This window comes from Pseudomonas sp. 1D4, assembly GCF_001728925.1.
Lineage (GTDB): Bacteria > Pseudomonadota > Gammaproteobacteria > Pseudomonadales > Pseudomonadaceae > Metapseudomonas > Metapseudomonas otitidis.
Genome location: NZ_LXJQ01000045.1, coordinates 1 through 55,050 on the forward strand (window position 1 = coordinate 1; position 55,050 = coordinate 55,050).

The 55,050-nt window shown below is 69.4% G+C and carries 51 protein-coding genes; 18 read left to right on the plus strand and 33 right to left on the minus strand.

Annotated elements, in window-relative coordinates:
- Positions 1-96: 96 nt before the first annotated feature.
- Complete coding sequence (locus A7D27_RS20305; protein WP_069565902.1) at positions 97-1,050, minus strand: SDR family oxidoreductase; 954 nt, start codon at positions 1,048-1,050, stop codon at positions 97-99.
- On the minus strand, positions 1,038-1,949 hold the full coding sequence (locus A7D27_RS20310; RefSeq protein ID WP_069565903.1) for a bile acid:sodium symporter family protein: 912 nt from the start codon (positions 1,947-1,949) through the stop codon (positions 1,038-1,040). Before A7D27_RS20310 ends, A7D27_RS20305 begins: the two co-directional genes overlap by 13 nt.
- Before the next feature lie 178 nt (positions 1,950-2,127).
- Between A7D27_RS20310 and A7D27_RS20315 the strand changes: the two genes are divergently transcribed.
- The 5 genes from A7D27_RS20315 to A7D27_RS20335 all read left to right on the plus strand — a co-directional run bounded on the left by A7D27_RS20315 (position 2,128) and on the right by A7D27_RS20335 (position 8,958).
- Positions 2,128-2,442 carry a hypothetical protein gene (locus A7D27_RS20315; RefSeq protein ID WP_069562922.1) on the plus strand — a complete coding sequence of 105 codons (315 nt, stop codon included), beginning with the start codon at positions 2,128-2,130 and terminating at the stop codon, positions 2,440-2,442.
- A 151-nt stretch (positions 2,443-2,593) separates the two neighbouring features.
- Positions 2,594-4,825, plus strand: a complete 2,232-nt coding sequence (locus A7D27_RS20320) for a bifunctional diguanylate cyclase/phosphodiesterase (protein ID WP_139134141.1) — start codon at positions 2,594-2,596, stop codon at positions 4,823-4,825.
- Positions 4,822-6,405 (plus strand): PAS domain-containing methyl-accepting chemotaxis protein, encoded by a 1,584-nt coding sequence (locus A7D27_RS20325; protein ID WP_069565905.1) that lies wholly within the window; start codon positions 4,822-4,824, stop codon positions 6,403-6,405. The genes A7D27_RS20320 and A7D27_RS20325 overlap by 4 nt, the downstream gene beginning before the upstream one ends.
- Before the next feature lie 69 nt (positions 6,406-6,474).
- Positions 6,475-7,848 carry a pitrilysin family protein gene (locus tag A7D27_RS20330; protein WP_069565906.1) on the plus strand — a complete coding sequence of 458 codons (1,374 nt, stop codon included), beginning with the start codon at positions 6,475-6,477 and terminating at the stop codon, positions 7,846-7,848.
- Between the two features lie 78 nt (positions 7,849-7,926).
- Positions 7,927-8,958, plus strand: coding sequence for a DUF5924 family protein (locus A7D27_RS20335; protein ID WP_069565907.1), 1,032 nt, complete (start codon positions 7,927-7,929; stop codon positions 8,956-8,958).
- A 297-nt stretch (positions 8,959-9,255) separates the two neighbouring features.
- On the opposite strand, the gene A7D27_RS20340 is transcribed toward A7D27_RS20335, so the two are convergent.
- From A7D27_RS20340 to A7D27_RS20365, 6 genes are all read right to left on the minus strand, one after another.
- Positions 9,256-10,482, minus strand: coding sequence for a nucleoside recognition domain-containing protein (locus A7D27_RS20340; protein WP_069565908.1), 1,227 nt, complete (start codon positions 10,480-10,482; stop codon positions 9,256-9,258).
- Positions 10,483-10,756: 274 nt separating this feature from the next.
- The gene (locus tag A7D27_RS20345) at positions 10,757-11,221 is read right to left on the minus strand and encodes an inhibitor of vertebrate lysozyme family protein (protein WP_069565909.1); all 465 of its coding nucleotides are present in this window, start codon (positions 11,219-11,221) and stop codon (positions 10,757-10,759) included.
- 9 nt (positions 11,222-11,230) lie between these two features.
- Positions 11,231-11,392 carry a DUF1328 domain-containing protein gene (locus tag A7D27_RS20350; protein WP_044406249.1) on the minus strand — a complete coding sequence of 54 codons (162 nt, stop codon included), beginning with the start codon at positions 11,390-11,392 and terminating at the stop codon, positions 11,231-11,233.
- A gap of 28 nt (positions 11,393-11,420) precedes the next feature.
- Positions 11,421-11,621 (minus strand): hypothetical protein, encoded by a 201-nt coding sequence (locus A7D27_RS20355; RefSeq protein WP_069565910.1) that lies wholly within the window; start codon positions 11,619-11,621, stop codon positions 11,421-11,423.
- 17 nt (positions 11,622-11,638) lie between these two features.
- A complete protein-coding gene (locus A7D27_RS20360) occupies positions 11,639-11,893 on the minus strand; it encodes a hypothetical protein (protein ID WP_069565911.1) in 255 nt (84 codons plus the stop codon).
- Positions 11,894-11,933: 40 nt separating this feature from the next.
- Entirely contained in the window at positions 11,934-12,368 is a 435-nt protein-coding gene (locus tag A7D27_RS20365; protein WP_069565912.1) for a PA2169 family four-helix-bundle protein, read from the minus strand.
- Between the two features lie 284 nt (positions 12,369-12,652).
- Between A7D27_RS20365 and algB the strand changes: the two genes are divergently transcribed.
- Entirely contained in the window at positions 12,653-14,002 is a 1,350-nt protein-coding gene (gene algB, locus A7D27_RS20370) for a sigma-54-dependent response regulator transcription factor AlgB (protein ID WP_069565913.1), read from the plus strand.
- Positions 13,999-15,786, plus strand: a complete 1,788-nt coding sequence (locus A7D27_RS20375; protein WP_069565914.1) for a KinB sensor domain-containing domain — start codon at positions 13,999-14,001, stop codon at positions 15,784-15,786. Before algB ends, A7D27_RS20375 begins: the two co-directional genes overlap by 4 nt.
- A 9-nt stretch (positions 15,787-15,795) precedes the next feature.
- Here the strand turns inward: A7D27_RS20375 and A7D27_RS20380 are convergent, their stop codons facing one another.
- The 3 genes from A7D27_RS20380 to A7D27_RS20390 form a co-directional block, all read right to left on the minus strand.
- Positions 15,796-16,581, minus strand: coding sequence for an N-acetylmuramoyl-L-alanine amidase (locus tag A7D27_RS20380; protein ID WP_069565915.1), 786 nt, complete (start codon positions 16,579-16,581; stop codon positions 15,796-15,798).
- Positions 16,578-17,171 (minus strand): MarC family protein, encoded by a 594-nt coding sequence (locus tag A7D27_RS20385; protein WP_069562909.1) that lies wholly within the window; start codon positions 17,169-17,171, stop codon positions 16,578-16,580. The genes A7D27_RS20380 and A7D27_RS20385 overlap by 4 nt, the downstream gene beginning before the upstream one ends.
- 71 nt (positions 17,172-17,242) lie before the next feature.
- Positions 17,243-17,863 (minus strand): hypothetical protein, encoded by a 621-nt coding sequence (locus A7D27_RS20390; RefSeq protein ID WP_069562908.1) that lies wholly within the window; start codon positions 17,861-17,863, stop codon positions 17,243-17,245.
- Positions 17,864-18,053: 190 nt separating this feature from the next.
- On the opposite strand from A7D27_RS20390, the gene A7D27_RS20395 reads away from it, so the two are divergent.
- Positions 18,054-19,472 (plus strand): DASH family cryptochrome, encoded by a 1,419-nt coding sequence (locus A7D27_RS20395; protein WP_069562907.1) that lies wholly within the window; start codon positions 18,054-18,056, stop codon positions 19,470-19,472.
- Between the two features lie 7 nt (positions 19,473-19,479).
- On the opposite strand, the gene A7D27_RS20400 is transcribed toward A7D27_RS20395, so the two are convergent.
- The 5 genes from A7D27_RS20400 to A7D27_RS20420 all read right to left on the minus strand — a co-directional run bounded on the left by A7D27_RS20400 (position 19,480) and on the right by A7D27_RS20420 (position 24,143).
- Positions 19,480-21,516 (minus strand): GGDEF domain-containing protein, encoded by a 2,037-nt coding sequence (locus A7D27_RS20400; protein ID WP_069565916.1) that lies wholly within the window; start codon positions 21,514-21,516, stop codon positions 19,480-19,482.
- The gene (locus A7D27_RS20405) at positions 21,513-22,388 is read right to left on the minus strand and encodes an endonuclease/exonuclease/phosphatase family protein (protein ID WP_069562905.1); all 876 of its coding nucleotides are present in this window, start codon (positions 22,386-22,388) and stop codon (positions 21,513-21,515) included. The genes A7D27_RS20400 and A7D27_RS20405 overlap by 4 nt, the downstream gene beginning before the upstream one ends.
- Before the next feature lie 20 nt (positions 22,389-22,408).
- Positions 22,409-23,041 (minus strand): thiol:disulfide interchange protein DsbA/DsbL, encoded by a 633-nt coding sequence (locus A7D27_RS20410; RefSeq protein WP_069562904.1) that lies wholly within the window; start codon positions 23,039-23,041, stop codon positions 22,409-22,411.
- Positions 23,042-23,192: 151 nt separating this feature from the next.
- A complete protein-coding gene (locus A7D27_RS20415; RefSeq protein ID WP_069565917.1) occupies positions 23,193-23,798 on the minus strand; it encodes a cytochrome c in 606 nt (201 codons plus the stop codon).
- A 54-nt stretch (positions 23,799-23,852) separates the two neighbouring features.
- Complete coding sequence (locus A7D27_RS20420; RefSeq protein WP_069562927.1) at positions 23,853-24,143, minus strand: cytochrome c5 family protein; 291 nt, start codon at positions 24,141-24,143, stop codon at positions 23,853-23,855.
- Between the two features lie 177 nt (positions 24,144-24,320).
- On the opposite strand from A7D27_RS20420, the gene yihA reads away from it, so the two are divergent.
- On the plus strand, positions 24,321-24,974 hold the full coding sequence (yihA, locus tag A7D27_RS20425) for a ribosome biogenesis GTP-binding protein YihA/YsxC (RefSeq protein WP_069562902.1): 654 nt from the start codon (positions 24,321-24,323) through the stop codon (positions 24,972-24,974).
- A 248-nt stretch (positions 24,975-25,222) separates the two neighbouring features.
- Here yihA and polA read toward each other — a convergent pair whose 3' ends face one another.
- Positions 25,223-27,973, minus strand: coding sequence for a DNA polymerase I (gene polA, locus A7D27_RS20430; RefSeq protein WP_069565918.1), 2,751 nt, complete (start codon positions 27,971-27,973; stop codon positions 25,223-25,225).
- Between the two features lie 77 nt (positions 27,974-28,050).
- On the opposite strand from polA, the gene A7D27_RS20435 reads away from it, so the two are divergent.
- Positions 28,051-28,335, plus strand: a complete 285-nt coding sequence (locus tag A7D27_RS20435) for a DUF2782 domain-containing protein (protein WP_044403825.1) — start codon at positions 28,051-28,053, stop codon at positions 28,333-28,335.
- Between the two features lie 32 nt (positions 28,336-28,367).
- Entirely contained in the window at positions 28,368-29,318 is a 951-nt protein-coding gene (locus A7D27_RS20440) for a homoserine kinase (protein WP_044403827.1), read from the plus strand.
- Here A7D27_RS20440 and A7D27_RS20445 read toward each other — a convergent pair.
- The 4 genes from A7D27_RS20445 to A7D27_RS20460 all read right to left on the minus strand — a co-directional run bounded on the left by A7D27_RS20445 (position 29,315) and on the right by A7D27_RS20460 (position 34,746).
- Positions 29,315-30,394: a DUF4419 domain-containing protein gene (locus A7D27_RS20445; RefSeq protein ID WP_069565919.1), complete on the minus strand. Its 1,080-nt coding sequence runs from the start codon at positions 30,392-30,394 to the stop codon at positions 29,315-29,317. The two genes, A7D27_RS20440 and A7D27_RS20445, sit on opposite strands and share 4 nt — an antisense overlap.
- Before the next feature lie 380 nt (positions 30,395-30,774).
- Positions 30,775-31,461: an NrdJb gene (locus tag A7D27_RS20450; protein WP_069565920.1), complete on the minus strand. Its 687-nt coding sequence runs from the start codon at positions 31,459-31,461 to the stop codon at positions 30,775-30,777.
- 12 nt (positions 31,462-31,473) lie between these two features.
- Positions 31,474-33,609 (minus strand): adenosylcobalamin-dependent ribonucleoside-diphosphate reductase, encoded by a 2,136-nt coding sequence (locus A7D27_RS20455; protein WP_069565921.1) that lies wholly within the window; start codon positions 33,607-33,609, stop codon positions 31,474-31,476.
- Positions 33,610-33,768: 159 nt separating this feature from the next.
- Positions 33,769-34,746 carry a metal ABC transporter solute-binding protein, Zn/Mn family gene (locus A7D27_RS20460; protein ID WP_083265720.1) on the minus strand — a complete coding sequence of 326 codons (978 nt, stop codon included), beginning with the start codon at positions 34,744-34,746 and terminating at the stop codon, positions 33,769-33,771.
- Here A7D27_RS20460 and A7D27_RS20465 point away from each other — a divergent pair.
- The 3 genes from A7D27_RS20465 to znuB are packed head-to-tail and all read left to right on the plus strand — an operon-like array spanning position 34,745 to position 36,826.
- Positions 34,745-35,245: a Fur family transcriptional regulator gene (locus A7D27_RS20465; protein ID WP_069562895.1), complete on the plus strand. Its 501-nt coding sequence runs from the start codon at positions 34,745-34,747 to the stop codon at positions 35,243-35,245. The two genes, A7D27_RS20460 and A7D27_RS20465, sit on opposite strands and share 2 nt — an antisense overlap.
- A complete protein-coding gene (gene znuC / locus A7D27_RS20470) occupies positions 35,242-36,048 on the plus strand; it encodes a zinc ABC transporter ATP-binding protein ZnuC (RefSeq protein ID WP_069565932.1) in 807 nt (268 codons plus the stop codon). The genes A7D27_RS20465 and znuC overlap by 4 nt, the downstream gene beginning before the upstream one ends.
- A complete protein-coding gene (gene znuB, locus A7D27_RS20475) occupies positions 36,041-36,826 on the plus strand; it encodes a zinc ABC transporter permease subunit ZnuB (protein WP_044403842.1) in 786 nt (261 codons plus the stop codon). The genes znuC and znuB overlap by 8 nt, the downstream gene beginning before the upstream one ends.
- On the opposite strand, the gene A7D27_RS20480 is transcribed toward znuB, so the two are convergent.
- Complete coding sequence (locus tag A7D27_RS20480) at positions 36,823-38,472, minus strand: GMC family oxidoreductase (RefSeq protein ID WP_069565923.1); 1,650 nt, start codon at positions 38,470-38,472, stop codon at positions 36,823-36,825. The genes znuB and A7D27_RS20480 overlap by 4 nt on opposite strands.
- A gap of 234 nt (positions 38,473-38,706) precedes the next feature.
- On the opposite strand from A7D27_RS20480, the gene A7D27_RS20485 reads away from it, so the two are divergent.
- The 4 genes from A7D27_RS20485 to A7D27_RS20500 all read left to right on the plus strand — a co-directional run bounded on the left by A7D27_RS20485 (position 38,707) and on the right by A7D27_RS20500 (position 42,195).
- Positions 38,707-39,519, plus strand: a complete 813-nt coding sequence (locus tag A7D27_RS20485; RefSeq protein ID WP_069565924.1) for a hypothetical protein — start codon at positions 38,707-38,709, stop codon at positions 39,517-39,519.
- A gap of 177 nt (positions 39,520-39,696) precedes the next feature.
- Complete coding sequence (locus A7D27_RS20490) at positions 39,697-40,704, plus strand: methionine ABC transporter ATP-binding protein (RefSeq protein ID WP_069565925.1); 1,008 nt, start codon at positions 39,697-39,699, stop codon at positions 40,702-40,704.
- The gene (locus A7D27_RS20495; RefSeq protein ID WP_044403853.1) at positions 40,704-41,369 is read left to right on the plus strand and encodes a methionine ABC transporter permease; all 666 of its coding nucleotides are present in this window, start codon (positions 40,704-40,706) and stop codon (positions 41,367-41,369) included. The genes A7D27_RS20490 and A7D27_RS20495 overlap by 1 nt, the downstream gene beginning before the upstream one ends.
- Before the next feature lie 55 nt (positions 41,370-41,424).
- Positions 41,425-42,195: a MetQ/NlpA family ABC transporter substrate-binding protein gene (locus A7D27_RS20500; RefSeq protein WP_069565926.1), complete on the plus strand. Its 771-nt coding sequence runs from the start codon at positions 41,425-41,427 to the stop codon at positions 42,193-42,195.
- 364 nt (positions 42,196-42,559) lie between these two features.
- On the opposite strand, the gene A7D27_RS20505 is transcribed toward A7D27_RS20500, so the two are convergent.
- The 11 genes from A7D27_RS20505 to A7D27_RS20555 form a co-directional block, all read right to left on the minus strand.
- Positions 42,560-42,958: a YbaN family protein gene (locus A7D27_RS20505; RefSeq protein WP_069565927.1), complete on the minus strand. Its 399-nt coding sequence runs from the start codon at positions 42,956-42,958 to the stop codon at positions 42,560-42,562.
- Positions 42,951-43,544, minus strand: coding sequence for a biliverdin-producing heme oxygenase (locus A7D27_RS20510; RefSeq protein ID WP_069565928.1), 594 nt, complete (start codon positions 43,542-43,544; stop codon positions 42,951-42,953). The genes A7D27_RS20505 and A7D27_RS20510 overlap by 8 nt, the downstream gene beginning before the upstream one ends.
- A 530-nt stretch (positions 43,545-44,074) precedes the next feature.
- Positions 44,075-45,418 (minus strand): TolC family outer membrane protein, encoded by a 1,344-nt coding sequence (locus A7D27_RS20515; RefSeq protein WP_069565929.1) that lies wholly within the window; start codon positions 45,416-45,418, stop codon positions 44,075-44,077.
- The gene (locus A7D27_RS20520) at positions 45,418-46,740 is read right to left on the minus strand and encodes an HlyD family type I secretion periplasmic adaptor subunit (protein ID WP_069562887.1); all 1,323 of its coding nucleotides are present in this window, start codon (positions 46,738-46,740) and stop codon (positions 45,418-45,420) included. Before A7D27_RS20520 ends, A7D27_RS20515 begins: the two co-directional genes overlap by 1 nt.
- A 13-nt stretch (positions 46,741-46,753) precedes the next feature.
- The gene (locus tag A7D27_RS20525; RefSeq protein WP_069565933.1) at positions 46,754-48,529 is read right to left on the minus strand and encodes a type I secretion system permease/ATPase; all 1,776 of its coding nucleotides are present in this window, start codon (positions 48,527-48,529) and stop codon (positions 46,754-46,756) included.
- Positions 48,530-48,685: 156 nt separating this feature from the next.
- Complete coding sequence (locus tag A7D27_RS20530; RefSeq protein WP_069565930.1) at positions 48,686-49,288, minus strand: heme acquisition protein HasA; 603 nt, start codon at positions 49,286-49,288, stop codon at positions 48,686-48,688.
- Positions 49,289-49,365: 77 nt separating this feature from the next.
- Positions 49,366-52,026, minus strand: coding sequence for a TonB-dependent receptor (locus A7D27_RS20535; protein ID WP_069565931.1), 2,661 nt, complete (start codon positions 52,024-52,026; stop codon positions 49,366-49,368).
- A gap of 147 nt (positions 52,027-52,173) precedes the next feature.
- Positions 52,174-53,163 carry a FecR family protein gene (locus A7D27_RS20540; protein ID WP_069562884.1) on the minus strand — a complete coding sequence of 330 codons (990 nt, stop codon included), beginning with the start codon at positions 53,161-53,163 and terminating at the stop codon, positions 52,174-52,176.
- A 67-nt stretch (positions 53,164-53,230) separates the two neighbouring features.
- A complete protein-coding gene (locus tag A7D27_RS20545; RefSeq protein WP_069562883.1) occupies positions 53,231-53,743 on the minus strand; it encodes an RNA polymerase sigma factor in 513 nt (170 codons plus the stop codon).
- A gap of 84 nt (positions 53,744-53,827) precedes the next feature.
- Positions 53,828-54,463 (minus strand): SCO family protein, encoded by a 636-nt coding sequence (locus A7D27_RS20550; RefSeq protein WP_069562882.1) that lies wholly within the window; start codon positions 54,461-54,463, stop codon positions 53,828-53,830.
- Between the two features lie 146 nt (positions 54,464-54,609).
- Positions 54,610-55,050 (minus strand): UbiA family prenyltransferase (locus A7D27_RS20555; protein ID WP_170832314.1); only part of this gene is annotated, 441 nt, incomplete at its 5' end.

The window sequence follows — 55,050 nt, forward strand, 5'->3', positions numbered from 1 at the left end:
GGGGGATTCCATCAGGCGCTTCCGATTGCGCCGTGAGGAGTTTCGCGCTTGTAGTGTGGTACCCCACAAAAGTCACGGGCGTTAAGCGACGGAACCTCAGCCCTCGGGGCGCCCGCCCCGTGCAGCGAGAAAGGCCAGGAACGCCTCGCGGCTGCTGTACCTCGGCACGTAGCCGAACACCGTCTTCAGCCGCCGGTTGTCCAGCACCGGTCGATAGCGCAGGAAGTCCAGTTGCTCCGGCCCGTAGCGGGTCAGCCGTAGCGGCCGCAGCAGCCCCAGCGCCAGGCGGATCAGCCCCGCCGGCAGCGGCCGGTAGGGCTTGCCCAGCAGCCCGGCGATCTCCGCCAGGGACAGCGCGCCATCCCCGGCGAGGTTGTAGAGCCCGGTGCTGCCGCGCTCCAGGCCCTGGACGAGGATGTCCACCACGTCCTCGTCCCAGATGAACACGAAGCGGCTGTCGTGCCCGCGCACGCCGAGCACGTAGGGCTTCTCGAACAGCGCGGTGATCTGGTTGTCCACCTGGCGGCCGAGGATGGTGCCGGGGCGCAGCACCAGTTGGCGCAGCGGCGGATGCGCCCGGCGCGCTTCGGCCAGCAACTGCTCCACCTCGCACTTGTGGCGGGCGTAGGCGAAGGCATCGTGGCCACGCAGGGGCTGGTCCTCGTCGATCCACTCGGCGTTGTCGGGGTGGTAGCCGTAGGCGGCGCCGGAGCTGGTCACCACCAGGTGCCCGACGCCTGCCGCGAGGGCGGCGTCCAGCACCGCGCGGGTGCCTTCCACGTCGATGGCGTGGAGGGTGGCCTCGTCCATGCCCGGCGGCGGCGTCACCACCGAGGCCAGGTGGACGATGGCGTCCGGGCGCCAGGCGCGGATGCAGTCATGCACCGCCCGGGCCTGGCTGACGTCGAGCCAGGCCCGGGCCACGCCCTCGGGTGCCGGCCACTCGCGCACATCGGTGGCCAACAGCGGCCAGTCCGGGTGGCGCGCGGCCAGGGCCTCCACCAGTTGCCGGCCGATGAAGCCGGCGCCGCCGGTGATCAGGACGCGCATGCCGGCACCTCCTCGGGCAACGGGCGGTTGCGCCAGTACGCCACCAGCAGCAAGCCGCTGACCAGGTGCCAGGTGCCCCAGAAGGCCGCCACCAGGGCCATGTTCGGCTCACCGCCGAACTGGGCGAAGATCAGCCCCAGCGCCAGCCCGGAGTTGTGCATGCTGATCTCGATCACCATGGCCCGGCGGTTGGCGCCGTGCTGGCGGGCCAGCACCGCCATCAGCCAGCCGAGCACGATGGCGCTGGCGTTGTGCAGCACCACGATGAAGAGCACCAGCCCGAGGTTGTCGACGAACAGCCGCCAGTTGCCGGCCACTGCGCCGGCGACGAAGGCCACGAAGGCCAGCAGCGCGAAGCGCTTGAACCCGGGCATCGCCCGGGTCGCCCAGCGTGGCCACAGGTTGCCCACCAGCATGCCCAGCGCCAGCGGCAGGCCAAGCAGCAGCAACACGCTCGCCAGCAGGCTGCCGCGGTCCATCGCCAGGGCATCCAGGCGCCCGGCCAGGTAGGCCGCGCCCTCGGGGTTGAGGCTACTGGTGAGGGCGAAGTTGAACGGCAGCAGCACCAGCGCCAGCAGGCTGGACAGCGCGGTCATGCTCATCGACAGCGCGGTATTGCCCCGCGCCAGGTGGGTCATCACGTTGGACAGGTTGCCGCCGGGGCAGCAGGCCACCAGCAGCAGGCCCAGCTCCAGGCCCGGGTGCAGGTCCACCAGCAGCGTCACCCCGAGGGTCGCCCAGGGCAGGATCAGGCACTGCCCGAGCATGCCCGCCAGCACCGGCTGGGGCTGTCGGAGCACGGCGAGGAACTGGGCGGTGCGCAGCTCCAGGGACACGCCGAAGATCATCACCGCCAGCACCAGGCCGAGTGCCAGTTGCTGGTTCGCGTCGTAGTTCATGCGGGGCGCCTGTCCTTGTCGTTGTGCCGGGCACTCTACCTGCCTCCCACTGCCGCCGGCAGTGACCGCTCCGGCCTGCGCTCATGGCGAATCGCGACAGACTGACGCCGGTCAATGTTCGGCCAGTGGGCGCTGCCTAGAGTGCATAGCCTTTTGCCATCAACCATAGTCCCTGCCCATGGATCGTTCCGAACCACCGCTCGTCGCCATCAACGACCCCGCGCTGGCCTGCCTGCTGCGCGACATGCTGCCGGCCATGGGCATCGTCTGCGAGGTCGTCGAGGACGCTGCCGGCTGCTCTCGCGCTCCACTGTGTCGCTGGCTCAATGACCCGTCCTTGAGCGACGCGATCCGTGTGCGCCTGTTGCTGGACGAGGCCATCGCGGTGCTCGAACGCACCCGCCACGCCTTCAAATCCCGCGAACTCGGGCAATTGCGCCGGCGCCTGGAGGCGGCGCGGGAAGAGTTGTCGCACCCCGCCCCGCTGGTGTAAAACCCAGCGCTGCGAAGGCCCCGCAGGCAGCGGGGGCCGGCTTTGCCGGGCAGGACGAAGGGCCTGCAAGACAAGGCGCCACGGGAGGCCGTTCCATGGGGACGGCCTCCCGTGGCGCCTTTTTTATTGCCCGCGATCCATGGGAGACGCTATGGAGCTGAAAGGACAACTGGACGGCCTGCGCGCACGCATCGGCCTGAGCAACCGCGAGATCGACCAGCGCTGCCGCTACCTGGACTGGCAGGCCCTGGACGCGGAGCGTCTGAACCGACATGCCGAGGCCATGGAGGCCGTCCACAAGGCCTTCGTCGAGCGACTCTACGCACACCTGGAGGCGTTCCCGCCGCTGGCCAGCATCCTGCGCAACCCGACCACCCTGGCCCGGCTCAAGGCCAGCCAACTGGACTACTACCAGCGCCTGTGGAGCGGCCCCTACGACCCGGACTACGTGATGAACCGCCTGCGCGTGGGGCTGGTGCACCAGCACGTCGGCGTGGACCTGAAGTGGTACCTGGGCGCCTACCGCCTGTACGTGGCGCAGATGGTCGAAAGCCTGCTGGGCGACAGCGACGCCACCCGCACCCTGGGCAGCCTGCTGAAGGTGGTGTTCTTCGACATCGCCCTGGCGGTGGACACCTACAGCGCCGCCCAGCGCCAGGCCCTGGAAGACAGCGAGGCGCGCTTCGCCCGCGCCCTGCGCGGCGCCCACGACGGCATCTGGGACTGGGACCTGGCCCACGACCGGCTCTACGTCTCCGAGCGCTGGGCGAGCATGCTCGGCCTGTCCCGCGACGCCCTCGGCGAGACCAGCGCCGCCTGGTTCGCCCGCGTCCACCCCGACGACCTGCCAGCCCTGCGCCAGGCCATCGACACCCACCTGCGTGGCGACGACCCCTGGCTCAGCCACGAGTACCGCATCCGCCAGCAGAACGGCGGCTACCTCTGGGTGCAGGTGCGCGGCGTCGCCGAAGGACAGCGCATGGCCGGCTCGCAGAGCGACATCAGCCAGCGCAAGGCCACCGAGCACCAGCTCAGCCATGCCGCCCGCCACGACCCGCTCACCGGCCTGGCCAACCGCCTGCGCCTGGACGAACTGCTGCAGCAGGCCCTGCAGCGCCAGCTCAAGCCCGGCGCGCGGCAGGCTGCGCTGCTGTTCATCGACCTGGACCGCTTCAAGCTGATCAACGACAGCCTCGGCCACGCCGTGGGCGACCGCGTGCTGGTGGAGGTGGCCCAGCGCCTCAAGCGCTGCCTGCGCCCCGGCGACCACCTGGCGCGCTTCGGCGGCGACGAGTTCGTCGTGCTGCTGGACGACCTGGCCCACCTGGGCGATGCCGAACAGGTGGCCAAGCGCATGCTGGAAAGCCTGCACCAACCGCTGCACCTGGATGAACGCACCCTGGTGGTCAGCGCCAGCATCGGCTTCACCGCCCTGCAGGCCGAAGGCCAGACCATCGACGCGCTGCAGGCGGCAGACCTGGCGCTGTACCGTGCCAAGGAATCCGGCAAGGCGCAGATCGCCCGCTTCAGCCAGGACCTGCAGACCGCCGCCAAACAGCGCCTGGAGCTGGAAAGCGCCCTGGCCCAGGCCCTGGCGCGGCAGGAGTTCTTCCTCCACTACCAGCCCATCTGCCGGGTCGACCAGGGCCAGCCGCGCCTGGTGGCGGTGGAGGCTCTGCTGCGCTGGCGCCAGGGCGACGCCCTGGTGTCCCCGGCGCGCTTCATCCCGGCCCTGGAGGAGTCCGGCGAGATCATCGCCGTGGGCGACTGGGTGCTGCGCGAGGCCTGCCGCCAGACCCGCGCCTGGCAACGGGCCGGCCAGGCCGACCTGCGCTGCTCGGTCAACCTCTCCAGCCGCCAACTGCACCAGCCGGGCTTCGCCCAGCGGCTGCGGGCGATCCTCGCCGAGACCGGGCTGGACCCGGCCAGCCTGGTGCTGGAGATCACCGAGAGCCTGCTGATGCAGGACGGCGCCGACACCCTAGCCTGCCTGCGCGAGCTGGCCTGCCAGGGCGTGCGCCTGGCGCTGGACGACTTCGGCACCGGCTACTCGTCCCTCGGCTACCTCAAGCGCTTCCCCCTGCACATCCTCAAGGTGGACCGCAGCTTCATCGCCGGCGTGCCCGACGACGCCGAGCTGCGCACCATTTCCCGCGCCATCATCGGCCTGGGCGCCAGCCTCGGCCTGGAGGTGATCGCCGAAGGCGTGGAGAGCCCGGCCCAACTGGACTTCCTCCTCGACGAGGACTGCCACTACGCCCAGGGCTTCTGGTTCAGCCAGCCGCGCGATCCGGAGCGCCTGCAACGCCTGCTGGACGGCGAGGACAGCCTCGTCTGCCTGCACGACCAGCCCAGCCGCGCCTTCGAGGGAGCCCAGCGATGAAGCGCAACCTGCCGGTCAGCGGACGCGCGGTGGACTTCCCCGCCGACGCCAACATCCTCTCCACCACCGACCTGAAGGGCGTGATCACCCACGTCAACCAGGACTTCATCGACATCAGCGGCTTCACCCGCGAGGAGCTGCTGGGCCGCAGCCACAACATGGTGCGCCACCCGGACATGCCGCCGGCGGCCTTCGAGCACCTGTGGCAGACCCTCAAGGCCGGCCGCAACTGGATGGGTCTGGTGAAGAACCGCTGCAAGAACGGCGACCACTACTGGGTCAGCGCCTTCGTCACCCCGGTGGTGCGCGAGGGCCAGGTGGTGGAGTACCAGTCGGTGCGCACCCGCCCCACCCGTGAGCAGGTGGCCCGGGCCGAACGGCTCTACGCCGAGCTGTCCAGCGGGCGCCCGCTGCGCCCGCCGCCCCTGCCGCTGCATCTGCGCCTGCTCGGCGGCCCGCTGCTGGGCGGCGTGCTCGGGCTGCTGACCCATGCCGTGCTGGCCCCCGAGGGCGAGTGGGCCGCGCTGCCCTCGCTGCTGGTGGCGGTGCTCACCGCCGGCGCCTGGCTGCGCTGGCAACTGCGCCCGCTGGACGCCCTGCTGGCGCGGGCCGGCGCCATCGCCGACAACCCCCTGAGCCAGGCGGTGTACTGCCAGCGCCACGACGAATTCGGCCGCCTGGCCCTGTGCCTGCAGATGCTGGAGACCGAGGCCGGCGCCCTGGTGGGGCGCATCGCCGAATCCTCCCACCTGCTGGCCGAGCACGCCGAGCGCCTGGCCGAAGCGGTCAGCCGGGGCAGCGCCGGCAGCCAGCGCCAACTGGAGGAGACCGACCAGGTGGCCGGCGCCATGAGCCAGATGGCCAGCAGCGTGCAGGAGGTGGCGCGCAGCGCCCAGCACAGCGCCAGCGCCGCCGACCGCACCGACGACGCCGCCCGCCTGGGCCGCGAAGAAGTGCAGGCCACCTGCGAGCGGATCGCCGAACTGGACCGCGAGGTGCGCGAGGCCGGCTGGGTGGTGGAGACCCTGCAGGCCCGCAGCGGCGAGATCGGCCAGGTGCTCGACGTGATCCGTGGCGTGGCCGAGCAGACCAGCCTGCTGGCGCTCAACGCCGCCATCGAGTCGGCCCGTGCCGGCGAGGCCGGGCGCGGTTTCGCCGTGGTGGCGGACGAAGTGCGGGCCCTGGCCGGGCGCACCCAGCAGTCCACCGCCGAGATTCACCGCATGATCAGCGCCCTGCAGAGCTGCAGCGAGCAGGCGATGCAGGCCATGCGCCGCAGCGGTGAACGCGCCGGCGACAGCCTGGAGCAGGCCCGGCGCGCCAGCCAGGCGCTGGAGCAGGTCAACCAGCAGGTGGCGGCGATCACCCACATGAGCCTGCAGATCGCCAGCGCGGTGGAGCAGCAGGGCACGGCCGGCGACGAGATCCAGCGCAGCCTGGAGGCCATCCGCCTGGCGGCCGACCAAAACGCCGCCAGCGGCCAGTGCAGCCACCACAGCGCCGGCGAGGTGGCGGGGCTGGCGGTCAACCTGCGGCAACTGGCGCTGCAGTTCTGGAGCGGGCGGCGCAGCCTGTCGTAGACGGGCACGGGGGCGGACGATCCGCTATGCTCGGCGCTTCGTTCCCGCCCGCCGCCGTCCCCGCCCGCCATGCGCTACCTGCTTTGTCTGCTGCTCCTGCTCGGCACCCCGGCCCACGCCTTCGACCGTGACCAGGTCGAGGGCTACCTGCTGGAGAACGGCCTGCAGGTCATCCTCAAGCCCACCCCGAACCGGGGCCACGTCTCCATCCGCCTGGTGGTAGGGGTCGGCTTCGACGACTTCGCCTGCGACGAGAAAGAGCTGCCGCACCTGCTGGAGCACCTGTTCTTCAGCGGCCTGCCGGGCAACGGCGAGGCCGACCTGGAGGCACGCATGCAGGCCCTGGGCGGCGAATGGAACGCCTTCACCAGCGACAGCGACACCGCCTTCGTGCTGGAAGTGGCCGCGCGCAACCAGCGCCAGGCCCTCGACCTGCTGCTGGCGATCCTCCGCGAAACGCCCCTGGACGAGGGCCGCGTCGCCGCTGCCAAGCGCGTGGTGCAGCGCGAGGGTGGCGGACGCTACTCGCACCTGGAGCGCCTGCTGGATCACCACGCTCTTGGCCGCGGGGCCCACGATCAGCTCGCCGTGGAGCTGGGCCTGGCCTGCGCCGGGCGTCCCTCGGTGGAGGGGCTGACCCTGGAGCGCCTGCGGGAGGTGCGCGACACCTGGTACGGCGCCAACAACATGTCCCTGATCGTGGTCGGCGACCTCGACCCGCGCCTGCCCGCCTACCTCGACCGTCGCTACGGCGAGCTGCCGCCGGTAGAGGTGCGCGAGCACCCGGCGCTGCCCACCATCAGCACCGAGGCCGCGCCGCGCCTGACCCTGCGCAAGGGCCTGGTGGGCAATGGCGCCACGCTGCACTGGATCTTCCCCGAGCCGCTGGAAGACGGGACCGACTACGCCACCCTGGAGCTGCTGAAGGATTACCTGGACTGGGAGCTGTACCAGCAGTTGCGCATCCGCAACGGTCTCTCCTACGGCCCCTGGAGCGACCGCCACGGCTATGGCGGGCAGAGCTTCACCAGCCTCAATGCCGACCTGGAGCGCGAGGACCTCGACGAAGCGGTGCAGGTGCTGCAGGACACCACCCGACGCCTGCGCGAGCACGGCGTCGACCGCACCAGCTTCGAGCGCCTGCGCCGGCTGGCGGTGGACCGCCAGGTCTGGGCCGTCCAGGGCGATGTGGCCCTGGCGGACTACTACTGGGGCGCCCTCGGCGCTTACCAGGACGGGCGCTTCGAGAGCACCGCCAAGGCCTTCGCCCAGGTCACCCCGGAGCAGATCGACAGCACCGTCCGCGCGCTGTTCGCCGAGCCGGGCTACCTGCGCATCGAGGCACCGCTGCTGACCTACGAGCAACTGGCCTGGCTGCTGGCCGCGCTGCTCGCCCTGCTGGCCTTGGCCGGCTGGTGGCTGCACCGCCGCCTGCGGCGCTGAACTGGCCGTCGGCCCGGCTTCTCAGCCTGCGGCCGACGGCAGTATCCTTCCGCCCCCCGCCTGCCACGCCGCCCTGCCATGACGTTCTGGAAAGACCGCCTGCTCGCCCTCATCGCCTTCATCCAGCGCCACCCGCGCCTGGTGGCGCTGTACGGGTTCTGCTCGGGGGTGGGCAGTTTCATCCTGGTGGACCGTGGCGCACGCCTGGCCAAGGTGGTGGCGGTGCTGGTGCTGGTGAGCTGGGTCTGGCTGCTGGCGGAGAACCTGTTCCGCCGAGCCCTCGAGCGCTGGCTGAAGATCGAGCTGCCGCCGGCGCTGACGCGCTTCCTGACCCAGCTGATCCACCAGGAAAGCTTCTTCTTCGTGCTGCCGTTCTTCTTCATCACCACCAGTTGGAACAGCGGCCAGGCCCTGTTCACCGGGGTGCTGGGGCTGGCGGCGCTGTTCTCCATCACCGACCCGGTCTACAACAACGCCCTGGCACCGCGCCGCTGGCTGTACCTGGCCTACCACTCCCTGGCGCTGTTCGCCGTGCTGCTGACGGCGCTGCCGATCATCCTGCACCTGACCACGGCGCAGAGCTTCCAGTGGGCCCTGGGCATCGCCGTGCTGCTGTCGTTCCTCAGCCTGTGCAGCGCCATGCGCGTGCGCAGCCTGCGTCGGGGCCTGGCCCTGGTGGGGCTGACCCTGGCCCTGGGCGCCGCCGGCTGGCTGGGCCGGGTGATGGTGCCGCCGGCCACCCTGTGGCTGACCGAGGTGGCGGTGACGCCGGAGATGAACCAGCGCACCCCGGGGCAGGGCGTGGAGCAGATCTCCGCCGCCAAGCTGCGGGCCGACGGCCTCTACGCCTACACCGCGATCAACGCCCCGCGCGGGCTGAACGAGCGCATCTACCACGTATGGCGCTTCGAGGGCCGCGAGGTGGACCGCATCGCCCTCGACATCCACGGCGGCCGCGAGGCCGGCTACCGCGCCTGGACCCACAAGCAGCGCTTCCCCGCCAACCCGGTGGGCAAATGGCAGGTGCGGGTGGTGACCGAGGCCGGGCAGATGATCGGCACCCTGCGTTTCGAAGTCACCGAAGACCCGTTGCCACCCAAGCCCCGTTGAGCGGATGCGCGGCCCAGCGGCGCTGGGGTGCCGTGGCGGTGGGCTGAAGCCCACCCTACGAACGGTGGCTCGGGGATTGATGCGGTTCGCCGAGCTCACCGCATCCTACGGACGCTGCCTGGGGCATCGGGTGGATGGCGCTCTTTCCATCCACCAACGGCACTCAGCATGGCGGCAAACGTAGGATGGGCTGAGCTGTGCGAAGCCCATCATTGCCCGGGCGCCGGTTTCGATGCGGAGCGCCGTAGCCCGGGCTTCAGCCCGGGCTTCAGCCCGGGAAGCGCCGGGAAGCCGGGATCAGCCGAAGAACCAGTAGCAGACGCCGATGGCAGCCAGCACCCCGGCGAGGTCCGCCAGCAGGGCGCAGCCCACGGCGTGGCGGGCGCGCTGGATGCCGACGGCACCGAAATACACGGCGAGCACGTAGAAGGTGGTCTCGGTGCTGCCCTGCACGGTGGCGGCGACCAGGGCGGGGAAGCTGTCCACCCCCTGGCTCTGCATGGTCTCGATGAGCATGGCCCGCGCGGCGCTGCCGGAGAACGGCTTGACCAGCGCGGTGGGCAGGGCGTCGACGAAGCGGGTGTCCCAGCCGGCCCACTCCACCAGGCTGCGAATGCCGTCCAGGCCGAACTCCAGGGCGCCCGAGGCGCGCAGCACGCCGACGGCGCAGAGCATCGCCACCAGGTAGGGCAACAGGCCCTTGGCCACGTCGAAGCCTTCCTTGGCGCCGTCCACGAAGGCTTCGTAGACCGGCACCTTCTTCAAGGCCCCGGCGAGCAGGAAGATCAGGATCAGCCCGAACAGCACCAGGTTGCCCAGCAGCGAGGACAGTGCCGCCAGGGCAGTGGCGGAGAGCCCGGCGAGCACCGCCATGAAGGCGCCCAGCAGCAGCGCGCCGGGCACCAGGTAGGCCAGCACCACCGGGTCCCACAGGCGCAGGCGCTGCATCAGGGCGACGCTCAGCAAGCCCACCAGGGACGAGGCGGTGGTGGCCAGCAGGATGGGCAGGAACACCAGGGTCGGATCGCTGGCGCCCTGCTGGGCGCGGTACATGAAGATCGACACCGGCAGCAGGGTCAGGGACGAGGCGTTGAGCACCAGGAACAGGATCTGCGCGTTGCTCGCCACGGTGGCGCTGGGGTTGAGCTCCTGCAGGGCCTTCATGGCCTTGAGGCCGATGGGGGTGGCGGCGTTGTCCAGGCCCAGGCCGTTGGCGGCGAAGTTGAGGGTGATCAGCCCCAGCGCCGGGTGCCCGGCCGGCACCTCGGGCATCAGCCGGCGGAACAGCGGCCCCAGCAGCCGGGCCAGGCGTTCCACCAGCCCGGCACGCTCGGCGATGCGCAGGAAGCCGAGCCAGAGGGTGAGGGTGCCGAACAGCAGCACCATGACCTCCACCGAGAGCTTGGCCATGGCGAACAGGCTCTCCACCATGGCCGCCCAGACGCCGGGGTCGCCGCCGATCCAGCGTGCCGCTGCGGCGGTTGCCGCCACCAGGAAGAAGCCGAGCCAGAGGCCGTTGAGCATGGGGGATGTCCCTCGAATCCGATGGGGGCGGATGATAGCGGCGGGCATCGGGGCGGCGCCAGAAGCGCTGCCGGGCGGGTGGCCAGCCGCGGGCTGGACATCAATGAGCCGCGCCGGGCGTCCCGTGTGGAACGCCCGGCGTCGGTTTCGCCTGACCCGGCCCGCCTGTGCGGAAGTACCCCCTGTACCCCTGGGTCATGCCGCTCCTGTCGACGCGGAACAACCCGGCCCCCTGGTCATGTGGCCCCGCCTGCGGGGCCGGTGGTCTGAATGCTCAGTACCCGTTCGGATCACGCCGGAGCTCGTCGTCGAGGATCGCCTTCTGGGCCTCGTCCGGCTCGCCCAGCCAGCGCAGGCTGGCGTGGCGGCTGGGCAATTTGTCCGCCGGCAGGCCCGGCGGGACCTGCACCAGCAGGGCGTAGGCGTTCTCCTTGTCCCAACTGAAGGCCACCAGCAGCTTCTGGTGGGCGCAGTCGGCGCTGTCGCAGAGCTGGCCCACCAGGTACTTGTCGCCATCCTCGTTGACCGCCTGCATGGGCGTGGCGGTGCCGCTGAGGTTCATCACCCAGTCGGGCAGGCGGCTTTCGTCCTCCACCAGGTTCTGCCACGTCTCGCGGTACTGCGGGTCGGTGCCCAGCAGTTCGTTGAGGCGGTACTCGGCGTCGGTGTCGGCGGCCAGCGCCGTGCTGCCGGCGAGGCCGAGCAGCAGGGCGGCGCAGAGTGGGCGCAGCATTCGCATCGGGCCTCCCTAGCCGCGGCGGCGGCCGAAGATGAACGAGACGATGAACAGCACCAGGAACAGCACGAAGAGGATCTTCGCGATGCCTGCGGCGGTGCCGGCGATACCGCCGAAGCCCAGGACAGCGGCGACGATGGCGATGACGAGGAAGGTAAGGGCCCAACTGAGCATGGTGAGTTCTCCTGCGTGGTAGGTAGGGTCAGCGCGCCAGGCCGAGGTCGTGCTGTGCGCCGAACGAGGCGGAGGCTTCGTCCTGGGGCGTGTGGGGATCCGGGGTGTCGAGGTCGAGGTCGCTGAGGTAATGGCTTTCCAGCAGCGCGTTGCCCATCGCCAGGGCACTGGCCAGGGCCAGCAGGCTGAGGGTGAGCAGGGCGGCGAATACGAGGGCCAGGGTCCACATGGTCGTGCTCCTTGGGGTCAGAACACCCAGCGCGGTTGCTGCGTCGGTTCGAGGAAGCGCTGTTGCGCCACGGTGTGCAGGTCGTCCGCCGGTGGGGTGGCCGGGCGCTGGTCCGCCGCCGGCGTGGGCACCACTTCGATGTGGGCGGGCAGGTGTTCGCGGGCCTTCAGGGCGCTGCGCAACGGGTGTTCCACCCGCATCAGCAGGAACATCGCGAGGGCGACCAGCAGGCCCTGGTCAAGGACCGCGAGACGGGGATGTGGACGGTTCATGCCGGTTCTCCTCCCTGCACAGGTGGCGGACGGGGCCGCCTCAGGCCATGGACTGCTTGAGGCTGCGCATGCGGTCGTGGCAGGCGCGGACCTTGGGCATTTCCACCGCGATCAGCTCGCGGACATTGGGTTCGGCGGTTTCCAGGGCATCCTCGAAGGCGTGCAGGATGCGGTCCTCGGCCTGCTCCAGTTGGCCGACGTAGGCGGCGTGCTCGTCCTTGGCCAGGGCGGCGCGGGTGTCGGCATAGACCTGGCGCAGGGTGCCCATCAGGGTGCCGCCGGTGGAGGGCGTCTCGTGGTTGGCGGCGACGCGCACGGTGAGCGCCTGGATGACCTCGGTCTTGGCGCTGGCCATCTCGCGGAACAGGTTCTGCAGGTTGGGGTCACGGACTTCTTCGATGGCGTGCTGGTAGAAGCGCTCGCCGTCGCGGGTGATTTCGATCAGTTCATTCAGTTGTGCGGTAGTACGGGTCATTTTGCGTTCTCCTGGTCCGTGCGATTCCGGACGCTCTCGGCAGGGGATTTCGCAAGCGTTGTGCCAGCTTTTTAGAAAGCCTTTTCTCCTTGAAAAACAATTGGTTAGCCTCGCCACGAGAATAACGCCTGCGTGCAGGCTGCAATCCGTGTAAGAAATCGTCTTGCAACTTGCACGATCTTTCCTGGACTAAGCACCAGACGGCCACCCCGGTCCCTGCGCGTCCCGCCCAGATGGCGGGGTACGCGCCCTCGAACAACGACACGACACAGCGGAGCAAGAACATGGCATCGGCAACGGAAACCCGCGGACGCATCCTGCTGGTGGATGACGAATCGGCGATCCTGCGCACCTTCCGGTACTGCCTGGAGGACGAGGGTTACAGCGTGGCCACCGCCAGCAGTGCGGCGCAGGCGGAGGCGATCCTGCAACGGCAGGTGTTCGACCTGTGCTTCCTCGACCTGCGCCTGGGTGAAGACAACGGCCTGGACGTGCTGGCGCAGATGCGCGTGCAGGCGCCGTGGATGCGGGTGGTGATCGTCACCGCGCATTCGGCGGTGGACACGGCGGTGGACGCCATGCAGGCCGGCGCGGCGGATTACCTGGTCAAGCCGTGCAGCCCCGACCAGTTGCGCCTGTCGGCGGCCAAGCAACTGGAAGTGCGCCAGCTGACCGCGCGCCTGGAGGCCCTGGAGGGTGAGGTGCGCAAGCCCGGTGACGGCCTGGACTCCCAGAGCCCGGCGATGATGGCGGTGCTGGAGACGGCCCGGCAGGTGGCCGGCACCGATGCCAACATCCTCATTCTCGGCGAGTCGGGCACCGGCAAGGGCGAGCTGGCCCGCGCCATCCACGGCTGGAGCAAGCGGGCGAAGAAGGCCTGCGTGACCATCAACTGCCCGTCGCTGTCGGCGGAGCTGATGGAGAGCGAGCTGTTCGGCCACACCCGCGGCGCCTTCACCGGGGCCAGCGAGAGCACCCTGGGCCGGGTCAGCCAGGCCGACGGCGGCACGCTGTTCCTCGACGAGATCGGCGATTTTCCGCTGACCCTGCAGCCCAAGCTGCTGCGCTTCATCCAGGACAAGGAGTACGAGCGGGTGGGCGATGCGGTGACCCGCCGCGCCGATGTGCGCATCCTCGCTGCCACCAACCTCAACCTGGACGAGATGGTCCGCGAGGGGCGCTTCCGCGAGGACCTGCTCTACCGCCTGAACGTGATCACCCTGCACCTGCCACCGCTGCGCGAGCGCACCGAGGACCTGCTGGGCCTGGCCGAGCGCTTCCTCGCACGCTTCGTGAAGGACTACGCGCGGCCGGCCCGTGGCTTCAGCGAGGCGGCGCGGGAGGCGTTGCTGAACTACGCCTGGCCGGGCAACGTGCGCGAGCTGCGCAACGTGATCGAGCGGGCCAGCATCATCTGCTCTCAGGAGCTGGTGGACGTCGGCAACCTCGGCCTGAGCGAGGCGCCGAGCGCCAACAACGCCCCGCGCATCGGCGCCGCCATGAGCCTGGAGGACCTGGAGAAGGCCCACATCGCGGCGGTGCTGGCCACCAGCGACACCCTGGACCAGGCGGCCCGGACGCTCGGCATCGACGCTTCGACGCTGTACCGGAAGCGCAAGCAATACAGCCTGTGAGGTTCCCGATGAAGCTGCGCACGCGGCTGTTCCTCAGCATCTCCGCGTTGATCACCGTGGCCCTGCTGGGGCTGCTGCTGGGGGTGACCAGCGTGATGCAGTTGGCGCGCTCCCAGGAGCAACTGATCGCCTACAACTTCTCCACCATCGACCTGGGTGAGCAGATGCGCCGCCACCTGGGCGACCAGTTGGTGCTGCTGACGGCACCGCATACCGACCCGGTGAAGCTGCACGACGCCCAGCAGCACTTTCGCAGCGGGGTGGAGCGGGGGCTGATGAATGCGCGGGACGCGGGCACGCGGGAGGGCTTCCGGGCCATCGCCGAGCACTTCGCACGCTTCGTCGAGGTGTCGGCAACGCCGGCCAGCGACGACCGCCAGCCGATGGACGATGTGGCCTTCAGCGAGGCGCTGAACGCCACCCGCAACGCCATGCTGGACCTGCAGCGCCTCGCGCTGGACAACATCTCCAGCACCGAGCGCTACACCCGCGAGCGGGCGGTGCTGGTGGCCGGGTTGCTGGGCCTGCTGGCCCTGGCGGTGCTGCTGATCGGGGTGGTGACCGCCCACGGCATTGCACGGCGCTTCGGTGCGCCCATCGAGGCGCTGGCGCGGGCGGCGGACCGCATCGGCCAGGGCGATTTCCAGGTCACCCTGCCGCTCTCCTCGGTGAGCGAGATGGCCTCTCTGAGCCGACGCTTCGGGCTGATGGCCGAGGCCCTGCGGCAACTGAAGGAAACCAATATCGAGAAGATGCTGGCCGAGCAGCGGCGGCTTAAGGCGGTGCTGGACAGCATCGACGACGGCTTGCTGATCCTCGACCGCGACGGCCGCATCGAGCACGCCAACCCGGTGGCGCAGCGTCAGTTGGCCTGGGACACCGAGCAGTTGGGCCAGCCGCTGAGCCGCGCCCTGGCGGTGCCGGCGCTGGAAGAGACCACCCGGCGGGTGCTGGCCGGCCAGGCGCTGGACCAGGTGCACCCGGACCTGGACATCCTCGCCGAGGGTGAGCATCGCCTGCTGAGCTGGCGGCTGACCCCGGTGAGCCTGGACGATGCGCGGGTGCTGGGTGCGGTGATGGTGCTGCGCGATGTGACCGAGCAGCGCGCCTTCGAGCGGGTGCGCAACGAGTTCGTGCTGCGTGCCTCCCATGAGCTGCGCACACCGGTGACCGGCATGCAGATGGCCTTCGGCCTGCTGCGCGAGCGGGTGAAGGTGGCGCCGGACTCCCGCGAGGCGGATCTGCTGCAGACGGTGGACGAGGAGATGCTGCGCCTGGTGCGGCTGATCAATGATCTGCTGCACTTCTCCCGCTACCAGAACGGTATGCAGCCCCTGACCCTGGCGCCCTGCGACCTGGACGAGCTGCTGGGCGGGGTGCGCGAGCGCTTTCTGGCCCAGGCCGGGGAGCGGCAGGTGGCCATCGAGCTGGACCTGCAGGGCCCGCTGCCCCGGGTGCCGGTGGACCGACCGCAACTGGAGCGGGTGCTGGACAACCTGATGAGCAACGCGCTGCGCCACGCCCCCCGCGATGGGCGCATCCGCCTGCAGTCACGCCGCCATGGCGAGCGGGTGATCCTCAGTGTGGAGGACAACGGCGACGGCGTGCCGTACAGCCAGCAGGCACGCATCTTCGAGCCTTTCGTCCAACTGGGGCACAACCCCGGTGGCGTGGGCCTGGGGCTGGCGCTGTGCAAGGAGATCGTGCGGCTGCACGGCGGCCGCATCGGCATCTACTCACGCCCCGGCGAGGGGGCGCAGTTCTACCTGACGCTGCCCGTTTAGAAGCGGTGCTCAGTGCGCGCCGCGGTTGAGCACCAGCAGCAGGGCGGCGGTCTCGGCGTCCGGCTGGCCGTCGTAGCGGCTCGGGCGGTACTTCATCTGGAAAGCGACGATGACGTTGCGGGTGGCTTCGTCCAGCAGGCCGTTGCGCGGCACGGCATAGCCCTGGCGCTCCAGTTGCATCTGGAACCAGTCCACGGTGGGCAGGGCGGTGGCGAAGCGTACCTGTTCCTCGGCCACGGCGCGGTCGTCCGGCCAGGGCACCAGGCCGGCGTCGGCCAGGCGCTTCCAGGGGAACAGGGGGCCGGGGTCGACCTTGCGCTGGGGGGCGATGTCGCTGTGGCCGATGATGCTGCCCATCGGCAGTCCGTGACGCTTGACCAGGTCCTTGAGGAGGGGGATGAGGGCGTTGATCTGGCCCTCGTCGAAGGGCTCCCATTCCAGCCCGTGGTCGGTCTGCCGGTAGCCTTCGTTGACCAGCTCGATGCCGATGGTGCTGGCGTTCAGCCAGGTGCGGCCCTGCCATTCGCTCTGCCCGGCATGCCAGGCGCGGCGGTCCTCGCTCACCAGTTGGTAGATGGTGGGCGGCTGGGCACCGATCAGGTAATGGGCACTGACATCGCCTTCGGTGAGCAGATGCAGGGAGTTGGCCAGGTTGGTGGAGGTGTAGTGCAGGACGATGTACTGCACCCGGCTGTTCTGGTTCTGCGAGGGGTGGCTGTGGTCGATCTGCAGGCCGTCATGGGCGCAACCACCGAGCAGGGTCAGGCACAGGCCAAGGGGGAGGAGTCGTTTCATGGGCGGATGTGCAACACGCTTTGCAGGTTGTCGAGGAGCATGTCGACGCTGAGCATGATCAGCAACATGCCGGTGAGGCGCTCGACGGCCATGAGGCCGCGCTGGCCGAGGAAGCGCTGGAGGAAGGCGGCCTGCAGAAGGATCACGGCGGTGCAGGCCCAGGCCAGGATCACGGCGATGTACAGCTCCCAAAGCTGGCCCTGGTGGGTGTTGCGCAGGGTCATCAGCACGGCGAGGGCGGAGGGGCCGGCCACCGCTGGGGTGGCCAGGGGCACCAGCATCGGCTCGCCGCCGGGCAGGTCGCCGAGCACGCCTTCGGGCCGGGGGAAGATCAGCCGCAGGGCGATGATGAAGAGGATGATGCCGCCGGCGATGGCGATGGCCTCGCGGGACAGGCCCAGGCCGCTGAGGATGTTCTCGCCGAAGGTGAGGAACAGCAGCAGCAGGCCGAGGGCGAACACCAGCTCGCGCAGGGCGACCTTGAGGCGCCGCTCGGGGGCGACGTTCTTCAGGGCGGCGAGGAAGATGGCGATGTTCCCGAAGGGGTCGGTGACCAGGAAGATCAGCACCGCGATTCCGAGGGTGTCCATGAGCGCTCCTGTGCGGGATGCGGAATGGTAGGAGGGTGGGCCGGGTGCCGTCGAGCGGCACCCACCGACCGTCAGAAGCGGTAGCGCAGGGTGCCGCGCAGGGCACGCTGGTCGCCCGGCAGGGGCAGCAGGCGGTCGTCACCCTGGCCCAGGCCGCCGCTCTGTTGCAGGTACTGCAGGCCGAGCAGCAGCTCGCGCTCGCGGGAGAAGAAGTAGTCGCCGGCATCGAAGCTCAGTTGCGGGCTGAAGCCGAAGCCCGCTGCTCGCGAGCCTTCGCTGCCGGCCCAGTCGAGGCCGCCGTCCAGCAGCCATTCGCTGTCGCCGATGCCGAAGGCATACAGCCAGGTGCCGCTGAGCTGGGTGGCCCGGCCCGGCTCGCGGGCGTCGTCACGGGGCAGCAGCGCCAGGTCGAACAGCTCCAGCTCCGGCGCGACGACGATCAGGCTCAACCCGCTCAGGGCCAGGTGCTCGGCACTGCTGGCGTGCCAGCCGAGGCCGGCGCTGGCCAGGGGCGCGCGCGGGGCTTCGTTGCCGGGGCGGACGAAGCTCTCCCCGGCGGAATAGGGCAGGGTGGTGAACGCCAGGTTGCTGTCCATCAAGGGCAGCAGGGATTCGGCCGGCGCCTGGGCGGAGCACAGGCCCAGGGCCAGCGCGCCCAGCCAACAGGCGGCGCGGTGGAAGGATGCACGCATCGAAAGGCTCCGGTGAGGGTGACGGCCCCGTTCATTGCGGGGTGCCAGGCAAGGGGTCGCGATTATACGCAGCCGCCCGGCGTGCGTCCGGCCCTTCCGGACGGCACTGTTCAATTACCGGAAATTGCCTATAACGTGTACAGACACAAGGACAACCCGGGAAACGGACCTGCCCAAGAGGACTCTCGCCATGCGTCGCCTGCTCTGGTTCAAACAGGACCTGCGACTCGACGACCACCCGGCCGTGCAGGCCGCTCTGGGCGCTGAGCGCGTGCTGCCGCTGTACGTCTTCGACCCGACCCTGCTGCGCCCCGGCGCCTTCGGCACCCGGCCGATGGGCGTGCACCGCATGCGCTTCCTGCTGGAAAGCCTGGCGGCGCTGGACGGCGAGCTGCGCCACCGCGGGTCACGCCTGCTGGTGGTGCAGGGCGTGGCGTCCCAGGTGATCCCGGCGCTGGTGGACCACCTGCAACTGGACGAGGTGCTGACCCTGGATGAAGTGGCACCAGTGGCCCGGACGCTGATCGAGGAGACCCGCCAGGCGCTGGCCGGCGTGCCGCTGTCCACCTTCGCCGGCGATACGCTGTTGCGCCGCGAGGAGCTGCCGGGCCCGGTGGAGGCGCTGCCTGCGGTGTTCAGCCAGTTCCGCGACCGGGTGCAGCAACGCCTCAGCGTGTTCCAGCCACGCTCGGCCCCGGCCGCCCTGCCACCGACGCCGGAGCCGGCGGAGCGGCTGTTCGAGCCGCTGCCGAGCCTGTCCCGCCTCGGCCTGGGGGAGCCCCTGGCCCACGTGAACAGCACCTTCCCCTTCGCCGGCGGCGAACCGGCGGCCCTGGCCCGGGTGCGCGATTACCTGTGGGAAGGGCGCGGGGTACGCGACTACGAGACGACCCGCTACGGCCTGACCGGGACCGAGTACTCCTCCAAGTTCTCCCCCTGGCTGGCCAACGGCTGCCTGTCGGCCCGCCGGGTGGTGGCGGAGCTGCGTCGCCACGAGGCGCAGCACGGGGCCAATGCGTCCACCCGCCTGCTGTGGGAACAGGTGCTGTGGCGCGACTTCTTCCGCTGGACGCTGTTGCGCCACGGCGAGGCGCTGTTCCAGCCCGGCGGCGTGCGTGCCACGGCACGGGCGCCGCAGAACCTGGACGCGCGCTTCGAGGCCTGGTGCCACGGGCGCACCGGCCTGCCCCTGGTGGATGCGGCCATGCGCGAGCTGGCGACCACCGGCTTCCTCGCCCACAGCCTGCGACAGGTGGTGGCCAGCTACCTGGTCAGCGACCTGCAGCAGGACTGGCGCCACGGCGCGGCCTGGTTCGAGGAGCACCTGCTGGACCACGACCCGGCGAGCAACTGGGGCAACTGGGCCTACCTGGCCGGGGTGGCGAGCGATCCGCAGCGCAGCCAGGCGTTCAATGCCTTGCGCCAGGCACGCCATCTGGACCCGGAGGCGGAGTACGTGAGCCTGTGGCTGCCGGAGCTGCGGGCGGTGCCACGCAACCTGCGGCATACGCCCTTCGTGCTGTCACGCCTGCAACTGGATGCGCTGGACTACCCACGCCTGGAACAGGTGCCGGAGGCGTGGAAGCCCTACCTGACCAGCGCCGCCTAGGCGGCGCTCAACCCAGTTCGATGCGGTTGCGGCCGCCGCGCTTGGCCCGGTAGAGGGCCTGGTCGGCCCGTTCGAAGGCGGCCGCGTCGCTTTCCCCCGGTGCAAAGGACACCAGCCCGCCCGAGAGGGTGATGGTCACCGGTTCACCCTTGAAGTGGAACGGGCACTGTTCGATACCCGCGCGCAGGTTGTCCAGCAGTTGGCGACCGCCGTCGAGCTGGGTGGCGGGGATCAGCAGGACGAACTCCTCGCCGCCGAAGCGGGCGATGAAGTCGGTTTTGCGCAGGCGCTTGGCGATCTCGCCGGCGATCAGCTTGAGCACCTTGTCGCCGGCCAGGTGGCCGTAGTTGTCGTTGATCCGCTTGAAGTGGTCGATGTCCAGCACGCCCAGCAGCAGTTCGCCGCCGTAGCGCTTCCAGCGCGCTACCTCCAGCTCCAGGCGCTCGCTCCAGGCGGCGCGGTTGGGCAGGCCGGTGAGGGCGTCGCGCAGGGCTTTCTGGCGCTGCTCTTCAAGGTGGTCGCGGAAGGTGTTGGCTTCCTGCTCCATGGTGGAGACGCGCTCGATCAGACTCTGCAGGCGCCCGCTGACCTCGGCCTCGCGCACTTCGCGCTCGCGCTGGAAGTCGTTCATGGTGCTGAGCAGGCCTTCGAGGCGCTGCTCGACGGCGCGCTTGAGGTCGTCCAGGTCGGTGGCTTCCTGGACGCTGTTCTGCAACCCGCTGACCTGCTCGCGCAGTTGGTCGTCGAGCTGACGGGCGTTCTGCAGTTCGTCGTTGTAGCCCTGGTGGGCGCTGGTGAGGGTGGCGACGAAGGCAGCCAGGCGCTCGTTGAGCTGCTGCAGGTAACCGGCGAATTCGCGGTGGCCGTTGTCGGTGATGGCCAGCACCAGCACGGCGAGGTCATCCAGCACGGGGACCAGTTCGTACCAGTTGAGGTTGCCTTCCAGGCGCCGCCGCAGGTCTTCGGCCTGGGGCTTGTGGCGCTCGGGCAGGTCCAGTTCGTCCAGCAGGTTGCGCAGGCTGGAGGCCACATGGGGGGCGACGGCGCTGTAGCCGGGCTCGGGGGCGGGTGGCAGTTCGTAGGCCGGGTCCCCTTCGCCGGTGATCAGGCTGTGGGGCATGGGCAGGCTGTCCAGACCCGGGCGGGGCTCGTCCGCCGCGGCTAGGGGCTGGGCGGCGGGTGCGGCCTCGAGTGTGGCCGGGTAGGGCGCCGGGGCGACCGGAGCGGCGGCAGGCGGAACAACTGGCACCGGAGCGACGGAGATGGCGGCCTCTGCGCCAGGCTCGGGGGCGCTCGACGGGGCTGCCGCGCTGGGTGCAGGTGCAGGTGCAGGTGCAGGTGCAGGTGCAGGTGCAGGTGCAGGTGCAGGTGCAGGTGCAGCAGGCTGGGGTGTGGTGGCGGGGTTGTCCAGCTCGTCGTCCTCGTCGGCCGGGACCTGGGCGGGGGCCGGGGCCGGCACGGCCAGTGCGCTGGCCAGGGGAACATCCGGCGCGCCGGGCTGGGCCTCGTCGGCCCCGCCCTCGCCGTTGCCGAACAGGCGCTGCAGCAAGCCTGGGCGCGGCAGCGGGGCGTCGCCGGTCAGCACGTCGAGGGCGCGGTTCTGCAGCTCGCTCAGTTCGCTGAGCAGGGCGGGCATCTCGCGGGGGCTGCCGGCGCGCTCTTCGAGGCGCTTGGCGAACTGCTTGAGGGATTTGCGCACCTCCCGGGGGACGTCGAGCTTGAGCAACTGGTTGGCCAGGCCACTCAGGGCGCCGACGTTCTGCTGGATGCGTTGCTGGCGGCGCTGCTCGGAGTCGAGCACGGCCTTTTCCAGCCGGGGGATCAGGGCGGACAGGCCGGCATCGATCTTGTCGCCGCGGATGATCTCGCGCAGTTCCTGCATGCAGGTGTCCACCGCCTTGTCGGTGCCTTCGGCGGCCAGGGAGCTGCGCACCAGACCCCGGCGCAACAGGTCGAGGCGCGCCTCCCAGAGGCGTTCGAGCTTTTCCTGCTCTTCCAGGCTTTCCAGGTACTTGGCTTTCCAGCGCTGGCCGTCGTCGCTCATGGTGCGGTTCCGGAAGGGTCGAGCCTGGCCGGGAGGGCGTCACCATGCAGGGAGGCAGGCAGACGGATGTCCACGGCCACCGGCAGGTGGTCGGAGATGGGTTGGCTGAGCACCTGCACACGCTCCAGGGTGAGGCTGGGGCTGAGCAGGATATGGTCCAGGCAGCGCTGGGGGCGCCAGCTCGGGAAGGTGGCCTCGACCTGCGGCGCCAGCAGCCCGAGATCACGCAGGGGCGAGTGGTGCAGCAGGTCGGTGGCGTGGGTGTTCATGTCGCCCATGAGCACCTGGTGGCGGTAGCTGCCGATCAGTTCGCGGATATAGGCGAGTTGGCGGCTGCGGGCCTTGGTGCCGAGGGCGAGGTGCATCATGACCACCACCAGGGCGTCGTCGCCCTCGCCGAAGCGCATGAGGATGGCACCTCGACCGGGCGGACCGGGCAGGGGGTGGTCTTCAAGCTGGGTGGGCTGCAGGCGGCTGAGCAGGCCGTTGCTGTGCTGGGCCAGACGCCCGAGGTTGCGGTTGAGCTGCTGGTACCAGTAGGGGAAGGCACCGAGCTGGGCCAGGTGTTCGACCTGGTTGACGTAGCCCGAGCGCAGGCTGCCGCCATCCACTTCCTGCAGGGCGACGAGGTCGTAGTCGCCCAGGAGGGCGCCGATACGCTGGAGGTTGCCGGCACGCCCTGCGTGGGGCAGGAGGTGTTGCCAGCCGCGGGTGAGGTAGTGGCGGTAGTGGCCGGTGTTGATGCCGACCTGGATGTTGAAGCTGAGCAGGCGCAGCCGACCGTCTTCGGGTAGGCCGCTGGCGTTGCAATGGGGGTTGACCTGCGCGGTGCGCAGGCCAGCGGTGCGATTGTTGCTCCAGCGGCGCAGCATGGGCCTGCCCCCGGTGCCGCTTACTTCGCGGCACGCTCCTTGGCGATCAGGTAGTCGGCGACGGCAGTGGTCTGCTCCAGGCCGCCGGAGGAGCCGATGTCGAAGCGGTACTTGCCGTTGACGATGAGGGTCGGTACGCCGGAGATCTGGTAGGCAACGGCCAGCTTCTTGGCTTTCTCCATCTGGCTCTTCACGCCGAAGGAGTCGAAGGCCTTGAGGAAGGCTTCCTTGTCGACGCCGTGGGGGGCGAGGAAATCAGCCATGGCTTCCTTGGTGGCGAGCTTTTGGCCTTCCTTGTGGATGGCCTCGAACACGGCCTTGTGTACGGCGTGCTCCACACCCATGCTCTCGAGGGTGATGAACAACTGGCCATGGACGTTCCACAAGCCGCCGAACATGGCGGGAATGCGCACGAAGTTGACATCTTCCGGGAGTTTCTCGGACCAGGCGTTCACGGTCGGTTCGAATTGGTAGCAGTGCGGGCAGCCGTACCAGAACAGCTCCACCACCTCGATCTTGCCGGGCTTGGAAACCGGCACCGGGCTGCTCAGCTCGACATACTGCTTGCCCGCCTGGATGTCTTCGGCGTGGGCGGCGGTCATGCCGAACAGGCTCGCGCTGGCGAGTACGGCGGAAAGGATCAGGTTACGCATGCTTGGCTCCTAGACGGATCGTGGGGTTCTGCGACGGGCCCAGCTTCGACCGGGGGCCGCTGGACGGGTTCCGCATTGTAGCGAGGCGGCCAATGAAAAAGGGTGGCCTTAGCCACCCTTTCATTTACCGTTTACTACCGCTCGGGAAAGCTTAGTGCAGACCCTGGATATAGCTGGAAACGGCTTCGATGTCCTTGTTGCTCAGCTTGGCGGCGATGGCGCGCATGATCATGTTGTCGCCGTCGTTGGTGCGGTTGCCTTCGCGGAAATCGGTCAGTTGCTTGGCCACGTACTGGGCGTGCTGACCACCCAGGTGCGGGAAGCCGGCAGCGGCGTTGCCGGCGCCGTCCGGGGCGTGGCAGCCAGTGCAGGCGGGCATGCCTTCTTCCAGCTTGCCGCCACGGAACAGGGCTTCACCACGGGCCACCAGCTTGGGATCGGCTGCGCCGACGCTACCGGCCTGGCTGGAGTAGTAGGCGGCGATGTCTTCGAGGTCCTGGTCGCTGAGGTTGGTCAGCAGGCCGGTCATTTCCAGCACCTGGCGCTTGCCAGCCTTGATGTCATGCAGTTGCTTGAGCAGGTAACGCTCGCCCTGGCCGGCGAGTTTGGGGAAGTTCGGGGCAAGGCTGTTGCCGTCCGGACCGTGGCAAGCGCCGCATACGGCGGTTTTGGCCTGGCCGGCCTTGGCGTCGCCTGCGGCGTGGGCCAGACCGGTGATGCCCAGGGTCAACAGCAGACTCACGAGTACTTTGTTCATCAGCTAATCCAATTACGGCTAAGGGTGAAAGAATCTAGCGCCCGACTACCTTCGTTATTGGCTCATCCACTGGATGACCGCTTTGTAGTCTTCGGCACTGCAGTCCATGCACAAGCCTCGGGGAGGCATGGCATTCAAACCATTGGTGACGCTCTGAACCAGAGCATCTGTGCCCTTGGCCAGTCGCGGCTCCCAGGCCGCCTTGTCGCCCTTCTTGGGCGCCATAGGCAGTTGACCATTGTGGCAGGCCCCGCAGGTCCGGTTGAAAACGGCTTCCGGTTCCTGAGCAGCCTGAGCGCCAAAGGCCAGCGCCGCAAGGCTTGCGACGACTACCATCTTCTTCATGATCAACCTCATCAGAGGGGCTTCGCCGGGCTTTCTGCAGTGCCCTGGTCGTTCCCGTGGCCCTTGTACCCTGGGGGATAAAGCGCACACTAAATCTGCGGCATTATATACTGGCGCTGCCCAAACGGAAACGAAACCGCCCTCTGCGACACCAGGTCGCACCCTGTGGACTCCTTCATGTCATTCAAGAATCCGATCATCGGCCTGTGCCAGCAGGCCCGCTTCCTCATCAGTGCCGCCAAGGTGGACCAATGCCCACCCGACCAGGGTCTGGAGGTCGCCTTCGCCGGCCGTTCCAACGCCGGAAAGTCCAGCGCGCTGAACACCCTGACCCACGCCAACCTGGCGCGTACCTCGAAGACTCCGGGCCGCACCCAGCTGCTCAACTTCTTCTCCCTGGACGAGGACCGCCGCCTGGTGGACCTGCCCGGCTACGGCTACGCCAAGGTGCCGATCCCCCTCAAGCAGCATTGGCAGCACCACCTGGAGGCCTACCTGAGCAGTCGCGAGAGCCTGGTCGGCCTGGTGCTGATGATGGACATCCGCCACCCGCTCACCGACTTCGACCGCCTGATGCTGGACTGGTCCAGCGCCGGCCACATGCCGCTGCACATCCTCCTGACCAAGGCCGACAAGCTGGCCTATGGTGCCTCGAAGAACGCGCTGCTGAAGGTGCGTCAGGAAATCCGCAAGGGCTGGGGCGATGACGTCAGCATCCAGCTGTTCTCCGCACCCAAGCGCCAGGGCGTGGAAGAGGCCCAGGCCGTGCTGGCCCGCTGGCTGCAGCTGGGCGAGGAATTCGAGGAAGGCGGCGACGCATCCGACGCCTGAATCGCAGGCAAAAAAAACCCCGGACTTCGTATGGGGAGGGGGAAGTTCCGGGGTTCAAGTCTGAACCGCTAGGGCGGGGTTCAGATATCTGCCAACACTAAACACAGCAAAAGGAGCATCGAAGGCTTCACCAGCCATTCCCAGTCTCTGACCGGGCGTGCTTCACAAAAGTTCACCGCTGCATCAGAAATTATTCGTCCGGTCAGTGCTGCCTCTTATGCGATGCAGCGCTAAGCCGGTGGGCGCACTCAGTGCGCCTCGTCCCAGTTGTTGCCCACGCCGACTTCCACCACCAGCGGCACATCCAGCTCGGCGGCGCCGCTCATGAGCGGGCGGATGGCGTCGCGCACGGTGTCCACCAGGTCCTCGCGCACCTCCAGCACCAGTTCGTCGTGCACCTGGAGGATGACCCGTGCATCCAGGCCGCTCTCCTGCAGCCAGGCATCCACCGCCACCATGGCGCGCTTCATGATGTCCGCCGCCGTACCCTGCATCGGCGCGTTGATCGCGGTGCGCTCGGCGCCCTTGCGCATGGCCTGGTTCTTCGAGTGGATCTCCGGCAGGTACAGCCGGCGCCCGAACAGCGTCTCGACGAAGCCCTGGGCCGCCGCCTGCTCGCGGGTGCGCTCCATGTAGGCGAGCACGCCGGGGTAGCGGGCGAAGTAGCGGTCGATGTACGCCTGGGACTGTTTGCGGTCGACGCCGATCTGCTTGGCCAGGCCGAAGGCGCTCATGCCGTAGATGAGGCCGAAGTTGATGGCCTTGGCGCTGCGGCGCTGGTCATTGCTGACCTGGTCCAGCTCGACGCCGAAGACCTCCGCCGCCGTCGCCCGGTGCACGTCGCGGTCGTGACGGAAGGCGTCCAGCAGGCCTTCGTCCTTGGCCAGGTGGGCCATGATGCGCAGCTCGATCTGCGAATAGTCCGCCGCCAGCAGCTTGTAGCCCTTGGGTGCGACGAAGGCCTGGCGGATGCGCCGCCCTTCCGCCGTGCGGATCGGGATGTTCTGCAGGTTCGGATCGCTGGAGGACAGGCGCCCGGTGGCCGCCACCGCCTGGTGGTAGGAGGTGTGGATGCGCCCGGTGCGTGGGTTGATCTGCTCCGGCAGCTTGTCGGTGTAGGTGCTCTTGAGCTTGCTCAGGGAGCGGTACTGCATGATCACCTTGGGCAGCTCGAAGTCCTGCTCGGCCAGGTCCGCCAGCACGTTCTCGGCGGTGGAGGGCTGGCCGGTGGCGGTCTTGGCCAGCACCGGCAGGCCGAGCTTCTCGTAGAGGATGGCGCCGAGCTGCTTGGGCGAGCCCAGGTTGAACTCCTGCCCGGCCAGCTCGTAGGCCTGGCGCTCCAGGGCCACCATCTTCTCGCCCAGCTCGAGGCTCTGTTGGCCCAGCAGCTTGCCGTCCACCAGCGCACCGTTGCGTTCGATGCGTGCCAGCACCGGCACCAGCGGCATCTCGATGTCCTTCAGCACCGTGACCAGGGACGGGACGGCTTCCAGCTTCTGCCACAGCGCCTGGTGCAGGCGCAGGGTCACGTCGGCGTCCTCGGCGGCGTAGGGGCCGGCCTGCTCCAGGGCGATCTGGTCGAAGGTCAGCTGCTTGGCGCCCTTGCCGGCGATATCCTCGAAGCGGATGGTGCTGTGGCCCAGGTATTTCAGGGCCAGGCTGTCCATGTCGTGGCGGGTGGCCGTGGAGTCCAGCACATAGGACTCGAGCATGGTGTCGAAGGCGATGCCCTGGACAGTGATGGGGGTCGAGGCGTTGGCCAGGACGTTCATGTCGTACTTGGCGTGCTGGCCGACCTTGGCCTTGGCGGGGTCTTCCAGCAGCGGTTTCAGGGCCTGCAGCACCGCGTCGCGGTCCAGTTGCGCGGGCACGCCCATGTAGCTGTGGGCCAGGGGTACGTAGGCGGCCTCGCCGGCTTCCACGGCGAAGGACACCCCCACCACCTGTGCCTGCTGGGCGTCGAGGCTGGTGGTCTCGGTGTCGAAGGCGATCAGCGGCGCCGCCTCCAGCTTCTTCAGCCAGGCGTCGAACTGCGCCTGCTCCAGCACGGTTTCATAGCGCGTCTCGACGGCCGGCTCGGCAGGGGCATCCAGCAGGGCCAGTTGTTCGCCGTCCGACTTGGCCTGGCGCTGCAGGTCATCCAGCCAGCTCTTGAACTCCAGGGTGCGGTACAGCTCGGCCAGGGCCTCGCGGTCCGGCTCGCCGGGGTGCAGGGCATCGATCTCGACGTTCAGCTCCACGTCGCACTTGATGGTGGCGAGCTGGTAGGACAGGTAGGCCATGTCCTTGTGCTCCAGCAGCTTGGCCGGCAGCCCCTTGGCGCCGCGGATCGGCAGCTCGGGCACCTTGTCCAGGCTGGCGTAGAGCACATCGAGCCCGCCGCCCACGCCGGTGAGCAGACCCAGGGCGGTCTTTTCACCCACGCCGGGCACGCCGGGAATGTTGTCGACCTTGTCGCCCATCAACGCCAGGTAATCGATGATCAGCTCAGGACCGACGCCGAATTTCTCTTTCACGCCATCGATGTCCAGCGTGCTACCGGTCATGGTGTTGACCAGCGTAATGTGCGGATCGACCAACTGGGCCATGTCCTTGTCGCCGGTGGAGATCACCACCTGGCGCCCGCCCGCCGCGCTTTGCCGGGCCAGGGTGCCGATCACGTCATCGGCCTCCACGCCCTCAACGCACAGCAGCGGCAGGCCCAGGGCCCGCACGGTCGCGTGCAGCGGCTCCACCTGCACCCGCAGCTCGTCCGGCATGGACGGCCGGTTGGCCTTGTACTCGGCGAACATCGCATCGCGGAAGGTCCCGCCCTTGGCGTCGAAGACCACCGCGAACGGGCTGTCCGGGTACTGCTTGCGCAGGCTCTTGAGCATGTTCAGCACACCCTTGACCGCACCGGTGGGCAGGCCCGCCGAAGTCATCAGCGGCGGCAGGGCATGGAAGGCGCGGTACAGGTAGGAGGAACCGTCGACGAGGACGAGAGGGGCTTGGCTCATGCGTGAATTCAACCTTTATTCACCGGACCCGCAGTAGAATGGCCCGGTCATTGACGATAAGGGACAAGGTTACCACCATGCGCGCTTTCAACCGCCTGTTGCTCGCCGGTCTGCTGGCCCTCCTGCCGGTGAGTGTCTTCGCCGACGACGAGGCCCCCTCGCCGGAACCCGACGTCACCATCCGCCAGGACGGCGACAAGACCATCCAGGAATACCGTGTGAACGGCTTCCTCTATGCGATCAAGGTCACCCCCAAGGGTGGCAAACCCTATTTCCTGGTCCGCGCTGACGGCGACAGCAATTTCATCCGGTCGGACAACCCCGACATGCTGATCCCGCAGTGGGAGATCTTCAGCTGGTAAGGCCGCCACGGTGGCCGCAACAAGGTAGTCGAATGTCCGTTTTCACCCCGCTGCAGCGCCCCGAACTCGAAACCTTCCTCGCCCCCTACGGGCTGGGCCGGCTCCGGGACTTCAAGGGCATCGCCGAAGGTTCGGAGAACAGCAACTTCTTCGTCAGCCTGGAGCGGGGTGAATACGTCCTGACCCTGGTGGAACGAGGTCCGGTGGCCGACCTGCCGTTCTTCATCGAACTGCTGGACGTGCTCCACAGCGCCGGCCTGCCGGTGCCCTACGCCCTGCGCAGCGAAGACGGCCAGGCCCTGCGCAGCCTCGCCGGCAAGCCCGCGCTGCTGCAGCCGCGCCTCGCCGGGCGCCACCTGCGCGAACCCAACCCGCACCACTGCGGCGAAGTCGGCACGCTGCTGGCGCGCATCCACCTGGCCACCCGCGACCAGCCCATCGAACGCAAGAGCGACCGCGGGCTCGACTGGATGCTCAGCGAAGGCCCGCACCAGGCCGAGCGCCTCGACGCCCAGGCCCGCCCGCTGCTGGAGCAGGCCCTGGCCGAGATCGAACGCCTCAAGCCCCGCATCCAGGCCCTGCCACGGGCCAACCTGCACGCCGACCTGTTCCGCGACAACGCCCTGTTCGACGGCCCGCACCTGGCCGGGGTGATCGACTTCTACAACGCCTGCTCCGGCCCGATGCTCTACGACCTGGCCATCACCCTCAACGACTGGTGCTCCGACGACGACGGCCAGCTCGACGAGGCCCGCGCCCGCGCCCTGCTCGGCGCCTACGTTGCCCTGCGCCCCTTCACCGCCGCCGAGGCCGAACTCTGGCCGACGCTGCTGCGCGTCGCCTGCGTGCGTTTCTGGCTGTCGCGCCTGATCGCCGCCGAAGCCTTCGCCGGCCAGGACGTGCTGATCCACGACCCCGCCGAATTCCAGCGCCGCCTGGCCCATCGCCAGGTGGTGGAGCTGCCGCTGCCCTTTGCGCTTTAGCAGGCCGGCTCTTCCACCACCGCCCAGCCGAAGACGGGGTACAGCGCGCCGTCCTCGTCGCGCTGGGCCACGCCGAATAGCCCGCCCACCAACCGTGCATTGCGCTTCTTGCCGATGGTGAACTCATCAATCAGCAGCGTCGCGCTCACCAGGCTCTTGGGGATGGCCTGCATGTCCGGCCCCTGGGCCTGGTCCGGCATCAGCCAGTCACCGCTCAGCGCCGCCACGCCCGCCCGCTCGAAACGCACCTGCCAATCCCCCAGGTAGGGGTTCGGCCGCAGCGCGTCGGTGGCCGTGTCGACGATGTAGGGGAAGAGCGTCAGGATCCAGCCCGTCAGCTCCGACGGGCCCGAACCGCTGCGATAGCGGAAGAAGGACTCCCAGAAGGCACGGTCCACTTCACCGGAGGCCGTGCGGGCAATGGCTTCCAGCACCGGTTTCAGGCTCGCCACCCAATGGCCCAGGACGTAGCCCTCCAGGGCGGTGAAGCGCTCGATGATCAGATTCCAATCGTCCTCCGTGCCCTGCAGCTCGATCTCGGGTATGCCGCAGCCGGCCAGCATCTCGTAGTCGAAATAGCCACTGAAGGCGTCCATCCAGCACAGCGCGAAGGCTGCCTGCTCGACAGGTCCGGTGGTGGAGAAGGCGGTGGCGATGAAGTCGGAGAACTGCGGAATCTCCCCGGCGATCTGCTGGGAGAAGTCACCGAACAGCTCGACCCACCGGTTCTTATCGGCGAAGGGGTAGTCGGGGCAGAACACCGTCAGCGTCTTCTTGCCCTGGTGGCTCACCAGATCGGGCCTTAGCTGCTCGCCATGCAGCGCCATATGGTTCGCGAAGCCCTGGGCGATGCAGAGCCAGATGTCGTCCGGGCGGATAACCAGCGGGTGGTGACCATAGAAAGCACGGCATGCGGCCTTGGCGAACGCGTTGCAGTTGTCCTCCTCCAGCAGTTCGGCGGTCATGCAGTCCAGCGCTTCCACCGGCCGATTGAGCAGCGCACGCATGACGGTATCGGCCGGCAGGCGTGGATAGCGCGCACCCTGTGCCACATTCGAGAGGGTGAAGCGGATCATTCGGGTTCTCCCTGAACCTGGAAAAGGCGACATGTTGCCGGTTTGCCGAAAGTGGTGCAGCTACCTACGTCCGACTCTGAAGTCCCGGAAGGGAACGGATGTAGCCTGGGCTTCAGCCCAGGGAGGGCACGAGGCATGCGTTGAACAAGCAGGGGTAGAGCCCGCTGTGGACGTCCCTGTCGGTACTCCGCTGCCCAAGCTCAGCCCCGGCCCGGCCATCCATGGCCGGTCGTTCGCCCTTAAAAACGCATGCTCGTCTGGCGTGAAGATCCGCTCAGGCGCAGACATCCCTGTCGATACTCCGCTGCCCAAGCTCAACCCCGGCCCGGCCATCCATGGCCGGTCGTTCGCCCTTCAAAACGCATGCGTTTTGAACGGGCTCACCCACATTTCGAATGACCGCAGTTGAGGCAGGTGGCGCAGCCGTCCATGCGGACGACGGCCTGGGTGTTGCACTTGCCGCAGAGCTGGGCGCCGGGGGGGAAGTCTTCGCCGGGTTCGGCGGTGGTGGTGCCGAGGCTGGCTTCGTAGGCGGCGCGCTTTTCGGCGAGGAAGCGCTGCTGCTCCGGGTCGGGCTGGGGGCCCTGCATCAGGCCGATGGCCACCAGGTGGCGTTCCAGCACGGCGCCGATCTCGGCCACCAGGGAGGGCATGTACAGCCCGCCGCGCTTGAGGTAGCCGCCACGAGGGTCGAACACCGCGCTCAGTTCCTCCACCAGGAAGGTGCAGTCGCCACCCTTGCGGAACACCGCCGACATGATGCGGGTGAGGGCGACGATCCATTGGAAGTGCTCCATGCCCTTGGAGTTGATGAAGATCTCGAAGGGCCGGCGCTGCTCGTGGGGCGTGCCGGGGTTGAGGACGATGTCGTTGATGGTCACGTACAGCGCGTGCTCCGACAGCGGCGACTTGATCTTGTAGGTCGCCCCCACCAGGGTTTCCGGGCGCTGCAAGGTCTCGTCCATCTGCACCACGGCGGCCGCTTCCTCGGCGGCGCGGCGGGCGCGCTCGGCCTCCACGTCCACCACCTGGAAGCCCTTGATCCGCTGGTTGATCTTCACGCTCATCGCCGCCTCCGCTCAGTAACGCCCGTAGTAGCCCTCCTTGAGGGCCTCGTACAGGTTCGCCGCCGTGTGCACCTCGCCGTCGTACTCCACCTCCTCGTTGCCCTTCAGCTCCACCACGCTGCCGTCCTCCAGTTCGAAGCGGTAGCGGGTCTTCTCCAGGTCCGCGTCCTTCACCAGCACGCCCTGGAAGGCCGTCGGGTTGAAGCGGAAGGTGGTGCAGCCCTTCAGGCCCTGGCGCCAGGCGTAGAGGTAGATGTCCTTGAAGGCCTCGAAGGGGTAGTCGGTGGGCACGTTGGCCGTCTTGGAGATGGAGGAGTCGACCCACTTCTGCGCCGCCGCCTGGATGTCAACGTGCTGGGCGGGGGTGATGTCCTCGGCGGTGACGAACCACTCGGGCAGGCCATGACCCGTGGCCTCGGCCCCCGGCGCCGCCTGCGGGTCCACCAGCGCGCGGTAGGCCAGCAGCTCGTAGCTGACCACCTCGACCTTCTGCTTGGTCTTGCGCCCGGGGCGGATCAGGTTGCGTGAATAAACGTGGGCGAAGCTCGGCTCGATGCCGTTGGAGGCGTTGTTGCCCAGGCTCAGGCTGATGGTGCCGGTGGGAGCGATGGAGCTGTGGTGGGTGAAACGCGCACCCACCTCGGCCAGTTGCGCCACCAGCTCCGGCGCGTGCTCGGCGATGCGCTGCATGTAGCGCGAGTAACGCGCGTGCAGCACGCTGCCGGGCACCGAGTCACCCTCCTTGTAGCCGTCGGCGGCCATCTCCGGGCGCTGCCGGAGCATCGCCTCGGTCACCGTGAAACGCTGCACCAGCAACGGTGCCGGGCCTTTCTCCTTCGCCAGGTCGAGGGCCGCCTGCCAGCCCACCAGGGCCATCTCCCGGGCCACCTCCTCGGTGAACACGCAGGATTCCGGGCTGCCATAGCGCAGGCCGAGCAGGGCGAGCGCCGACCCCAACCCGAGAAAGCCCATGCCATGGCGACGCTTGCTGGTGATCTCCTCGCGCTGCTGCGCCAGGGGCAGGCCGTTGATCTCCACCACGTTGTCCAGCAGGCGGGTGAAGACCCTCACCACCTCGCGGAAGCGTTCCCAGTCGAACCGCGCCTGGTCGGTGAACGGAGCGTCGACGAAGCGGGTCAGGTCGATCGAGCCCAGCAGGCAGGACCCGTAGGGCGCCAATGGCTGCTCGCCGCAGGGGTTGGTGGCGCGGATCGCCTCGCACCACCAGGTGTTGTTCAGTGCGTTGACCCGGTCGATGAGGATGAAGCCCGGCTCGGCATAGTCGTAGGTGGAGGCCATCACCATGTCCCACAGGTGCCGCGCCTTGAGCCGGCCGTAGATGCGGCAGGCCACCCGGCCATCCTCCCGCACCTGGTAGCCCGCGTGGATCGGCCAGTCGCGCCAGAGCACCTGGGCCGGGTCGTTCAGGTCCACCTCGTCCAGCTCGCGGGCATGCAGGGGGAACACCAGCGGCCACTCGGCGTCCTGCTCCACGGCCTGCATGAAGGCATCGGTCACCAGCAGGCTGAGGTTGAACTGGCGCAGGCGGCCGTCCTCGCGCTTGGCGCGGATGAACTCGCGCACGTCCGGGTGGGCGATGTCGAAGGTGGCCATCTGCGCCCCGCGCCGGCCCCCGGCGGAACTGACGGTGAAACACATGCGGTCGTACACGTCCATGAACGACAGCGGCCCGCTGGTGTGCGCCCCGGCACCGGAAACGAAGGCGCCCCGGGGGCGCAAGGTGCTGAACTCGTAGCCGATGCCGCAGCCGGCCTTGAGGGTCAGGCCGGCTTCGTGGACCTTGCCGAGGATGTCGTCCATGGCGTCATGGATTACCCCCGAGACGGTGCAGTTGATGGTCGAGGTGGCCGGCTTGTAGGCCTGGGCACCCGCGTTGGAGAGGATGCGCCCGGCCGGCAACGCCCCCTGGCGCAGGGCCCAGAGGAAGCGCTCGTACCAGTGCTCGACGTCCTTCGGCTCCACCTCGGCCAGGGCCCGGGCCACCCGTTGCAGGCTGTGGTCCGGGGTGTCGTCCAGCGGCGTACCGTCGCGCCGGCGCAGGCGGTACTTGCTGTCCCAGATGTCTTCGGAAGCCGCCTGCAAGGGCAGCGGCAGGCGGGTCTTCGCGGGGGAGCCGGTGCGGGTCATGGGGGTCGGAGCCTCCTGTCGCCGGGGCGGGGATGTCCCGAAAGGACGTTAGACCGCCCACGAACAAAAAGTCGCCGCGACACGACCGATGGTGCCGAGCCGACAGGGAGCCGTGAGGACGCGCAGGCTACGCGCTGTGGATGAGGTGCCCGAGGCGCCTCAAAGCGCCTCCAGGCACCCCGCCAGGCCCTGGGCCAGGTCGTCCAGCAGACGCTCGTAGCCACCCGCTGCCACCGGCACCTGCATGCCCAGCGCATCCAGCTCGGCCAGGCGCACCGGCAGGCCCTGGGTCAGGGTCTCGGCCAGGCGCGGGCGTACCGGCGGCTCACTGAACACGCAACTGGGGCCGGCCGCCCGCAGGCGCTCGCGCATCGCCGCCACATGGCGGGCACCGGGCTGCACTTCGGCCGCCACGCTGAACACCCCGGCGTGACGCAGGCCGTAGGCGCTCTCGAAGTAGTTGAAGGCCTCGTGGAAGACGAAGAACGGCTTGCCGCTGACGGCCGCCATGCGGGCCTTGAGGTGGGCGTCGAGCTGGTCCAGGCGTTCGCCGAAGGCCTTCAGGTTGGCCTGGTAGCGCACCGCGTTGGCCGGATCGGCCGCCGACAGGTCCGCTGCCATGCGGGCAGCGATCACCCGGGCGTTGGCCGGCAGCAGCCAGAGGTGGGCGTCCAGGGAACCGGGGCGGTGGTCATGGTCGTGCTCGTGGGCGTCCTCGTGCTCATGCTCGTCGTGGCCGAGGGCCTCGAAATGACGCAACTGCATGCCCGGCAGGTCCTGCACCGCCACGGCCGGCGCGCTGCGCCCGGCGATCACCTTGGGCAGGAAGCCTTCCAGGTCCGGGCCGACCCAGTACAGCAGCGGCACCTCGCGTACCCGCCGAACGTCGGACGGCCGCAGCGCGTACTGGTGCGGCGAGGCCCCCGGCGGCAGCAGCACCTCGGGCTCACCCACACCGTCCTGCACGGCAGCGGCAATAAGCTGCAGCGGCTTGATGCTGGTCAGCACACGGACTTCGGCGCCAGCCGGCAGCGCCAGGCAGGCAAGGAGGGCGAGCAGGACGAGACGCGACACGGGGAGGACTCCGACACAAAGGCGTAATAGAATAACGTCTCTTTGACTCAACGTCGCCGCCATGCTCAAGCCGATCAAGACCCAAGCCCCCCTGGCCTGCCGCCCCCACGACCACTCCCACTGCGTAAGGGATGCGCTGGCCGAGGCCGAAGCCCTCTGCGCCCGCGACGGCCTGCGCCTGACCGCCCTGCGCAAGCGCGTGCTGGAGCTGGTCTGGGCCAGCCACAAGCCGCTGGGCGCCTATGACATCCTCGGCGTGCTGACCGAGGAAGACGGCCGTCGCGCCGCGCCGCCCACGGTGTACCGCGCCCTGGAGTTCCTCCTGGAAAACGGCCTGGTGCACCGCATCGCCTCGCTCAACGCCTTCGTCGGCTGCAACCACCCCGGCGAAGCCCACCAGGGCCAGTTCCTGATCTGCCGCCAGTGCCAGACCGCCATCGAGCTGGAGCAGCCGGCCATCAGCGAGGCCATCATCTCCAGCGCCCAGGCCGTCGGCTTCGCCGTGGAAGGGCAGACCGTGGAAGTGATCGGCCTGTGCGCCACCTGCCGGGGCAAGGCATGAGCCAGGACGCGCTGATCCGTCTGGAGGGCGTCGGCGTCACCTTCGCCGGCCAGGCGGTGCTGCAGGACGTGGGCCTGAGCCTGCGCCCCGGCGAGATCGTCACCCTGATCGGCCCCAACGGCGCCGGCAAGACCACCCTGGTACGCACCGTGCTCGGCCTGCTGCAACCCCAGCGCGGCAGCGTCTGGCGCAAGCCGCGCCTGCGCATCGGCTACATGCCGCAGAAGCTCCAGGTGGATGCCACCCTGCCGCTCACCGTGCTGCGCTTCCTGCGGCTGGTGCCGGGGGTCGACCGCGCCGCGGCGCTCGCCGCCCTCAGCGAAGTGGGCGCCCCCCAGGTGATCGACAGCCCGCTGCAGACCGTTTCCGGCGGCGAGTTGCAGCGCGTGCTGCTGGCCCGCGCCCTGCTGCGCGAACCCGAGCTGCTGGTGCTGGACGAGCCCGTGCAGGGCGTCGACGTCGCCGGCCAGGCCGAGCTGTACCGCCTCATCACCCAATTGCGCGACCGCCTCGGCTGTGGCGTGCTGATGGTCTCCCACGACCTGCACCTGGTGATGAGCACCACCGACCAGGTGGTGTGCCTGAACCGCCATGTGTGCTGCTCCGGCCACCCCGAGCAGGTCAGCTTCGACCCGGCCTTCGTCGAGCTGTTCGGCAAGGACGCCCAGAGCCTGGCCGTCTACCACCATCACCACGACCACGAACACGACCTCCACGGCGAAGTGATCGAGCGCCCCGGCTTCCCCACCGGCACCCGCTTCACCCCCGTTCACACGCACGGCCCCGACTGCAACCATGGCTGATTTCCTCGTCAACGCCCTGCTCGCCGGCCTTGCGCTGGCCCTGGTGGCAGGCCCGCTCGGCTCCTTCGTGGTGTGGCGGCGCATGGCCTACTTCGGCGACACCCTGTCCCACGCCGCCCTGCTCGGCGTGGCTCTGGGCCTGATGCTCGACATCAGCCCGACCCTGGCGGTGACCGTCGGCTGCGTGCTGCTGGCAGTGCTGCTGGTGACCCTCCAGCAGCGCCAGCCGCTGGCCTCGGACACCCTGCTGGGCATCCTCGCCCACAGCACCCTGTCCCTCGGCCTGGTGGCCCTGAGTTTCATGAGCGAAGTGCGGGTGGACCTGATGGGCTACCTGTTCGGCGACCTGCTGGCGGTGAGCCCCACGGACCTCGCCTGGATCCTCGGCGGCAGCGCCCTGGTGCTGGGCCTGCTGGTGCCGCTGTGGCGGCCGCTGCTGGCCATCACCGTGCACGAGGAGCTGGCGCGGGTGGAGGGCCTGCCGGTCACCGCCATCCGCCTGGCGCTGATGCTGCTGATCGCCGTGGTGATCGCCGTGGCCATGAAGATCGTCGGCGTGCTGCTGATCACCTCGCTGCTGATCATTCCCGCCGCCGCTGCCCAGCGCCACGCCCGCACCCCCGAGCAGATGGCCGTCGGCGCCAGCCTGCTGGGCCTGGTGGCGGTGTGCGCCGGCCTGGCGCTGTCCTGGTTCAAGGACACCCCCGCTGGCCCGTCCATCGTGGTTTCAGCGGCGGCGCTGTTCCTGCTCAGCTTCGCCGCCCCGCGCCGCACCTAGCCGACCGTCGCCGGCTCGCTGCGCGCGGGCTGGCGGACGCTTGAGCGGCGATCCTCCAGAATCATCCGCGCCGCCTTCTCGGCGATCATCAGCGTCGGCGAGCAGGTGTTGCCCGACACGATGGTCGGCATGATCGACGCATCCACCACCCGCAGCCCCGGCACCCCGTGCACCCGCAGGCGCGCGTCCACCACCGCCTCGCGGTCCGCGCCCATGCGGCAGGTGCCCACCGGGTGGAAGATGGTGGTGCCGATGTCGCCCGCCGCCTGGCGCAGCTCCGCCTCGCTCTGCAACGCCGGGCCCGGCAGGTACTCCTCCGGCCGGTAAGGCGCCAGCGCCGGCGCGGCGGCGATGCGCCGGGTCAGGCGGATGGCGTCGGCGGCCACCCGCAGGTCTTCCTCCTCGCTCAGGTAGTTCGGCTGGATCAGCGGTGGCGCCTTCGCCTCGGCGGCGCGGATGTCCACCCGGCCCCGGCTGGCCGGACGCAGGTTGCACACCGAAGCGGTGAAGGCGGGGAAGGGGTGCAGCGGCTCGCCGAAGCGCTCCAGGGACAGCGGCTGCACGTGGTACTCCAGGTTCGCCCGTTCCTGCTCCGGGCCGGAGCGGGCGAAGGCGCCCAGTTGGCTCGGCGCCATGGCCAGCGGGCCGCTGCGGCTGAGCAGGTAGCGCAGGCCCATGCCGGCCTTGCCCCACAGGCTGCCGGCCATCTGGTTGAGGGTCGGCACGCCGCTGACCTTGTAGATCAGCCGCAGTTGCAGGTGGTCCTGCAGGTTGCCGCCCACCCCCGGCAGCTCGTGCCGCACGCCGATGCCGAGGCGCTCCAGCAGCGGCCGCGGGCCGATCCCCGAGCGCTGCAGCAGCGTCGGTGAACCGATGGCCCCCGCCGCGAGGACCACCTCGCGCGCGGCGAAGCTGCACAGGTCGCCCCGCAAGCGCGCCACCACACCGCAGGCGCGGCCCGCTTCGAGCACCACCCGCTCCACCTCCACATCGGTCAGCACCCGCAGGTTCGGCCGGCCCAGCACCGGCCGCAGGTAGGCCTTGGAGGCATTCCAGCGCACGCCGCCGCGCTGGTTCACCTGGAAGTAGCCACAGCCCTCGTTGTCACCGGTGTTGAAATCCTCCACCGGGGCGATGCCGGTCTCCCCGGCGGCAGCGCGGAAGGCCTCCAGCAGCGCCCAGGACAAGCGCTGCCGCTCCACCCGCCACTCGCCCCCGGCGCCGTGGTGCGCCGAAGCACCGCCGAAGTGGTCCTCGCAGTGCTTGAACAGCGGCAGCACCTCGTCCCAGCCCCAGCCAGGGTTGCCCAGCGCCGCCCAGTGGTCGTAGTCCGCCGCCTGGCCGCGCATGTAGATCATCCCGTTGATCGACGAGCTGCCCCCCAGCACCCGCCCGCGCGGGTAGCCCAGGGAACGGCCGTTCAGCCCCGGCTCGGCCTCGGTGCGCAGGCACCAGTCGGTGCGTGGGTTGCCGATGCAGAACAGATAGCCCACGGGAATGTGGATCCACGGGTGGTTGTCGCGCCCGCCGGCTTCCAGCAGCAGCACGCGACAGGCCGGGTCGGCCGACAGCCGGTTGGCCAGCAGGCAGCCGGCCGGGCCGGCGCCGACGATCAGGTAGTCGTAGGGGAGGGTTTCGAGGTCCATGGGTCCTTCCTCTTCTTGTCGTTTTGTCGGGCAGGGCCGAGCCTAGCAGGCCGCCGGCACGGTCGGCCGGAAAGGTCGAACCCGACCTAGCTGATTTTCCCGACGGCCGGCGAACGCCAGGCCAGGCAACGGGTCTGATAGCACGCTGAGGGCAGGCCGGCGCCTACACTTTTGTCCTGCCCGGTCGCGCCGTGTAGAATTGCGCGTTTTTTGAACAAAACGAGAATCGCAGGAATGAAGCCGTTCGCAACCCGATACCTTCCCGTTATCGCGATTTCCCTGCTGTTAGCCGCGTGCCAGAGCAAACCTCAGGACACCGTCATCCCCGCCGATGAACTGGTCACCCGTTTCCGCCAGCTCGACCTGACCCTGGCCAACGGCCAGCTCGCCGAGGCCGAGGCCCAGCTCAAGGCCCTGCAGACCAGCGCCGCCGGCGACACCCGCCTCGAGCAGTACCAGCGCCAGCTCTCCGAAGCCTGGCTGAAGAAAGGCCAGGCCGCCCTGCAGCAGGGTGACCTCAACAGCGCCACCACCGCCCTCAGCCACGCCCGCAGCCTGATGCCCCAGGCCCCGGCGCTGACCACCGGCCTGGACGGCGCCATCGCCCACGCCCGTGCCAGCGAAAGCGAGCGCGCCGCCCAGTTGGCTGCCGCCCGTGAAGCCGCCGCCCGTGCCGAGCAGGCGCGCCAGCAGCAGCTCGCCGCCCAGCGCCAGGCCGCCACCCCGGCGCCCCAGGCCCAGCCGGTGGAGGAGAAGCCCGCCGCCCCTGCACGCCCGGTGCGCCGCGTCGCCAACGACGTGGCCCTGCCGATGCTGGACAACGACGACAACGAGCGCCTGCGCAGCCTGCTCGACGCAGTGGCCGCCGACGTGGTCGCCTTCGACTGCGACGTGCGCCTGCATGTGCGCGAAGCCAAGCAGTACCCCTGGGTGGTGGCCCTGCTCCAGGCCCGGGTGAAGAAGCTCGACCCCGCCTACAAGCTGCGCGTGGCCCACAGCATCGACCCCAGCCAGACACCGCGCCTGCAACTGAACCCCGCACGCTGACCCCGCGCCCGGCCCCCCCCAGGCCGGGCCGCAAAACCCCGCTTTCGCCCCCGCCTTATTCCAAGTGGCTATACCCCTAGGCCGACAAAGATTTTCGGCCACCCCCCGCGAAGCGGTAGACTACGCGGCTTTTTAGGCCCCATCGGGCCCCCCGAGAGCCCCACAAGGTTTCCCTACGTGATCGAATTCCATGACGTCCACAAGGCGTATCGGGTCGAAGGCCGCGACATCCCCGCGCTGCGACCGACCGACCTGAGCGTGGCCCAAGGCGAAGTGTTCGGCCTGATCGGCCATTCCGGTGCCGGCAAGAGCACCCTGCTGCGACTGATCAACCGCCTGGAAGAGCCCAGCGGCGGGCGCATCGTCATCGACGGCGAAGACATCACCGCCCTCGACGCCGAAGGCTTGCGGCGCTTCCGCCAGCGCGTCGGCATGATCTTCCAGCACTTCAACCTGCTGTCCTCCAAGACCGTCGCCGACAACGTCGCCCTGCCGCTGAAGCTGGCCGGCGAGCTGTCCCGCGCCGAGATCGAGCAACGCGTCGAGGAACTGCTGGCCCGGGTCGGCCTCGCCGCCCACGCCCGCAAGTACCCCGCCCAGCTTTCCGGCGGGCAGAAGCAGCGCGTCGGCATCGCCCGCGCCCTCGCCACCCGGCCGAAGATCCTGCTCTGCGACGAGGCCACCAGCGCCCTCGACCCGCAGACCACCGGCCAGGTCCTGCAACTGCTGGCGGAGATCAACCGCGAGCTGAACCTGACCATCGTCCTCATCACCCACGAGATGGACGTGATCCGCCGCGTCTGCGACCGCGTCGCGGTGATGGACGCCGGCGTCATCGTCGAGCAGGGCCCGGTGGCCGACGTCTTCCTGCACCCGCAGCACCCCACCACCCAGCGCTTCGTCCAGGAGGACGAGCAGGTGGACGAAGGCGAGCAGCGCGAGGACTTCGCCCATGTCCAGGGCCGCATCCTGCGCCTGACCTTCCAGGGCGAAGCCACCTATGCCCCGCTGCTGGGCACCGTCGCCCGCCAGACCGGGGTGGACTACAGCATCCTGGCCGGGCGCATCGACCGCATCAAGGACACCCCCTACGGCCAGTTGACCCTGGCCCTCACCGGCGGCGACATCGAGGCCGCGCTGGCCTGCTTCCGTGAAGCGGACGTTCACCTGGAGGTCCTGCGCTGATGAACGAACTCATCGCCAACATCGACTGGTACGAAATCTGGCTGGCCAGCCTCGACACCCTCATGATGCTGGGCGGCTCGCTGCTGTTCACCGTCCTGCTGGGCCTGCCCCTGGGTGTGCTGCTGTTCCTCACCAGCCCGCGCCAGTTGTTCGAGAACCGCGCCGTCTACAGCCTGCTGTCGCTGGTGGTGAACGTGCTGCGCTCGCTGCCGTTCATCATCCTGCTGATCGTGATGATCCCCTTCACCGTCCTCATCACCGGCACCTCCCTGGGTGTCGCCGGCGCCATCCCGCCGCTGGTGGTGGGCGCCACGCCGTTCTTCGCGCGCCTGGTGGAAACCGCCCTGCGCGAAGTGGACCGCGGCATCATCGAGGCCACCCAGGCCATGGGCGCCACCACCCGGCAGATCGTGGTCAACGCCCTGCTGCCGGAAGCCCGGCCGGGCATCATCGCCGCCATCACCGTCACCGCCATCACCCTGGTGTCCTACACCGCCATGGCCGGCGTGGTGGGCGCGGGCGGCCTCGGCGACCTGGCCATCCGCTTCGGCTACCAGCGCTTCCAGACCGACGTCATGGTGGTCACCGTGGTCCTGCTGCTGGTGCTGGTGCAGATCCTGCAGACCGTCGGCGACAAGCTGGTGGTGCATTTCTCCCGCAAATGAAAGGATGGCCGGCGTCCACCCGACCCGGCCCTCGCATTCCCATAAGGAGCGTTCCATGAAAAAACTGCTGGTGGCCGCTGCCGCCTTCGCCGCCCTCTCCGCCCAGGCCGACACCCTGACCGTGGCCGCCACCCCGGTGCCCCACGCGGAGATCCTCGAATTCATCAAGCCCCAGCTGGCCAAGGAAGGCGTGGACCTGAAGATCAAGGTCTTCACCGACTACGTGCAGCCCAACGTGCAGGTGGCCGAGAAGCGCCTGGACGCCAACTTCTTCCAGCACCAGCCGTACCTGGATGAGTTCAACAAGTCCAAGGGCACCCAACTGGTGAACGTCGCCGGCGTGCACATCGAGCCCTTCGGCGCCTACTCCAGCAAGATCAAGAAGCTCGACGAGCTGCCCCAGGGCGCCTCGGTGGTCATCCCCAACGACGCCACCAACGGCGGCCGCGCCCTGCTGCTGCTGGCCAAGGCCGGCGTGATCACCCTCAAGCCCGAGGCCGGCATCACCGCCACCCCCAAGGACATCGCCGAGAACCCCAAGGGCATCAAGGTGCGTGAACTGGAAGCGGCCACCCTGCCGCGCGTGCTGACCCAGGTCGACCTGGCCCTGATCAACACCAACTACGCGCTGGAAGCCAAGCTGAACCCCACCCAGGACGCCCTGGCCATCGAAGGCAGCGACTCGCCCTACGTGAACATCCTGGTGTCCCGCGCGGACAACAAGGACAGCGCCGACATGCAGAAGCTGGCCAAGGCCCTGCACAGCCCCGAGGTGAAGAAGTTCATCGAGGAGAAGTACAAGGGCGCCGTGGTACCGGCGTTCTGATCGCTTCCCGGTCGTGAAGAAGCCCGCTCATCGAGCGGGCTTTTTTGTGGGTGCTGTCTCAGAGCTTTGTTGCGGAGCCAAGCCGGTTATCGAGTTTTGCGGGTGTTTTTCGTTTCGCCCTCCCGGGCGAGTCCCTTTTCCAATCGCTGGAACGCCAGCCCGGTGAAAAGGAACCAAAAAACTTGCCCCTGCATCCGAACTTGGCGTCCCCGCCCGGCTGCGTCGGGTTCCCTCCCTCCATCGCCGTTCCAGGGGCACTGTCGCCGCCCCACCATCACACGCTCAATGCAAGCACAGCGTGCGCTCACAAATTGCTCAGGTGGCCTTGGGACCTGATCTCAAAGCCCAGGCCCGGCGAGCGCCATCAGCCGATCTCCACCCGCTCCGGCCGCGACCAGATCCACGCGGCCCCGAACGCCATCCCCACCCCGGCCATCACCACCGACGGCGTGTGCGACACGGTGCAGGCCATCAGCGTCAGCCCCAGGCTCATGCTGACGCTGGCCGCCAGCTTGGTGCGGCGGGTGATCACCCCGCCACGGCGCCAGTTGCGCAGCGGCGGGCCCAGCAGGCGGTGGTTCTCCAGCCAGGCGCTGAGGCGCGGCGAGCCGCGGGAGGCGGCCCAGGCCGCCAGCAGCACGAACTCGGTGGTGGGCAGCCCCGGCAGCACCACGCCCAGCAACGCCAGGCCGATGGCCAGGTAGGCCAGGGCCACCCACAGCCAGCGCAGGCGGCCGGGTGTGGGGGCGGGGGTATCAGGCAAAGCAGCGTTCCAGGTGGTCGGTGAAGCGGTTGAACGCCGCGATGGCGGCAGCCTCGGCCAGGCGCTCCTGCTCGGCGTCCAGGGCCAGGCCGTCGAGGGTGGCGACGAAGGCCTTCCAGCCCTGAGCGCGGCCGCCGGCCGGCTCGCCCAGGTGGCGGGCGCCGAAGGTGTCGGAGAGGCCCAGGCCCTCGGCACGCTTGTAGAGGAACGCCGCGCCGAGCTTGGAACCCTCGGAAACGAACAGCCAGCCCAGGGCCGCGCCCAGGCTCAGCCCGACGGTGGGCGCCTCGCCCTCGACCGCCGGCAACGGGTGGCCCAGGTCCGCCAGGTCGGCCTTGGCCTGCTCGTGACGAGCACGGGCCGGCAGGTCCTCGAACAACTGGCCCAGGCTGGCGTCGGCGTAAAGCCCGGCCAGGTCCATCTGGAACAGGTACTGCGCCGCGACGAAGCGGGCGAAGTGCTCGCGCTTACCGAACGGGTCGTGGCTCTTCACCAGCGCGTCCAGGCGGCTGTGGGGCTCGTGGGTGACCTGGTTCAGGCGCTGGGAACGCAGGGGATGGGACAGTTGCGACTGGGATGCGGTCATGGCGATGTCTCGATTCGGGTGAACTGCCCAGGCGAAGCGCCGGGCCTTTCACACATGACGTTTTAGCGAACGAGACTCAGTAAAAATAATTGGACAGCTGCCAGTTTCAGAACACCACCGCCGAAGACTGGGCTGATTCCAACGCAGAGAAGCCGGTAAGTGCTACCCAGGATGTGACGCCCACATTGATGTATGTGGCTTGCCCTCGAGGGTGGGGCGGCGGAATCGCCCCTTCAGGAGGCTGAGTGGAGTCGTTGTAGAAGGGGTTGAGCGACATGGATGTCGCGAGAGCGCTGCCGGGCCATGGATGGCCCGTCGAGTGGGCGGCACCCCGCCGTGCCCCTGGAGCAACGACGGAACGAGGGAAGTCCCGCGCAGCGGGACCCGTATGCAGGGGCAAGCCCTTTTGGCCCCTTTTGGGTGGTTCGGCACCCCGACGACTGCCAAAAGGGGCTCGCCCGGGAGGGCGAAACGGAAAACATCCGCAGAACGCGAAAAGCAGCCGAGCCCCATTCCCGAAGCTGCTCCGCTCAGGCTTCGGGAGTCCTCCTGCTCCCCTCGAAATACCCCGCCAGCGCCTCCAGATCCCCCAGCACCAGTTGCCCCGCCAGATACCGCAGTTGCAGCCACGCACGCAGGTAGCCGTAGCGCGCCTGGGCCAGGTCGCGCCGGGCGCTGTAGAGCTGCTGCTCGGCGTCCAGCACATCGAGGTTGACCCGCTCGCCCCCGGCCACGCTGCGCCGGGTCGCTTCGATCAGGGTGCTGGCGGACTCCACCGCCAGGGCATAGGCGCGCAGCTTGGCGGCGCTGCTGGCGCAGAGGTTGAACTGCTGGCGCAGTTGGTTGAGGGTCTCGGCGGTCTGCGCGTCGAGGCTGTGGCTGGCCTGCTCCACCTCGGCCACGGCGCGGCGGGTGGAGGCGCTGACGGCGCCCCCGGCGAACAGCGGCAGGCTGATCTGCAGGCCGATGCTGTCGGTGTCGTATTCCTGGTTGTAGGTGCTCTCGGAGCCGGAGCGGGTCTTGCTGGTGCTGGCGTAGGCGCTGACGGTGGGCAGGTGCCCGGCGCGGTTGCGCTCCACCGCGTAGCGGGCGCGATCGAGGGCGTGACGCTGGGCGGCCAGCTCCGGGTTGGCGGCCAGGGCGAGGTCGCGCCAGGTCTCGAAGCGCGCCGGTTGCAGCGGCTGCAGGGTGAAGTCCTCCGCCAGCGGGGTGAGGTCCTGCACCGCCAGGGGCTCGCCGACGATGGCCTGCAATTGGCGCAGGGCGGCGTCGAGGTTATCCACAGCCTCGATCTCCTGGGCGCGGGCCAGCTCCAGGCGGGCGCCGGTTTCCAGCAGGTCGGTGCGGGTGCCTTCGCCGGCCTGGAACAGCCGCTGATTGAGCTGCAACTGCTCGGCATAGGCGCGGCGCTGGGCCTGGACCAGGGCGATCTGGTCCTGGGCGAACAGCGCCTCGCTGTAGGCGCTGAACAGGCGCACCAGCAGCTCCTGGCTGCGCCCGCGGTAGCGCGCGTCGGCCATCAGCGCCTCGGCCTCGCCCTGGCGGTAGGCGGCCCAGGCGGCGTAGTCGAACAGCGGCTGCTGCAGGGTCAGGGTGGAGGCGCGGCTGCGGTAGTCACGCTGGCTGGTGACGTTGCCCTGGACGCTGGCCTGGGTCACCTCGGAGTCGTTGCGCGCGCTGCTGTAGCTGTAGGACAGCGTCGGCAGCAGCCCGGCCCGGCCAATGGCACGGGCCTCCTGGCCGGCATCGCGCTCGGCCAGGGCGGCTTGCAGGGTCGGGTCGTTGCGCAGGGCCAGGGCGTAGGCGTCGCGCAGGTCGAGGGCGCTGGCCGGCCAGGCGAGCGCCAGCAGCAGGGCGGGGAGCAGGGCGCGCATCAGTCCTCCGACAGGGCCAGGTGCAGGCGATCGGCCAGGGGCTTGAACAGGTAGTTGAGCAGCGAGCGCTCGCCGGTACGGACGAACGCCTGCACCGGCATGCCGGGGCGGATGTCGAGGCCGACCAGTTGCCGGGCACCGTCCTCGCTGACGCGGATGCGCACCTGGTAGTAGGGCTCGCGGGTCTGCTCGTCGAGCAGGCGGTCGGCGGACACCAGCACCAGCTCGCCGGGCACCCGGGGCGTGCTGCTCTGGTTGAAGGCGGCGAACAGCAGCTCCACAGGCAGCCCGGGGCGCAGGCGATCCACCAGTTCCACCGGGGCGCGGGCATCCACCAGCAGCGGCGCATCGCGGGGCACCACCTCCATCAGTTGCTGGCCGGGGGCGATGACCCCGCCGGGGGTGAACACCGCCAGCCCCACCAGGGTGCCGGCCACCGGGGCACGCACCTCGGTGTGGGCCAGTTCGAACTCGGCGCTGGCCAGGCGGCTGGCCAGCTCGCCGAGGCGCAGGCGGTTGTCCACCTGCTGCTGGTGCAGGTCGCGGCGGTACTCCTCGGCCTGCTGGCGTTCGCGCCAGCCCAGCTCCTGCATCTGCTGGCGGGCGTGGCCGATGGCACCGACGGCTTCGCCCAGCTCCCCGTCGAGCTGGGCCAGCAGGCGCTCGTTCTCCAGCAGGCGGTTGCGCGGGATGTAGCCCTCCTGCGCCAGGCCGCGCAGCCCCTGGAGCTGCTGCAGCAGGGCTTGGCGCTGCTCGCGGCGGTAGCGCTGGGCGCTCTCCAGCCCGGCGAGGTGGGCGCGGGCACCGGCCAGCCCCTCGCGCAGGGCGGCCTGTTGCAGGCGCTGGGCTTCGCGGCGGCTGGCGAACAGCTGCTGGTGCAGGGCCTGGCTGGCCTGCATGTCGGGGTCGTCGGCCGGCAGGCTCGGCGGGAAGCGTAGCTGCGCCTGCCCTTCGGTTTCGGCCGCCAGGCGCACGGCGGCGGCCTGGGCGTCGCGGTACTGCTGGCGCAGGGTGTCGCGTTCGGCGCGCGGGCGGGTGGCGTCGAGGGTGAGCAGCACCTGGCCGGCGCTCACGGCCTCGCCGTCGTGCACCAGCAGGCGCGCCACCACGCCGCCGGTGGGGTGCTGCACGGCCTGGCGGTGGCCGGCGACCACCACGCTGCCGCTGACGGCAACGCCCTTGTCCAGCGGGGCAAGGGCGGCCCAGAGCAGGAAGCCGCCGAAGCCGGCCAGCACCAGCCAGCGGCCGAGCCGCGCGGGGCGGTGGTCGTCGAGGGGCAGCACATCGGCCAGGGGGCGGGGGGCATCGGGCAAGGCGGGCATGGCAATCCTTGGCTCAGGAGCGGGTGGCATCCAGGCGGTAGTTGAGGCTGTAAGCAGAGGCGGCCCGGCGGGGGGCGGGCGCAGGGGCCGGGGCGACGGCGGGCGGTGCAGCGGCAGGCTCGCGCTGCAGGGCCTGGAGCACCCGCGCCGCGGGGCCGAAGGCCTGCATCTGGCCGCCCTTGAGCACCAGCAGGTGGTCGACGCTGGCCAGCAGGCTGGGCTTGTGGGTGATCAGCACGCGGGTGCGGCCGGCTTCGCCCAGGCGGGCGAGGGCGTCCAGCAGGGCGCGTTCGCCGTCTTCGTCGAGGTTGGCGTTGGGCTCGTCCAGCACCACCAGGGCCGGCAGCCGGTAGAGCGCTCGGGCCAGACCGATGCGCTGGCGCTGCCCGCCGGAGAGGCCGGCGCCGCCCTCGCCAAGGCGCGTGTCGTAGCCCTCGGGCAGGCGCAGGATGAGTTCGTGCACGCCGGCCAGGCGCGCGGCCGCCACCACCTGCTCGGGGTCCGGTTCGGCGAAGCGGGCGATGTTCTCGGCCACGCTGCCGGCGAACAGTTGCACGTCCTGGGGCAGGTAGCCGATGTGGTCGCCCAGGCGCTCGCGGTCGGCCTGGGCGATGTCGGCACCGTCCAGGCGGACCTTGCCGCTGGCCGGCTCGGCGGCGCCCACCAGCAGGCGCGCCAGGCTGGACTTGCCGGAGCCGGAGGCGCCGATGATGCCGAGGGACTGCCCGGCCTCCAGGGCGAAGCCGATGGCGGCCAGGCAGGGCCGCCGACTACCGGGGGCGAAGGCGGACAGTTGTTCGACCTCCAGCGCCCCCCGTGGCGCCGGCAGGGGCATGCCGCCGCGGCGCGGCGGTTCGGCTTGCAACAGGGCCTGCAGGCGCTGCCAGGCGTCGCGGGCGCCGCTCCACTGGCGCCACACGGCGATCAGTTGGTCGATGGGCGCCAGCACCCGCGCCATGAGGATCGAGCCGGCGATCATCATCCCCGGGGTGATCAGGTGTTCCAGCGCCAGCCAGGCGCCGAGCCCCAGGACCAGGGACTGCAGGCCCAGGCGCACGCCCTTGGAGAGGGCGCCGACGGCGGCCATGCGTTCGCTGGCCAGCCCCTGGCAGGCGAGGAAGCCGCGGTGCTGCGCCAGCCAGCGCGCCCGCAGGCGGCCGAGCATGCCCATGGCGTCGATGGCCTCGCCGTTGCGCAGGTGCCCGGTGGCCTGCTGGCTGGCCTGTTGCGCCAGTTGCCCGGCCTGCTGCAACAGGCCGTGGCTGAGCCGCTCGTTGAGCCAGGCCAGGGCCACCAGCGCCAGGGCGCCGGCCAGGGCGAAGAGGCCGAGCCAGGGGCTGAACAGGCCGATCACCACCAGGTACACCGGGAACCAGGGGGCGTCGAAGAAGGCGAACAGCGCCGGCCCGGTGGCGAACTGGCGCAGGCTGTTGAGGTCGGCCAGGGCCTGGGCCGGGCTGGCACCGCTGCGGCTCGCGGCGCGGTAGGCGGCATCGTGGATGCGCGCGTTGAAGGCCATGTCCAGGCGTGCGCCGAGGCGGATCACCACCAGACTGCGCAGCCACTCCAGCGCGCCCATGAAGGCGAACAGGCCGAGGGCCATGAGGGTCAGCATCAGCAGCGTCATGGCGTTGCCCGAGGCCAGGACGCGGTCGTAAACCTGCAGCATGTACAGCGCCGGCACCAGCATCAGCAGGTTGATCACGGCGGTGAACAGGCCGACGTTGAGCAGCGCCGGGCGGCTGGCAGCCAGGGCCTGGCGCAGGTCATCAGGGTGAAGGGAGGTCATGGACGGCCCCAGGGGCGCCGGCGGCAGGTTGACGCCCACCCCGGCGGCTCACAGAATTCGCACCCTCCGCAGCCCTCGCCCGCCAAGACTCGGGCTGCGGGGGTCACTCCACGCGAATGGGGGTCACCCTCCATTCGCGTCTCCTTTTCCCGCCGATCAGGCCGCCAGGGCCAGGTCGTCCAGCGGCTGCTGCAGGCCCACCGCTTCGGCCGGTGCCGCGCTCAGCGGGCCGGCTGCCAGGGCGGCCGCGACGGCGTCGAAGGTGCTGGCGGTGGACACGCCGTAGTCGTCCAGCAGGTCGTTCAGCACGCTTTCCAGGGCGCTGGTGTTGCCGCCCATCAGGCCGTAGACCACCTGGTGGACCGCGCCGGCGTGGCCTTCGCTGAGCAGGCTCGACAGCCCCAGGCCGCTGAAGCTGGCCTCTTCCTTGCCGGCGCCAAACTCGAAGCCCGAGGCGGTCTTGGTCAGGTCGCTGCCCAGGGACACGCTGTCCAGGTTGCCGTACAGGGTGTGGGCCGGCTGAGAGAACAGCGAGTAGTGGAGGTTGCCTTCGGCCACGAAAGCGGCGTCGCTGTTGGGGCTGGTCAGGGCGTACTCGGTACCTTCGAGCCGGCCCGGGTAGAAGCCGCCGGTGTTGACGCCGTCCTGCACCTGGCCGGGGCGGTGGTTGGCATCGCCGAAGTAGCCGGCCCAGTCGGCCAGGTAGTCGGTGATGGTCCAGTTGGCGTAGGTGGCGGAGTAGGAAATCGAAAGGCTCATGCAGTGTCTCCAGTTGAAGTTTCCGCCGCGCGGCTCGGCGCTGCGCGACGGCTTTGCCCGTCATGGGCAAATCCGGGTCAGAAGGTGTATTCCACGGTGCCCTGCAGGGTGCGGCCCCGGCCGAGGGTGAAGGCGAGCACGTCCCCCAGGGGCACCAGGTAGGCGCGGTCGGTGACGTTCTCCAGGGCCAGGCGCAGGGTCAGGTTGTCGGTGGCCTTGTAGCTGCCATAGAGGTCGTAGACGGTGTAGGCCTTCCAGTCCGCCGGGTAGACCTGGTCGCGCGCGGCGGCGTCGCCGGCGTCCAGGGCGTAGCCCTCGCTGTAGCGGGCCCGCGCGCCGAGGTCGAGGCGGCGGTCGAGCAGGCGGGTGCCGAGGGTCAGGCTGCCACGGTCCATGGGCATGTGCTCGGCGCTGCCCATGTGGCCGCCGCAACTCACCACGGCGTTGGCGGTGGCGTTGGGCACGTAGCCGGTCACCGGCGGGCGACGGCCGCTGCCGTAGACGGGGGACACCGCGCCGCCGAGCCAGGCGTCGTTCGAGCAGTACTGGTTCTCGCCGATCATGTGGGTGTAGGCGAGGTTGCCGTAGTAGGCGCCCATGTCGTAGTCGAGGGCGTACTCGACGCCCCGGAAGCGGGTGCTGGTGCGGTCGTTGACGTAGGCCGACACTCCCAGGGCTGCCACCCCCACCCCCGGGCGCTGCAGCCCGACCGACATGTAGGTGAAGTCGTCGATGCGGGTGTCGAAGTAGGCCACCTTCAGGCCCAGGGCATCGCCGTCGGTGAAGAGGTTCTGCTTGAAGATGTTGAACCCCACTTCCCAGGACTGGGAGCTTTCCGGCTTGAGGAAGGGGTTGGGGTACATGGTTTCCGCGCTGCTGCCGTGGGGGCGCCCGGAAATCAGCGTCTCGGTCACCGCCGGCGGACGCCAGCCCTCGCCGTAGCGGGCGAAGAGCTGCAGCCAGTCCGGGCCGGGCTTGAGGGCGATGCCGAAGGTGGGCGAGAACGCGCCTTCCTCGCGGTCCACCTCGTAGCGCAGCGGGACGCTGTAGGTGGGGTTGCCGGGGGTGTTGAGGCGATAGAGGGTCATGTTGAAGCCCGTCTCGCCCTCCAGGTGGTAGCGGTCGTAGCGCAGGCCGGCGTCCAGGGTCAGCCAGTCGTCGTAGTCGAGCTGCAGGTTGGCGAACAGGCTGCCCATGGCGCGGTCGCCCTTGGGGGTCATGCCTTCGGACACCGGGAAGCCCACGGCGGAGCCGCTGGCCACGGTCTGGGTGGAGTCGGGGCGGACCTTGTCCTGGAAGTACTCCAGGCCGTAGTTGGCCTTGAGGGTGGTGAGCTCGCCGAGCAGGAAGGTGGAGGTGTTCTCCAGCTGCAGGCCGTAGGTGTCGGTCTGGTAGGTGATGGCGTAGCCGGCGCTGCTGCCACGGGCCAGGGTGGTCTGCCGGTTGCGGTTGTCGACGTGGTAGAGCTTGGCCTTGAAGTCCACCAGCAGGTCGTCGGGGCTGTAGCTGTAGTCCAGCGCGACGTTCTGCGACACCACGTTGCTGCTGCCGAGCTTCTCCCAGAGCTCGGTCTTCTCCACGTTCATCATGTTGGCGTCGTCGTAGGCCACCTGGGTGCGCAGGTAGCTGAGCTGCACGCGCTGGTCGGCCGGCAGGTTGAGGCCGAGCTTGGCCAGGCGCGAGCGCATGGTGGAGCCGGAGTAGGCCACTGGCGAGTGCTTGATGCGCTCCTCGACGGCGGGGTTGAAGCTGGAGCCGGTGCGCAGCTCGCCGATGCTGCCGTGGGTGCCGGGGTCGTAGTCGCCCAGGTGGCGCTCGCTGGCGGCGAAGAGGAGGTCGCCAACCTCGTTGCCCAGGGCAAAGGCACTGCTGCCGATGAAGTCGGTGCCGTTGGCGTAACCGCCCAGGCCGGTGGTGGCGCGCACGCGGCCGCCGAACTCCTTGCCTTCGTGGATGAAGTCGCGGGCGTTGAGGGTGCTGAACTCGGCCACCCCGCCGATCACCCCGGCGCCGCCCATGCCGGAGGTGGCGCCCTTCTCGATGGTCACGGCGGAGAGCAGTTCCGGGTCGATGTACATCGTGCCGTTGCGCTGCTGGTGGCCGCTCTGCTGGAAGTTCTGGCGCATGCCGTCGATGTTCATGTTGACCCGGCCGTAGTCCTGCAGGCCGCGGATGTTCACCGAGAGGCCCGGGTCCTGCTGGCTGACGGCGGTGTACACGCCGGCGCTCTGTTCGAGCATGTCGGCAGCGTGGCGCGGCGGGTTGCGGTCCAGTTGCTCGCGGTCGATCACCGTCACCGAGCGGGGGGACTCGTAGACCCAGTCGTGGGCGTTGGCCTGGCCCTGCACCTGGGTGGCGCCCAGCTCCAGGGCGTCGCCGCTGGCTTCGCGCACCAGGCTGACCTCACGCGGGGAGGTGAAGCGGAAGCTCACCGGGGTGCCTTGCAGCAGGCGGCGCAGGGCTTCGTCGGCGGCGTAGCGGCCCTGCACCGGGGCGCCCTGGAGGTCGGCGAAGCGCGAGGCGTCGAAGATCACCTGCACACCGGATTGTTCGGCGAAGGTGAGCACCGCCTGGTCGAGGGCCTGGGCCGGGATGTCGAAGGCGACCTGGACGGCTTCGGCATGGACCTGTTCCACCGCGACCAGGGGCAGGGCCCCCGCGCCGATCAGGGCCCAGCGTCCCCCCAAGACGAGCAGCGAACGGCGGAATCGCCGGCCCATCCCTTTGCGTGCGTTCATCGTGTGTTCCTGTGGCTGCTTGGTGTTGTTCGGTGAATGCAAATCACTCTCAACAGCAAGACGCGCCACTCACGCAAAGTCAGTAAAAGAAATTTCCGCGCGGGTGGGAGGGCAGGCCGCAGGCCCGTCGATACGGGCCCGGGAGGGTCAGTAGAGGAAGGTGGCGCCGGGCACGTCCAGCCGCTGGGCGTGCAGTTCGTGGGTGAGGGTGTCGAGGGCCTCGTCGAGGATGTCGAGGCGGAATACGCCGCTGACCTCCCGGCGTGCCAGGCGGGCGTCGGTGATCACCAGGCGGCGGGTGCGGTAGCGGTTGAGCTGTTCGGCCACCTCGGCCAGGGGCACCCGGTCGAACACCAGTACCCCGCGCCGCCAGCTGCTGGCCCGCTGCAGGTCGAGCCCGAGCAGGGGCTGGATGCCCTGGGTGCGGTCGTAGCGGGCGCTCTGCCCCTCGCTCAGTACCCGTTCACCGGGAACGCCTTCGAGGTTCACCGCGACGCTGTGTTCGAGCACGCCGACCCAGGCCCCATGGCCACGCTCCCCCACCAGGAAGCGGGTGCCGAGGGCGCGGGTGGTGCCACCGGCACTTTCCACCACGAAGGGCCGGCGCTCGTCACCCCCCATGGGCGCGACGCTGAAGCAGGCTTCCCCGGCCAGCAGGCGGACGCGCCGCTCGCCGTCGCTGTAGAGGACGTCGATGGCGCTGCGGGAGTCCAGCTCCACCTCGCTGCCGTCGGGCAGGGTGACCCGGCGCACTTCGCCCGTGCCGGAGGCGTGGTCGGCCAGCAGGGGCAGCAGCAGCGGACGGCCCACGTCCACGCCGAGCACCGTCACCAGCAGCAGCGCGGCGACCCCGCTGGCCCAGCGCCAGCGACGGCGCGAGCGGGTGGTGGGGCGTGCGGTCTGCCGGGGTCCACGGCGGCGCGGCGGGTCGCTGGCAGCCGGCTCGTCGGCCAGTTGGCCGAGGGCGTCCCAGGTGGCCTGGGCGAAGGCCAGCGCCTCGGGGTGGCGCGGGTCGGCCTGGCACCAGCGCGCCAGGGCCTCGGCCGTTGCCGGGTCCGGGTCGCCCTGGCTGAGACGTACCGCCCAGTCGGCGGCTTCCTCGCGTATTTGCTGCTCCCGCAGGTGCTGGCTGATCACGTCGGTCTCTCGTTTCTCGTTATAGGAAGGCTGACGTTCGGGGACGCCATTCACCGTAAACCATCCGTCAGTTGCTCCGCGGGCCGTCCTGCAGGCGCTGCATGACGTGGGCGAGGGCCTTGGCCAGGTGCTTCTGCACCGAGCTGTCGGAGATATCCAACTGGCGCGCCACTTCGGCGTGGGTCAGGCCGTGCAGGCGGTTGAGGCGGAAGATCTCGCGGGTGCGCGGCGGCAGCTCGGCCAGGGCTTCGCGCAGGCGGCGCCGATGCTGCTCGGCGGCGGCCTGTTCGTCCAGGGGCGGGGCGTCTTCGACGATCTCGTACAGGGCTTCCTGGGGGACCAGGTCGGTGCGCCGGCGGGCCTGCTGGCGCACATGGTCCACCAGCAGGTTGTGGGCGGTGCGGTAGAGGTAGGCGGGGCCGTTGTCGATGGCGTCCTTGCCGCGTTGCTCGGCCAGGCGCAGGAAGCTTTCCTGCACCAGGTCGGCGGCCAGTTGCGGGTCCCGTACCTTGCGCGTCAGCAGGCTGCGAAGGGCCTTGGCGTGCTGGATGAACAGGCTCTTGAGATCGGGCTCCAACAAGCGCGCTCCCTGGCTTTGGCAGGTGAAGGGAGCGCCATCCTAGATTTATTGAGAATCAATTTCAAATAAGAAAGCGATACGGAATCAACTGGCCGGGGTCACCAGCACCGGCAGTTGTTCCTTGAGCTTCTGGTTGTTCAGCGGGGCGCGGATGAAGCCACGCTGGGTGCCGTCCGGGCCGATCACCACCAGGTTGCCGCTGTGGTCGACGGTGTAGTTCTCCTTGCTGGTGTCGGCCGGGATGAACGGGATGCTGACGGCGTTGGCCAGCTTCTGGATGCTGGCCAGCTCGCCGGTGGCGCCGAGGAAAGCCGGGTCGAAGTAGCCCAGGTACTGCTTGAGCTGCTGCGGGGTGTCGCGGTTGGGGTCGACGCTGACCATGACGATGCGCACGCGATCACGCGCGGCCTCGGGCAGCAGGCCCTTGAGCTCGCGCATCTGCGCCAGGGTGGTGGGGCAGATGTCGGGGCAGAAGGTGTAGCCGAAGAACAGCAGGCTCCATTTGTCCTTCAGTTCGTTCATGGCGATCGGCTTGCCATCCTGGTCGGTCAGGCTGATGGCAGGCACGGTGCGCGGCTGGGGCAACAGGACGATGCCGGCGTCGAGCAGGCGGGTGGGGTCGGCCTGGCGCTGGCCGTTGAGCACCTTGTTCACGGTCAGGCCCAGGACCAGGGCCACCAGGGCGATGAGGATGAAGACGGTTTTCTGCACGCGGGTCATGGTTGCTCTTCGCTTGGAATGGGCGGTGCCGGCAAGCCTATCAGGCCCGGTGGGCCGGGGCTCGTCCGAACGCGGTGATGCAGCCTGCCCCTCACGGCGTCGGGCGCAAGGGGCGATGCATCAGAACCTGCTCAGGGCCCGAGGGCTCAGACCGCCAGCAGCAGGTAGTGATCCAGCAGCAAGGCGATGAAGAGCAGGAAAAGGTAGGCGATAGAGTACTTGAAGGTGCCGATGGCGGCGTGCGGTCGGCTGTCGCGGTAGAGCATCCAGGTCCAGTGCAGGAAGCGCCCGCCGAGCAGCACGGCGCAGGCCAGGTAGAGCAGTCCGCTCATGTGGATGGCGTAGGGCAGCAGGCTGACGGCGAACATCACCAGGGTGTAGAGGACGATGTGCACCTTGGTGTAGTGCTCGCCATGGGTGACCGGGAGCATGGGGATGTCGGCCTTGGCGTATTCGGCCTTGCGGTGGATGGCCAGGGCCCAGAAGTGCGGCGGGGTCCAGGCGAAGATGATCAGCACCAGCAGCAGCGGCTCGGCAGAGACGTGGCCGGTGACGGCGACCCAGCCCAGCAGCGGCGGGGCGGCCCC

What these genes read in the sequence shown, in the direction of transcription:
- A7D27_RS20305 (WP_069565902.1), bottom strand. Translation starts at nt 1,050, where the DNA reads ATGCGCGTCCTGATCACCGGCGGCGCCGGCTTCATCGGCCGGCAACTG.
- A7D27_RS20455 (WP_069565921.1), bottom strand. Translation starts at nt 33,609, where the DNA reads ATGACCCGCACCGGCTCCCCCGCGAAGACCCGCCTGCCGCTGCCCTTG.
- A7D27_RS20500 (WP_069565926.1), top strand. Translation starts at nt 41,425, where the DNA reads ATGAAAAAACTGCTGGTGGCCGCTGCCGCCTTCGCCGCCCTCTCCGCC.
- A7D27_RS20520 (WP_069562887.1), bottom strand. Translation starts at nt 46,740, where the DNA reads ATGCCCGCCTTGCCCGATGCCCCCCGCCCCCTGGCCGATGTGCTGCCC.
- A7D27_RS20485 (WP_069565924.1), top strand. Translation starts at nt 38,707, where the DNA reads ATGAAGCCGTTCGCAACCCGATACCTTCCCGTTATCGCGATTTCCCTG.
- A7D27_RS20435 (WP_044403825.1), top strand. Translation starts at nt 28,051, where the DNA reads ATGCGCGCTTTCAACCGCCTGTTGCTCGCCGGTCTGCTGGCCCTCCTG.
- A7D27_RS20525 (WP_069565933.1), bottom strand. Translation starts at nt 48,529, where the DNA reads ATGACCTCCCTTCACCCTGATGACCTGCGCCAGGCCCTGGCTGCCAGC.
- A7D27_RS20405 (WP_069562905.1), bottom strand. Translation starts at nt 22,388, where the DNA reads ATGCTGCGCCGCTGGAGCAACAATCGCACCGCTGGCCTGCGCACCGCG.
- A7D27_RS20550 (WP_069562882.1), bottom strand. Translation starts at nt 54,463, where the DNA reads ATGACCCGCGTGCAGAAAACCGTCTTCATCCTCATCGCCCTGGTGGCC.
- A7D27_RS20335 (WP_069565907.1), top strand. Translation starts at nt 7,927, where the DNA reads ATGACGTTCTGGAAAGACCGCCTGCTCGCCCTCATCGCCTTCATCCAG.
- A7D27_RS20355 (WP_069565910.1), bottom strand. Translation starts at nt 11,621, where the DNA reads ATGTGGACCCTGGCCCTCGTATTCGCCGCCCTGCTCACCCTCAGCCTG.
- A7D27_RS20315 (WP_069562922.1), top strand. Translation starts at nt 2,128, where the DNA reads ATGGATCGTTCCGAACCACCGCTCGTCGCCATCAACGACCCCGCGCTG.
- A7D27_RS20515 (WP_069565929.1), bottom strand. Translation starts at nt 45,418, where the DNA reads ATGCGCGCCCTGCTCCCCGCCCTGCTGCTGGCGCTCGCCTGGCCGGCC.
- znuB (WP_044403842.1), top strand. Translation starts at nt 36,041, where the DNA reads ATGGCTGATTTCCTCGTCAACGCCCTGCTCGCCGGCCTTGCGCTGGCC.
- A7D27_RS20510 (WP_069565928.1), bottom strand. Translation starts at nt 43,544, where the DNA reads ATGACCGCATCCCAGTCGCAACTGTCCCATCCCCTGCGTTCCCAGCGC.
- A7D27_RS20360 (WP_069565911.1), bottom strand. Translation starts at nt 11,893, where the DNA reads ATGAACCGTCCACATCCCCGTCTCGCGGTCCTTGACCAGGGCCTGCTG.
- A7D27_RS20450 (WP_069565920.1), bottom strand. Translation starts at nt 31,461, where the DNA reads ATGAGCGTGAAGATCAACCAGCGGATCAAGGGCTTCCAGGTGGTGGAC.
- A7D27_RS20495 (WP_044403853.1), top strand. Translation starts at nt 40,704, where the DNA reads ATGAACGAACTCATCGCCAACATCGACTGGTACGAAATCTGGCTGGCC.
- yihA (WP_069562902.1), top strand. Translation starts at nt 24,321, where the DNA reads ATGTCATTCAAGAATCCGATCATCGGCCTGTGCCAGCAGGCCCGCTTC.
- A7D27_RS20330 (WP_069565906.1), top strand. Translation starts at nt 6,475, where the DNA reads ATGCGCTACCTGCTTTGTCTGCTGCTCCTGCTCGGCACCCCGGCCCAC.
- A7D27_RS20535 (WP_069565931.1), bottom strand. Translation starts at nt 52,026, where the DNA reads ATGAACGCACGCAAAGGGATGGGCCGGCGATTCCGCCGTTCGCTGCTC.
- A7D27_RS20440 (WP_044403827.1), top strand. Translation starts at nt 28,368, where the DNA reads ATGTCCGTTTTCACCCCGCTGCAGCGCCCCGAACTCGAAACCTTCCTC.
- A7D27_RS20420 (WP_069562927.1), bottom strand. Translation starts at nt 24,143, where the DNA reads ATGAAGAAGATGGTAGTCGTCGCAAGCCTTGCGGCGCTGGCCTTTGGC.
- A7D27_RS20345 (WP_069565909.1), bottom strand. Translation starts at nt 11,221, where the DNA reads ATGCGAATGCTGCGCCCACTCTGCGCCGCCCTGCTGCTCGGCCTCGCC.
- A7D27_RS20460 (WP_083265720.1), bottom strand. Translation starts at nt 34,746, where the DNA reads ATGGCGGCGACGTTGAGTCAAAGAGACGTTATTCTATTACGCCTTTGT.
- A7D27_RS20410 (WP_069562904.1), bottom strand. Translation starts at nt 23,041, where the DNA reads ATGCGTAACCTGATCCTTTCCGCCGTACTCGCCAGCGCGAGCCTGTTC.
- A7D27_RS20480 (WP_069565923.1), bottom strand. Translation starts at nt 38,472, where the DNA reads ATGGACCTCGAAACCCTCCCCTACGACTACCTGATCGTCGGCGCCGGC.
- A7D27_RS20340 (WP_069565908.1), bottom strand. Translation starts at nt 10,482, where the DNA reads ATGCTCAACGGCCTCTGGCTCGGCTTCTTCCTGGTGGCGGCAACCGCC.
- A7D27_RS20465 (WP_069562895.1), top strand. Translation starts at nt 34,745, where the DNA reads ATGCTCAAGCCGATCAAGACCCAAGCCCCCCTGGCCTGCCGCCCCCAC.
- algB (WP_069565913.1), top strand. Translation starts at nt 12,653, where the DNA reads ATGGCATCGGCAACGGAAACCCGCGGACGCATCCTGCTGGTGGATGAC.
- A7D27_RS20445 (WP_069565919.1), bottom strand. Translation starts at nt 30,394, where the DNA reads ATGATCCGCTTCACCCTCTCGAATGTGGCACAGGGTGCGCGCTATCCA.
- A7D27_RS20320 (WP_139134141.1), top strand. Translation starts at nt 2,594, where the DNA reads ATGGAGCTGAAAGGACAACTGGACGGCCTGCGCGCACGCATCGGCCTG.
- A7D27_RS20325 (WP_069565905.1), top strand. Translation starts at nt 4,822, where the DNA reads ATGAAGCGCAACCTGCCGGTCAGCGGACGCGCGGTGGACTTCCCCGCC.
- polA (WP_069565918.1), bottom strand. Translation starts at nt 27,973, where the DNA reads ATGAGCCAAGCCCCTCTCGTCCTCGTCGACGGTTCCTCCTACCTGTAC.
- A7D27_RS20530 (WP_069565930.1), bottom strand. Translation starts at nt 49,288, where the DNA reads ATGAGCCTTTCGATTTCCTACTCCGCCACCTACGCCAACTGGACCATC.
- A7D27_RS20395 (WP_069562907.1), top strand. Translation starts at nt 18,054, where the DNA reads ATGCGTCGCCTGCTCTGGTTCAAACAGGACCTGCGACTCGACGACCAC.
- A7D27_RS20400 (WP_069565916.1), bottom strand. Translation starts at nt 21,516, where the DNA reads ATGAGCGACGACGGCCAGCGCTGGAAAGCCAAGTACCTGGAAAGCCTG.
- A7D27_RS20415 (WP_069565917.1), bottom strand. Translation starts at nt 23,798, where the DNA reads ATGAACAAAGTACTCGTGAGTCTGCTGTTGACCCTGGGCATCACCGGT.
- A7D27_RS20310 (WP_069565903.1), bottom strand. Translation starts at nt 1,949, where the DNA reads ATGAACTACGACGCGAACCAGCAACTGGCACTCGGCCTGGTGCTGGCG.
- A7D27_RS20385 (WP_069562909.1), bottom strand. Translation starts at nt 17,171, where the DNA reads ATGGACACCCTCGGAATCGCGGTGCTGATCTTCCTGGTCACCGACCCC.
- A7D27_RS20365 (WP_069565912.1), bottom strand. Translation starts at nt 12,368, where the DNA reads ATGACCCGTACTACCGCACAACTGAATGAACTGATCGAAATCACCCGC.
- A7D27_RS20390 (WP_069562908.1), bottom strand. Translation starts at nt 17,863, where the DNA reads ATGCGTGCATCCTTCCACCGCGCCGCCTGTTGGCTGGGCGCGCTGGCC.
- znuC (WP_069565932.1), top strand. Translation starts at nt 35,242, where the DNA reads ATGAGCCAGGACGCGCTGATCCGTCTGGAGGGCGTCGGCGTCACCTTC.
- A7D27_RS20380 (WP_069565915.1), bottom strand. Translation starts at nt 16,581, where the DNA reads ATGAAACGACTCCTCCCCCTTGGCCTGTGCCTGACCCTGCTCGGTGGT.
- A7D27_RS20350 (WP_044406249.1), bottom strand. Translation starts at nt 11,392, where the DNA reads ATGCTCAGTTGGGCCCTTACCTTCCTCGTCATCGCCATCGTCGCCGCT.